The 56521-nt window shown below is 70.0% G+C and carries 52 protein-coding genes (2 of these 52 cut by a window edge); 36 read left to right on the forward strand and 16 right to left on the reverse strand.

Annotated features, from left to right (window positions below):
• Window positions 1-361: the 3' end of a hypothetical protein gene (locus WJ12_RS06700; protein ID WP_059557059.1), read on the forward strand. The gene continues 407 nt to the left of window position 1, outside the view; 361 of the gene's 768 nt are visible here — the last part of the coding sequence; the start codon falls outside the window, past its left edge; the stop codon is at window positions 359-361.
• Window positions 362-376: 15 nt separating this feature from the next.
• On the opposite strand, the gene WJ12_RS06705 is transcribed toward WJ12_RS06700, so the two are convergent.
• The gene (locus WJ12_RS06705) at window positions 377-1267 is read right to left on the reverse strand and encodes a LysR family transcriptional regulator (RefSeq protein ID WP_059557024.1); all 891 of its coding nucleotides are present in this window, start codon (window positions 1265-1267) and stop codon (window positions 377-379) included.
• Between the two features lie 112 nt (window positions 1268-1379).
• Between WJ12_RS06705 and WJ12_RS06710 the strand changes: the two genes are divergently transcribed.
• The gene (locus tag WJ12_RS06710; RefSeq protein WP_034186716.1) at window positions 1380-1805 is read left to right on the forward strand and encodes a VOC family protein; all 426 of its coding nucleotides are present in this window, start codon (window positions 1380-1382) and stop codon (window positions 1803-1805) included.
• A 128-nt stretch (window positions 1806-1933) separates the two neighbouring features.
• The gene (locus tag WJ12_RS06715) at window positions 1934-2518 is read left to right on the forward strand and encodes a flavin reductase family protein (protein WP_034186717.1); all 585 of its coding nucleotides are present in this window, start codon (window positions 1934-1936) and stop codon (window positions 2516-2518) included.
• Between the two features lie 39 nt (window positions 2519-2557).
• Here the strand turns inward: WJ12_RS06715 and WJ12_RS06720 are convergent, their stop codons facing one another.
• The gene (locus WJ12_RS06720; RefSeq protein ID WP_059557023.1) at window positions 2558-3454 is read right to left on the reverse strand and encodes a LysR family transcriptional regulator; all 897 of its coding nucleotides are present in this window, start codon (window positions 3452-3454) and stop codon (window positions 2558-2560) included.
• 97 nt (window positions 3455-3551) lie between these two features.
• On the opposite strand from WJ12_RS06720, the gene WJ12_RS06725 reads away from it, so the two are divergent.
• From WJ12_RS06725 to WJ12_RS06735, 3 genes are read left to right on the forward strand one after another with little or no spacing between them, the layout of a single operon-like run.
• Window positions 3552-4850, forward strand: coding sequence for a CitMHS family transporter (locus WJ12_RS06725; RefSeq protein WP_034186719.1), 1299 nt, complete (start codon window positions 3552-3554; stop codon window positions 4848-4850).
• Window positions 4851-4889: 39 nt separating this feature from the next.
• Complete coding sequence (locus WJ12_RS06730; protein WP_059557022.1) at window positions 4890-6248, forward strand: acyclic terpene utilization AtuA family protein; 1359 nt, start codon at window positions 4890-4892, stop codon at window positions 6246-6248.
• A complete protein-coding gene (locus WJ12_RS06735) occupies window positions 6248-6559 on the forward strand; it encodes an AtuA-related protein (RefSeq protein ID WP_034186770.1) in 312 nt (103 codons plus the stop codon). Before WJ12_RS06730 ends, WJ12_RS06735 begins: the two co-directional genes overlap by 1 nt.
• A 37-nt stretch (window positions 6560-6596) precedes the next feature.
• Here the strand turns inward: WJ12_RS06735 and WJ12_RS06740 are convergent, their stop codons facing one another.
• A complete protein-coding gene (locus tag WJ12_RS06740) occupies window positions 6597-7418 on the reverse strand; it encodes a carbon-nitrogen hydrolase family protein (RefSeq protein ID WP_059557021.1) in 822 nt (273 codons plus the stop codon).
• A 184-nt stretch (window positions 7419-7602) separates the two neighbouring features.
• On the reverse strand, window positions 7603-8406 hold the full coding sequence (locus WJ12_RS06745; protein WP_059557057.1) for a helix-turn-helix transcriptional regulator: 804 nt from the start codon (window positions 8404-8406) through the stop codon (window positions 7603-7605).
• Between the two features lie 105 nt (window positions 8407-8511).
• Here WJ12_RS06745 and WJ12_RS06750 point away from each other — a divergent pair, with 105 nt between their 5' ends.
• The 5 genes from WJ12_RS06750 to WJ12_RS06770 all read left to right on the forward strand — a co-directional run bounded on the left by WJ12_RS06750 (window position 8512) and on the right by WJ12_RS06770 (window position 14518).
• Window positions 8512-9297: a hypothetical protein gene (locus WJ12_RS06750; RefSeq protein ID WP_226103922.1), complete on the forward strand. Its 786-nt coding sequence runs from the start codon at window positions 8512-8514 to the stop codon at window positions 9295-9297.
• 43 nt (window positions 9298-9340) lie between these two features.
• A complete protein-coding gene (locus WJ12_RS06755) occupies window positions 9341-10147 on the forward strand; it encodes a hypothetical protein (RefSeq protein ID WP_059557020.1) in 807 nt (268 codons plus the stop codon).
• A gap of 156 nt (window positions 10148-10303) precedes the next feature.
• On the forward strand, window positions 10304-12619 hold the full coding sequence (locus WJ12_RS06760; RefSeq protein WP_156444745.1) for a hypothetical protein: 2316 nt from the start codon (window positions 10304-10306) through the stop codon (window positions 12617-12619).
• Window positions 12616-13830 carry a hypothetical protein gene (locus WJ12_RS06765; RefSeq protein ID WP_156444744.1) on the forward strand — a complete coding sequence of 405 codons (1215 nt, stop codon included), beginning with the start codon at window positions 12616-12618 and terminating at the stop codon, window positions 13828-13830. The genes WJ12_RS06760 and WJ12_RS06765 overlap by 4 nt, the downstream gene beginning before the upstream one ends.
• A gap of 13 nt (window positions 13831-13843) precedes the next feature.
• Window positions 13844-14518: a DUF1266 domain-containing protein gene (locus tag WJ12_RS06770; RefSeq protein ID WP_059557018.1), complete on the forward strand. Its 675-nt coding sequence runs from the start codon at window positions 13844-13846 to the stop codon at window positions 14516-14518.
• Window positions 14519-14595: 77 nt separating this feature from the next.
• Here the strand turns inward: WJ12_RS06770 and WJ12_RS06775 are convergent, their stop codons facing one another.
• The 3 genes from WJ12_RS06775 to WJ12_RS35830 form a co-directional block, all read right to left on the reverse strand.
• Window positions 14596-15525 carry a phosphatidate cytidylyltransferase gene (locus tag WJ12_RS06775; RefSeq protein ID WP_034186724.1) on the reverse strand — a complete coding sequence of 310 codons (930 nt, stop codon included), beginning with the start codon at window positions 15523-15525 and terminating at the stop codon, window positions 14596-14598.
• A gap of 38 nt (window positions 15526-15563) precedes the next feature.
• On the reverse strand, window positions 15564-16196 hold the full coding sequence (locus WJ12_RS06780; RefSeq protein ID WP_034186775.1) for a lysophospholipid acyltransferase family protein: 633 nt from the start codon (window positions 16194-16196) through the stop codon (window positions 15564-15566).
• 102 nt (window positions 16197-16298) lie between these two features.
• On the reverse strand, window positions 16299-16529 hold the full coding sequence (locus WJ12_RS35830) for a hypothetical protein (RefSeq protein WP_154233710.1): 231 nt from the start codon (window positions 16527-16529) through the stop codon (window positions 16299-16301).
• Window positions 16530-16662: 133 nt separating this feature from the next.
• On the opposite strand from WJ12_RS35830, the gene WJ12_RS06785 reads away from it, so the two are divergent.
• Genes WJ12_RS06785 through WJ12_RS06800 form a run of 4 tightly spaced genes read left to right on the forward strand, consistent with a single transcriptional unit; the run spans window position 16663 to window position 20946 of the window.
• Window positions 16663-17268: a CDP-alcohol phosphatidyltransferase family protein gene (locus WJ12_RS06785; RefSeq protein WP_034186725.1), complete on the forward strand. Its 606-nt coding sequence runs from the start codon at window positions 16663-16665 to the stop codon at window positions 17266-17268.
• Window positions 17269-17327: 59 nt separating this feature from the next.
• Window positions 17328-19097, forward strand: a complete 1770-nt coding sequence (locus tag WJ12_RS06790; RefSeq protein WP_059557017.1) for a bifunctional alpha/beta hydrolase/class I SAM-dependent methyltransferase — start codon at window positions 17328-17330, stop codon at window positions 19095-19097.
• Window positions 19094-20494, forward strand: a complete 1401-nt coding sequence (locus tag WJ12_RS06795; protein ID WP_059557016.1) for a phosphatase PAP2 family protein — start codon at window positions 19094-19096, stop codon at window positions 20492-20494. Before WJ12_RS06790 ends, WJ12_RS06795 begins: the two co-directional genes overlap by 4 nt.
• On the forward strand, window positions 20494-20946 hold the full coding sequence (locus tag WJ12_RS06800) for a hypothetical protein (protein ID WP_059557015.1): 453 nt from the start codon (window positions 20494-20496) through the stop codon (window positions 20944-20946). The genes WJ12_RS06795 and WJ12_RS06800 overlap by 1 nt, the downstream gene beginning before the upstream one ends.
• 30 nt (window positions 20947-20976) lie before the next feature.
• On the opposite strand, the gene WJ12_RS06805 is transcribed toward WJ12_RS06800, so the two are convergent.
• Complete coding sequence (locus WJ12_RS06805; protein WP_069245610.1) at window positions 20977-21999, reverse strand: sensor domain-containing diguanylate cyclase; 1023 nt, start codon at window positions 21997-21999, stop codon at window positions 20977-20979.
• A 475-nt stretch (window positions 22000-22474) separates the two neighbouring features.
• Here WJ12_RS06805 and bcsB point away from each other — a divergent pair, with 475 nt between their 5' ends.
• The 9 genes from bcsB to WJ12_RS06850 are packed head-to-tail and all read left to right on the forward strand — an operon-like array spanning window position 22475 to window position 37142.
• Window positions 22475-24784: a cellulose biosynthesis cyclic di-GMP-binding regulatory protein BcsB gene (bcsB, locus tag WJ12_RS06810; protein WP_069245611.1), complete on the forward strand. Its 2310-nt coding sequence runs from the start codon at window positions 22475-22477 to the stop codon at window positions 24782-24784.
• A 3-nt stretch (window positions 24785-24787) separates the two neighbouring features.
• Window positions 24788-26017 (forward strand): cellulose synthase complex periplasmic endoglucanase BcsZ, encoded by a 1230-nt coding sequence (gene bcsZ, locus WJ12_RS06815; RefSeq protein ID WP_069245612.1) that lies wholly within the window; start codon window positions 24788-24790, stop codon window positions 26015-26017.
• Window positions 26002-29910: a cellulose synthase subunit BcsC-related outer membrane protein gene (locus WJ12_RS06820; RefSeq protein WP_069245613.1), complete on the forward strand. Its 3909-nt coding sequence runs from the start codon at window positions 26002-26004 to the stop codon at window positions 29908-29910. The genes bcsZ and WJ12_RS06820 overlap by 16 nt, the downstream gene beginning before the upstream one ends.
• 9 nt (window positions 29911-29919) lie before the next feature.
• The gene (gene bcsE, locus WJ12_RS06825) at window positions 29920-31863 is read left to right on the forward strand and encodes a cellulose biosynthesis protein BcsE (RefSeq protein WP_069245614.1); all 1944 of its coding nucleotides are present in this window, start codon (window positions 29920-29922) and stop codon (window positions 31861-31863) included.
• Complete coding sequence (locus tag WJ12_RS06830; protein WP_034186734.1) at window positions 31860-32069, forward strand: hypothetical protein; 210 nt, start codon at window positions 31860-31862, stop codon at window positions 32067-32069. The genes bcsE and WJ12_RS06830 overlap by 4 nt, the downstream gene beginning before the upstream one ends.
• Window positions 32066-32845, forward strand: a complete 780-nt coding sequence (bcsQ, locus tag WJ12_RS06835) for a cellulose biosynthesis protein BcsQ (protein WP_034186735.1) — start codon at window positions 32066-32068, stop codon at window positions 32843-32845. The genes WJ12_RS06830 and bcsQ overlap by 4 nt, the downstream gene beginning before the upstream one ends.
• Entirely contained in the window at window positions 32842-35379 is a 2538-nt protein-coding gene (bcsA, locus tag WJ12_RS06840) for a UDP-forming cellulose synthase catalytic subunit (protein WP_069245735.1), read from the forward strand. The genes bcsQ and bcsA overlap by 4 nt, the downstream gene beginning before the upstream one ends.
• Window positions 35380-35406: 27 nt before the next feature.
• On the forward strand, window positions 35407-36963 hold the full coding sequence (gene bcsG / locus WJ12_RS06845; RefSeq protein ID WP_069245615.1) for a cellulose biosynthesis protein BcsG: 1557 nt from the start codon (window positions 35407-35409) through the stop codon (window positions 36961-36963).
• Complete coding sequence (locus WJ12_RS06850; protein WP_034186737.1) at window positions 36945-37142, forward strand: hypothetical protein; 198 nt, start codon at window positions 36945-36947, stop codon at window positions 37140-37142. Before bcsG ends, WJ12_RS06850 begins: the two co-directional genes overlap by 19 nt.
• 63 nt (window positions 37143-37205) lie before the next feature.
• On the opposite strand, the gene WJ12_RS06855 is transcribed toward WJ12_RS06850, so the two are convergent.
• The 4 genes from WJ12_RS06855 to WJ12_RS06870 are packed head-to-tail and all read right to left on the reverse strand — an operon-like array spanning window position 37206 to window position 40436.
• Window positions 37206-38090, reverse strand: coding sequence for a pirin family protein (locus WJ12_RS06855; RefSeq protein ID WP_034186738.1), 885 nt, complete (start codon window positions 38088-38090; stop codon window positions 37206-37208).
• Window positions 38091-38124: 34 nt separating this feature from the next.
• Window positions 38125-38517: an OsmC family protein gene (locus tag WJ12_RS06860; RefSeq protein WP_034186739.1), complete on the reverse strand. Its 393-nt coding sequence runs from the start codon at window positions 38515-38517 to the stop codon at window positions 38125-38127.
• Window positions 38518-38569: 52 nt separating this feature from the next.
• The gene (locus WJ12_RS06865) at window positions 38570-40150 is read right to left on the reverse strand and encodes a cation:proton antiporter (RefSeq protein ID WP_069245616.1); all 1581 of its coding nucleotides are present in this window, start codon (window positions 40148-40150) and stop codon (window positions 38570-38572) included.
• A 25-nt stretch (window positions 40151-40175) separates the two neighbouring features.
• The gene (locus WJ12_RS06870; RefSeq protein ID WP_034186741.1) at window positions 40176-40436 is read right to left on the reverse strand and encodes a XapX domain-containing protein; all 261 of its coding nucleotides are present in this window, start codon (window positions 40434-40436) and stop codon (window positions 40176-40178) included.
• Window positions 40437-40709: 273 nt separating this feature from the next.
• On the opposite strand from WJ12_RS06870, the gene WJ12_RS06875 reads away from it, so the two are divergent.
• A complete protein-coding gene (locus WJ12_RS06875) occupies window positions 40710-41396 on the forward strand; it encodes a hydrolase (protein WP_034186742.1) in 687 nt (228 codons plus the stop codon).
• A gap of 63 nt (window positions 41397-41459) precedes the next feature.
• Here WJ12_RS06875 and WJ12_RS06880 read toward each other — a convergent pair whose 3' ends face one another.
• On the reverse strand, window positions 41460-42383 hold the full coding sequence (locus WJ12_RS06880; protein WP_034186743.1) for a LysR family transcriptional regulator: 924 nt from the start codon (window positions 42381-42383) through the stop codon (window positions 41460-41462).
• Between the two features lie 99 nt (window positions 42384-42482).
• Here WJ12_RS06880 and WJ12_RS06885 point away from each other — a divergent pair, with 99 nt between their 5' ends.
• The 6 genes from WJ12_RS06885 to WJ12_RS06910 are packed head-to-tail and all read left to right on the forward strand — an operon-like array spanning window position 42483 to window position 48135.
• Window positions 42483-42650, forward strand: a complete 168-nt coding sequence (locus tag WJ12_RS06885; RefSeq protein ID WP_059557006.1) for a DUF1427 family protein — start codon at window positions 42483-42485, stop codon at window positions 42648-42650.
• 18 nt (window positions 42651-42668) lie between these two features.
• Entirely contained in the window at window positions 42669-44561 is a 1893-nt protein-coding gene (locus WJ12_RS06890) for an amidohydrolase (protein ID WP_069245617.1), read from the forward strand.
• A 1-nt stretch (window position 44562) separates the two neighbouring features.
• Window positions 44563-45024, forward strand: coding sequence for a DoxX family protein (locus WJ12_RS06895; protein WP_069245618.1), 462 nt, complete (start codon window positions 44563-44565; stop codon window positions 45022-45024).
• A 26-nt stretch (window positions 45025-45050) separates the two neighbouring features.
• Window positions 45051-45968 carry a glyoxalase gene (locus tag WJ12_RS06900; RefSeq protein WP_069245619.1) on the forward strand — a complete coding sequence of 306 codons (918 nt, stop codon included), beginning with the start codon at window positions 45051-45053 and terminating at the stop codon, window positions 45966-45968.
• Window positions 45965-46660: a YoaK family protein gene (locus tag WJ12_RS06905; protein ID WP_049035816.1), complete on the forward strand. Its 696-nt coding sequence runs from the start codon at window positions 45965-45967 to the stop codon at window positions 46658-46660. Before WJ12_RS06900 ends, WJ12_RS06905 begins: the two co-directional genes overlap by 4 nt.
• Window positions 46657-48135: an alginate export family protein gene (locus tag WJ12_RS06910; protein WP_069245620.1), complete on the forward strand. Its 1479-nt coding sequence runs from the start codon at window positions 46657-46659 to the stop codon at window positions 48133-48135. The genes WJ12_RS06905 and WJ12_RS06910 overlap by 4 nt, the downstream gene beginning before the upstream one ends.
• A 96-nt stretch (window positions 48136-48231) precedes the next feature.
• Here the strand turns inward: WJ12_RS06910 and WJ12_RS06915 are convergent, their stop codons facing one another.
• On the reverse strand, window positions 48232-49818 hold the full coding sequence (locus tag WJ12_RS06915) for an acid phosphatase (RefSeq protein WP_059557001.1): 1587 nt from the start codon (window positions 49816-49818) through the stop codon (window positions 48232-48234).
• A gap of 223 nt (window positions 49819-50041) precedes the next feature.
• On the opposite strand from WJ12_RS06915, the gene WJ12_RS06920 reads away from it, so the two are divergent.
• The 3 genes from WJ12_RS06920 (at window position 50042) to WJ12_RS06930 (ending at window position 52369) form a co-directional block, all read left to right on the forward strand.
• Entirely contained in the window at window positions 50042-51391 is a 1350-nt protein-coding gene (locus WJ12_RS06920) for a cytochrome-c peroxidase (RefSeq protein WP_069245621.1), read from the forward strand.
• A gap of 109 nt (window positions 51392-51500) precedes the next feature.
• Window positions 51501-51887, forward strand: a complete 387-nt coding sequence (locus WJ12_RS06925; RefSeq protein WP_034191202.1) for a hypothetical protein — start codon at window positions 51501-51503, stop codon at window positions 51885-51887.
• Window positions 51888-51898: 11 nt separating this feature from the next.
• Window positions 51899-52369 (forward strand): NUDIX hydrolase, encoded by a 471-nt coding sequence (locus WJ12_RS06930; protein ID WP_049035811.1) that lies wholly within the window; start codon window positions 51899-51901, stop codon window positions 52367-52369.
• A gap of 128 nt (window positions 52370-52497) precedes the next feature.
• On the opposite strand, the gene WJ12_RS06935 is transcribed toward WJ12_RS06930, so the two are convergent.
• Window positions 52498-54207: a glutamine--tRNA ligase/YqeY domain fusion protein gene (locus WJ12_RS06935; RefSeq protein WP_034191200.1), complete on the reverse strand. Its 1710-nt coding sequence runs from the start codon at window positions 54205-54207 to the stop codon at window positions 52498-52500.
• A gap of 253 nt (window positions 54208-54460) precedes the next feature.
• On the opposite strand from WJ12_RS06935, the gene WJ12_RS06940 reads away from it, so the two are divergent.
• A complete protein-coding gene (locus tag WJ12_RS06940) occupies window positions 54461-54670 on the forward strand; it encodes an ornithine acetyltransferase (protein WP_006497729.1) in 210 nt (69 codons plus the stop codon).
• Window positions 54671-54827: 157 nt separating this feature from the next.
• Window positions 54828-55376, forward strand: a complete 549-nt coding sequence (locus WJ12_RS06945) for an RBBP9/YdeN family alpha/beta hydrolase (RefSeq protein WP_059556998.1) — start codon at window positions 54828-54830, stop codon at window positions 55374-55376.
• 33 nt (window positions 55377-55409) lie between these two features.
• Here the strand turns inward: WJ12_RS06945 and WJ12_RS06950 are convergent, their stop codons facing one another.
• Window positions 55410-56521 carry the 3' portion of a CaiB/BaiF CoA transferase family protein gene (locus WJ12_RS06950; RefSeq protein WP_069245622.1) on the reverse strand. 109 nt of this gene lie beyond the right edge of the window, so the window shows 1112 of its 1221 coding nt (coding positions 110-1221); its start codon lies off the right edge, out of view; the stop codon is at window positions 55410-55412.

Genomic DNA, 56521 nt, shown 5'->3' on the forward strand with positions numbered 1-56521 from the left:
GGGCAAGCGGCACGACGCCGACTTCGGCGAAACGGGCAAGGAGCGCTACCTGTGGCTCGTCAACGCACCGCATCCGATTGCGGCCGGCTTGCCGGCCGGCGCGACCAACGTGTACGGCAAGCAGGCGCCGATGAGCTGGGGCAAGCCGGGGCTCGGCGCGATCACGATCGCGACCGTGTACGGGCAGCCCGACAAGGCCGCGATCTTCGCGTACGAGAAGGGCGCGACGATGGACTACGAAGCGCTCGCGCCGGCGCGCCGCGTGATGTTCTTCCTCGACAACGATACGTTCGCGAACCTGTCGCCGGCCGGCGTCGCGCTGTTCGACGCGGCCGTCGACTGGGCGGCCGGGCGGCGTTGAGCCGCCACGCGCCGGTCAGGCAGGCCGCGGCGGCGTACTGATCCGCGACGCGGCTTCGATCAGTTGCGCCAGCTGCTGCGCCGGTTCCGACATCGTGCGCCGGGCGCGGTGCACGAGCCCGATGTCGCGGTGGAACGTGTGCGGCCCGAGGTCGATCGCGCGCACGCCGGCCGGCCAGCGGCGATACACGGCCGTCTGCGGCACGATCGCGATGCCGACACCGTTTTCGACCAGCTTGACGATCGCATCGAGCTCGTCGAGTTCGCAGGTGTCACGCACCGCGATATGCATCTTGCGCAGGAAGCGATCGACCTGACGGCCGCCGAACGACGCGCGGTCGTAGCGCACGAACGGCTCGCTCGCGAGCAGGCCGGCCCAGTCCTTGCCCTTCACGCCGCGCGGCACGATCAGCCGGAACGGTTCCTGCGCGAGGGTCGTCCAGTGCAGGTCGCTCTGCAGCGAAAACGGCGGGCGGATGATGGCGGCCATGTCGATCTCGCCCGCATCGACCCGGTTCACCAGCTCGATCGACAGCCCCGGGATCACGCGTGTCCGGCATGCGGGATGCCGGCGATGGAAATCGGCCAGCGCGGCCGGCAGCAGCGCGCTCTGCACCGATGCGATCGCACCGATCGTCACGCGCACGGCGGCCGGTGAGCCGGGCGCCGTCGAGCTCAGGTTGTCGTACAGGCCGAGCAACGCCTGCGCCTGGTCGAGCACGTGATGGCCCATCTCGTTGAGCCGCGCCGACCGGCCTTGCCGGTCGAACAGCGCGAAGCCGAGCTCGGCCTCGAGCCGCTGCATCTGCGCACTGACGGCTGCCTGCGTGAGCCCGATGCGGTTGCCGGCGGCGGCGAACGTGCCTTCCCGGGCGACGGCGACGAGGGTTTTCAGCTCGCGGATCATTCATCAATTCCGTTTGTGAATCGCGAAAGTATATATTGATTTAATTTTTGCTCGACCTTGTCTACCATGGTGCCGTCCTCGCGCCACGCGAGCGTTTCCCCACGAGGCAACCATGAGTCTTTCCCCGTTTCACCTGGCGATTCCGGTCTACGACCTGTCGGCCGCACGCGATTTCTATGGCCGCGTGTTCGGGCTGGCGGAAGGGCGTTCGAGCGCGCAGTGGGTCGATTTCGACTTTTATGGGCACCAGCTCGTGATTCACGAGCATCCGAAGACCGCGTCGCAGGACGGCGCGCATACGAATCCGGTCGACGGTCACGACGTGCCGGTGCCGCATTTCGGGATCGTGCTCGACTGGCCGAGCTGGGAGGCGCTGGCCGAGCGCCTGCGCGCGTTCGGCGTGACCTTCGTGATCGAGCCGTACGTGCGGTTCCAGGGGCAGGTCGGCGAACAGGCGACGATGTTCCTGCTCGATCCGTGCGGCAATGCGCTCGAATTCAAGGCGTTCCGCGATATCGGCCAGCTGTTCGCGAAGTGACCGGCGGCGCCGTCAGCGCCGATTGAATTTGGGTGCGAGAATGCGGCCTCCGGCACGCGCGCAGGTGCGCAGGCCGATGCCGCGCCGCACGGCATCCGTCCGCGCGCGCCGTTCTCCAAGGAACACGTATGGACAGTCACATCGCTCCGGTGGCGCTGAAGAACGCCTACCGTCTCCTTAACCACGGCCCGACCGTGCTCGTGTCGGCCCGCCACGACGGTGTCGACAACGTGATGGCCGCCGCGTGGGCATGCGCGCTGGACTTCCTGCCGCCGAAGCTGACGGTCGTGCTCGACAAGTCCGCGAAGACGCGCGAGCTCGTCGAGCGCAGCGGCACGTTCGTGATCCAGGTGCCGACGGCCGCGCAACTGCGGCTCACGCATGCGGTCGGCAGCCACAGTCTCGCGGAGCGGCCGGCCAAGCTGCGCGAAGCGGGCGTCGAGCTGTTCGACGTCGACGGGCATGACCTGCCGTTCGTCGCCGGCTGCTCGGGCTGGCTCGCGTGCAAGCTGATTCCCGAGCCGCACAACCAGCAGACCTACGACCTGTTCATCGGCGAAGTCGTCGGTGCGTGGTCCGACACGCGCGTGTTCCGCGACGGTCACTGGTATTTCGAATCGGCCGATCCCGCGCTGCGCAGCCTGCACTACATCGCGGGCGGCAATTTCTATGCGATCGGCGAATCGCTGCACGTCGATCCGGACGCGCAGTAAGCGCCAGCCGACCGGCCAGGGTCGACCGGAGCGCGCGATTCACGCGCGCCTTTTCAATTCCGCCAGCATCGCTTCGGCGAACGCCTGCGCGACGCGCGGCAGCGTGCGCCCGCGCTTCGTGACGAGCGCGATCGGCCGCACGAATGCCGGGTCGTCGATCGGTTTCGCGACCAGCTCGGGCTCGGCGCGCACCTCGCGCGCGGTCGCGGGCAGGATCGTCACGCCGAGGCCGCCGCGCACCATCGCGACGGCGGTCATCATGTAGGTCGGCTCGCACGCGATGTCGGGCGTGCAGCCGGCCGCCTCCAGCGCGGCGTCGACGACGCTGCGCACGCTCGTCCCTTGCGCGGTCAGCACCAGCGGCACGTCCGCGAGGTCGGCGGTGGCGACGCGGCGCTTGCGCGCGAGCGGATGATCCTTCGGGCACACGGCGACGAGCCGGTCGGCGCCCGCGTACAGCACCTCCAGCGACGCGTCGAACGTGTCGCCGCCCGTCAAGCCGAGATCGGCTTCCTCGTTGCGCACGAGCGCGGTGACCAGGCTCGCGACGCCGTCACGGATCTCGAAGCCCGCCCGCGGCACGTCGTGCCGGAACGCCTGGATCAGCTCCGGCAGCATGCTGGACGCAAAGGTCGGCAGGCAGGCGAGCCGTACCGTGCCGCTCGTGCCTTCGCCGAGCGCGCGCGCATCGCGCAGCACGCGCTCCATGTCGTCGAGCGAGCGCTGCAGCAGCGGCAGCAGTTCGCGTCCGGTCTGCGTCAGCGCGACGCTGCGGCTGTTGCGGTCGAACAGGCGCGCGCCGACGATCTCCTCGAGCCGGCGGATCTGCACGGTCAGCGCCGGCTGCGACAGGTGCAGCCGCGCGGCCGCGCGCGTGAAGTTGCCGGCGTGCGCGACGGTGACGAACGCGCGAATGTCGCGAAGATTCAGATCCATAACGGTTCGTGATTGCTGCGATCAAATCATTTCAATTGTGCTATCGCTGCGCCGACCTTACGCTCGTCTCCAACAAAAGACAAGGTAGGAGACACGGATGCTGCCGTTACTCGGGCTTGGCACGATCGTCGTGCTGCTGGCCGCGATTCTGTCGAAGCGGATGTCGCCGCTCGTCGCGCTGATCCTCGTGCCGATCGCCGCGTCGCTGATCGGCGGCTTCGGGCTGCACACCAGCAAGTTCGTCGTCGACGGGCTGAAGGGCCTCGCGCCCGTCGTCGGGATGTTCGTGTTCGCGATCCTCTATTTCGGGACGATCACCGACGCCGGCACGCTCGACCCGATCATCGACCGGATCCTGCGCGCGGTCGGCACGCGGCCGACCCGCATCGTGATGGGCACGACGCTGCTCGCGCTGCTGATCCACCTCGACGGCTCGGGCGCCGTCTGCTTCCTCGTGACGATTCCGGCCGTGCTGCCGCTGTACGACCGGCTGAAGATGGACCGGCGCGTCCTGGCCGCCGCCGTGTCGATGGCCGCGGGCATCAACTTCCTGCCGTGGACGGGACCGATGATCCGCGCGTCGGCGTCGCTGCACCTGCCGGTGTCGGCGCTGTTCAATCCGCTGATCCCGGTGCAGGCGATCGGGCTCGTGTTCGTGTTCGGCGTCGCGTACTGGCTCGGGCGGCGCGAGGAGAAGCGGCTCGGCCTGTCGCGCGACGACCCGTCGATTCCGCTGCCCAAGCGCGAGCTGACGCCCGACGAGCAGGCGTTGCGCCGGCCGCACCTGTTCTGGTTCAACCTCGTGCTGACGCTCGTCGTGCTCGGCACGATGGTCGTGATGGGCGAGAAGATCCCGCCCGCGATCATGTTCATGGTCGGGCTGTGCATCGCGCTGATGGTGAATTATCCGGACGTCGACATGCAGCGCAAGCGCATCGATGCGCATGCGCGCGCCGCGCTGATGATGGCCGGCATCCTGCTCGCGGCCGGCGTGTTCACCGGGATCATGCAGGGCAGCGGGATGCTGAAGGCGATGGCGCAGGCGGCGGTCGGCTTCGTGCCGCCGTCGATGGCCGGCCACATTCCGGTCGTGCTCGGCCTCGCATCGATGCCGCTCAGCATGCTGTTCGACCCCGATTCGTTCTACTTCGGCGTGCTGCCGGTGATCGCGGAAGTGGCCGGCCAGTTGGGCGTGCCGGCCGTCCAGGTCGGACAGGCCGCGCTGCTCGGCCAGATGACGACGGGGTTCCCGGTCAGTCCGCTGACGCCCGCGACGTTCCTCGTCGTCGGCCTGTGCGGCATCGAGCTGGCCGAGCACCAGAAGTTCACGTTTCCGCTGCTGTTCGGCGCCTCGATCGTGATGACGATCGCATGCGTCGTGCTGGGCATCTTTTGATTTTCGCCGGCGGCGCGCCCGCCGGGACACGGTACCGACATGACAGCAAAGCAACCTGAACGGCGCGTGCGCATCGGCGCGGGCGCCGGCTACTCGGGCGACCGGATCGAGCCCGCGGTCGAACTCGCCGAACACGGGCAACTCGACTATCTCGTCTTCGAATGCCTGGCCGAGCGTACGATCGCGATCGCGCAGCAGGCACGACGCCAGGATCCGGCGCTCGGCTACGATCCGCTGCTCGACGCGCGGATGCATGCGGTGCTGCCGGTCGCCGCGGCGAAACGCGTGCGCATCGTGTCGAACATGGGCGCCGCGAACCCGCGCGCGGCGGCGCGGCGCACCGCGCAGATCGCGCGGTCGCTCGGCATCGCGGGGTTGAAGGTCGCGGCGGTCGAAGGCGACGACGTGCGCGATGTCGTGCTGCGCGGGGCGTTCCGCTTCGAGGAATCGGGCGACGAAGTCGCCGCGTATCGCGACCGCATCGTGTCCGCGAATGCGTATCTCGGCGCCGCGCCGATCGTCGACGCGCTCGCGGCCGGCGCGGACGTCGTGCTGACCGGGCGCGTCGCCGATCCGTCGCTGTTCGCCGCGCCGCTGATCCACGCGTTCGGCTGGCGAATGGACGACTGGGACACGCTCGGGCAGGCGACCGTCGTCGGCCATCTGCTCGAATGCGCGGGGCAGGTGACGGGCGGCTATTTCGCGGATCCCGGCTACAAGGACGTGCCGAACCTCGCGCGGCTCGGCTTCCCGATCGGCGAAGTCGCGGCCGACGGCTCGGTCACGATCACGAAGGTGCCGCATGCGGGCGGCCGCGTGAGCGCGGCGACCTGCAAGGAACAGCTGCTTTACGAGATTCACGATCCGGCGCGCTATCTGCAGCCCGATGTCGTCGCCGATTTCACGCGGGTCGCCGTTGCCGAGGAGGCGATCGACCGCGTGCGCGTGACGGGTGGGCGCGGCGCCGCGCGGCCCGATACGCTGAAGGTGTCGGTCGCTTATGTCGACGGGTACATCGGCGAAGGCCAGATCTCGTACGGCGGCCCGGGCGCGCGTGAGCGCGCGCGCCTCGCGCTCGACATCGTCCGCGAGCGGCTGGCGCTGACCGGCGTCGCGGCCACCGAGTTGCGCTTCGACCTGATCGGCGTCGATGCGCTGTATGGCGACGCCACGCCGGCCGCTCATGGCGAGCCGGCCGAGGTGCGCGTGCGGGTGGCCGGCCGCGCGGCGAGCGCCGCCGAGGCCGCGCGGATCGGCAACGAGGTCGAGACGCTTTATACGAACGGGCCGGCCGGCGGCGGCGGTGCGTTCAAGTCGACGCGCGAGGTGGTCGCCGTGCAGTCGGTGCTGCTGCCGCGTGCGGCCGTGACGCCGTCGTTTTCATTCGTGGAGGCATGATGCAACTGCGTGAACTCGCGCATGCGCGCACCGGCGACAAGGGCAATACGCTGAACGTATCGGTCATCTGCCGCGATCCGCGTCATTACGACCATCTGCGCGCGCATCTGGATGCGCAAGCGGTGAAGGCGTGGCTCGCGGGCATCGTGCGCGGCGACGTCGTGCGCTACGAGTTGCCGTCGCTCGGGGCGTTCAATTTCGTGCTGCGCGATGCGCTCGGCGGCGGCGTGACGCGTTCGCTCGCGCTCGACGCGCACGGCAAGTCGGTCAGTTCGGCGCTGCTGGCGATCGAGGTGCCCGACCCGGCGTGACGTGCGGCGTCGCCGCCGGGGGGCGAGTGGCGGCCCGTCACGGAATCAGCAGTTCGCGACGTCCGTCCGGGTGCGCGATGCGCTCGCCGGCGATGTGCAGGCGCTGATCGTTGCGATAGTCGTAGACCGCGCGCGAGGCGGCGAGCTGGTCGAAATCGAGCACGATCGCATGACGCGATTCGGTGTTGCCGGCTTCGAAGATCACGTTGCCGAACGGATCGACCGCGAGGCTGCCGCCGGCGAACACGATGTCGTGCGCGCTGCCGCCCACGCGGTTCGCGACCGCCGCGAACACCTGGTTCTCCATCGCGCGTGCCGACACCGACGTGCGGTGGACGTTGCGGTACGGCTCCATGTTGCCGTCGGTCACGAGGATCAGCTGCGCGCCGAGCGCGGCGAGCGCGCGGCCGGATTCGGGGAATTCGCTGTCGTAGCAGATCAGCAGGCCGATCCGCACGCCGCGCCATTCGACCGTCGCATAGCGGTCGCCGGGCAGCACGACGCCACGCTCGCTTACCCACAGATGCGTCTTGCGATAGCGCAGCGCGATCCCGTCCGGCGTGACGAACACGGTCGTGTTGTAGAAGCGGCCGCCGTCGTTCTCGATCAACCCGACCACGACCGCGACGTCGCGTGCACGCGCGGCCGCGATCACCGCGCCGACGCTCGGCCCGTCGAGCGGCTCGGCGACTGCCGCGAGATTCGACGGATCGAGAAAGCCGGTGAGTTGCGCTTCGGGAAACATCACGATGTCGGTGCCGGGCGCGCAGGCCGCGATCGCTTCGAGCGTGCGCTGCAGGTTGTAGTGCGTGTCGCCGTCGCGGCCGGCGAGCTGGACGATGTCGAGCTTCAGTTTCATGGGCGGGTTCGGGGGGCGTTTGGAACGAAGTTCTAGTATGCGCCGAACCACGCGGTTGCCCATCCCGCCGACGCGTTAACCCGTCGGGGGTATTGATTTCGCGGCTGACGTGCCGGAAGCGACGGCGAACAGGTCCCGTCAAGGTGGAGCGACACGGCGGCGACATCGCGCCGCCCACCGGTCGTCACGTATCGGTCTGGGCCTTCAGGAACAGCGAAAACAGTTCAGACTGCGAATTGATCGCGAGCTTGGCGTAGATGTTGCGCCGGTGCACCTTGACCGTTTCCGCCGAGATGTCCAGCTTGTTCGCGACTTCCTTGTTCGAGCGGCCGCTCAGGATCAGCCGGATCACGTCGAGCTCGCGCGCGGTGAGCGGCGTGCCGAGTCGCGCCATCGCGTGCTCGAATCCGCTCCCGGCACCCGCGCGGGCGTGGGTCCGGCGCGACGGAGCCGGTTCGGCATGCGTGTGCTCGTACGCGAGGCGCTGGCGCATCAGCGCGGCGACCCATGGCCGGACGAGGTCGAGCAAGGCCACCCGCGCGGGACTGAAGCGCCGCTTGCTGCCGAGCGACAGGCACAGCGTGCGCGCATCGTCGAGCACGACGTTGAACTGCACTTCGTCCTCGACGACGTTGTGCGTGAAATAACGCGTGTAGTACTCGGTAGCGCGAAAGCACTCGGGCGCGACGTCGGACAGCCGGAACAGCCCGCTCGTCGGCGCGTCGCGGTTCGCGATGTAGAACGGGTCCAGCAGGTACAGCCCCTGCACGTAGTCGCGGAACAGCGGATCGGGGCCATCGCCTTCGTACGCGCATTCGGCGAACACCTGCGGGCGGCCGTCGCCGAACATCAGCGCGACCCAGCTGTCGACCGCGACGTATTCCTCGATCAGCCGGATCAGCGCGAGCCAGAAACCCGGCTGGTCGAGCGTCTCGATGAGCCGCCCGACCGAGCGGTGCCAGGCGACGTCCTGCAAGCTCAGGTTCATGCGTATGTCCGTGTCGGGCCGGCCGATGCGCGCTGGCGGTGCCGCGCCGTGCGTGTACGCTACGGGCTCGCGGGTGCTTCCCGCCCGCATCGAACGGATCATGGAATGAAGAACGAGATCGTAACGCCGGCCGGCGCGAATGGCGAGGCCGGGCGCGGCCGCCGGTTCGCGGCGCTCGCCGTGCACGTCGCGCTGGCGAGTGTCGGGGCGGCCGCCGCGCATGCGGCTCACGCGGCATCGTCCGCGTCGTGCGACGCACAGCTTACGCAACTGATCGTGCCGGCACTGCGGCAGACCGCATTCGACCGGCAGGCGATCCACGCCGAGCCCGCGGCGCTGACCGGTCAGCCGGACGGCGTGCTGGGCGTCCGGTTGTTCGTCACCCCCGACCGTCCGGGCACGCCGAACCGCGACGCGACGATCGGCTGGGTCACGCTCGACACGCATGCGCTGCGTGCGCTCGACGTGACACGCGATCCCGATCAGCCGGACGTGCTGAAGATCGACCGGCACGCGCTGTCGCGCTACGTATCGACGTGCGTCGCGCCACCGGCCGCCTCCGCGCGTACCGATGCGGCCCCGCACGGCGCCGTCGATTGCGACGCGCTGAACCGCCTCGCGCAGGCGCGGGGCGATCGCGTGCCGGGCAGCGACGCCGGGCGCGTCGTGACGGGCAAGGGGCGGCTGCCGTTCTTTGTCGCGCCGGACGACGCGTGCCGGATCGACGGCCTGTTCATCGTCGAGCACGATCACGTCGACGCGCGGACCGAATACGGCCGGTTCACGGCGGTCACGTATCTGAATCCGCGCACGCACGGCATGGCCGACGGCTGGGTGCCGAGCGCGCGATTGCGACCGGACGGCACCGGCATCGCGCCGCGGCAACCCTGATGGCCCGTCCGTATCGACCTTGTCCTCCGAATCGCCCATCTCCATGAACGTCCAGAACCCGAAAACACGCGTGAAGCCATTCGCGGCCACGCTCGCCGTGCTGTTCGTACTCGCCGCGGCGGCGCCCGTTCACGCGACCGAGCCGGTCCCTCCCGCGCGTCAGCTGCAAAAGTTCATCCGCGACACGTACGGCACGTGGCGCGCCGATCGCAAGGACTGGCAGCCGGATGCGGGCGACTTCATCTATTCGCCGTGCGGCGCGCTGCGCGTCGCGACGGCCCACGGCCCGCGCACGCTGCTCGCGATGTGCGGCGAGACCGAGGCGGCCGTCCAGAACGGGGTGCCGGGCATGGATTCGGACGGCACGCCGGGCACGATCGACCTGTACGTGCTGAAGCCGAGCCAGGACGGCGGCACGCTCGAGCCCGTCGTGAAGAAGACGGATATCGCGTCGGGCAAGCGCGGCGAGCCCGGCACCGTCCGCATCGAGCGGCTCGGCCCGCACCTGTTCGGTTTCGTGATCGGCGACGGCGTCACGCTGCAGGGCTATACGCAGGCGAGCCGGTCGATCTGGCTGCCGCTCGGCAACGCGATCGTCGAAGCCGCGCCGCGCATCAACGAAACGATGGACAACGGCGGGTCGCTCGATTGCGATCATGCGAAGTCGCATTGCGAGCGCCGCACGTTTGCAATCGTGCCGGATACGACCGGCGCGGGCGACGTCTATCCGCTGACGGTCAAGGAGACGGGCGAGCGCGGCGGCAGGGACGTCCATGCGCGCTACACGGTGAGGTTCGACGCGGCGCGCGGGCGCTACGTGGTGCCGAAGGCGCTGCGGGAGGGGTACTGAGCGGGGCGCGTGCCGGCAGGTGTCGTCGGCTTGATTCGCGCGTCGGTCCTGATAAGCTATCGCGATTCCGAGATGGAGAAGTCGATGACTCCCAGCGCCGATACAACAACGACGACAACAACGATGCCCGTCACGGGCCAACAACTCGACACCCTGATGAATCGGCTCGAGGCCGATCTCGAGGAGAGCGATTCGAGCCGTGAAACCGATCTCGCGGCGAGGTTGCGCGCGCAGGCGTTGCGTGCCGATACGCTCGACGCGGTCGCACGTCTGCACACGCTGTGGATGCACGCGGGCGATCCGGCCGCCGCACGCGCGGTGATCGACGTCGACGGCGCGCTCGTCCACGAGGCCGCCCCGCCCGACGCGCGGCCCGATATCCGCATGCAGCTCGCGCTGTACCGATTGCAGGTCGGTCATCACCTGCGCGAGCACGATTCGGTCGCGCAGGCGATCGGCGAGATGCACGAGGTGGTGCGCACGTCGCCGACGCTCGACGCCGAGCGTTATGTGCGATTGCGCATGCTGGATACGCTGGAGCGCGACGGCGCGGCGCATTCGCTCGATGCGATCGAACTGCGGCATGCGCTGAACGGCGCGATTGCCGGGCGGGCCCGGTTCCGCGCGTGGGACGAAGCCGACCGGCAATGCCGGCGCGCGTGGGCGCTGCAGCGTCTCGACCGTGCCGCCGACGCGCGCGCGGCCGCCGAAGCCGCCGTGGCGGCGCTCGGCTCGGCCGCCGCGGATCAGGACATCGACGCGTACGACTGGCTGCGCATCGGCCACGCGATCATCGAGATCGCGCCGCTGCAGCTCGATACGATCCGGCAAGCCGTCGAAGCGCGCGTGGCGGACTGGGCGTTGCCGCCGCGTCGGGAGGTGGAGGTCAGGGTCGCACGGCTCGCCGCGCGTGCGGCGCGCGCGCAGGGCGATCTCGACGGGGCGCTCGCGCAGTGTGCATTCGCGAGACACAGCCTCGAGTCGGACGGCGGCGACGATTTCGTCGAATATGAACTGCCGTGGCTGATCGAAGCCGGTCGATTCGACGAAGCCGGCCGCCGTGCATTCTTCCATGTGTACCAGATCGAAGGCAGCATGCTCGACACGGTCGGGCACATCGTTCACGCGCGGCTGGCCGACCCGTCCGACACGTCGGTCTGGTGGCCGCTGTGCGTGATGCGCGCGGCCGGCTTCGGGCCGACGCTCGAGCGGCTGATCGAACTGGGCCAGCAGTGGCGCGACCCGCTGGCGTCGGGCTCGCCGGTGCATGCGGCGCTCTTCGCCGCGCTCGGCTCGCTCGATGGCGACGCGCGGCGTCATGCGATCGCCGACGCCGCGCGCGAGCTTGCCGCGCAGCGCGCGCCAGGCCATCCGTGGATCGCGCGGCTCGCGGCGGCCTACGACGGCGAAAACGGCCGGATCGACGCGACGACGCAGGCGGCGCGACTGCTCGCCGCCGCGCAGGAAGGCGACCTGCACGACAATCGCACGGCATTCGTGCTGTTCGGCGCGCGGATCCGCGCGCTCGGCGTCGCGGCCGCGCTGAAGCTGCCGCCGCCATCGCTGCCGAGCGGCCTGTGGAGCTATGCGTTCGCGGTGTCGATCGAGGACGAGGTCGACGACGCGCTCGAAGCGCTGCCGGCGGCGCAGCGCGATGACGTGCGCGCCGATCTGGCACGCCTGCAGACCGCGGTGTACGAGCAGGGGCGGGCGTGCATGGAGCGCTTCTTCGAGACGGGCAACGGGCACCCGTACGATGCGTGCGCGCATCTGTATTCGATGCTGTGCAACAACCTCGCGATTCTTTATCGCGGGGTCGAACGGTACGACGACTCGCTGCAGCTGCATCGCAACGGCATCGCGGCGAGCCCGTTCGCCGAGCATTACGACGGCATACGCTACGTGCTCACGTGTCAGGGCAAGGACGACGAGATGCTCGAAGCGGCCGAGCAGCTGTGGCACTACGCCGCCGAAAACGGATACAGCCGGCACGGGCCGAACGGGTACCTGCGCGACGTCGTGCGTGCGCTGTCGCGCGTCGAGCGATCCAACGAAATGCCGATCTGGCTCGAACGTCTCGTCGGCTGGCAGCGCGATAACGACCAGGTCGACGGGAACCTGCCCGCCGAGGCGTTGAGCGCGCGCTTCATCTTCGCGACCTACATGACGGCGTCGCATCCGGACCAGGCGGCCGCGTTGTACGACGCCGCACGCGCGCAGGCGATCGCGTCGAGCGACCTGAGCGTCCAGCTCGACGCCGGCAACGCGGCGTATCAGCTGCGTCGCGATGCCGACGTCAAGCGCTTCTACGAACACGTGCTGGCTGCCAACCCGCACGCGGCCGAACCGCTCGACCTGAACGTCGAGCTGATCGAGCAGCGGATCCGCGAGGCGAGCGGGCTGGCGCCGGCAGCGGACGCGGACCCCGTGCCCGCCGCGTCGAACAAGCGCTGGTGGAAGTTCTGGCAATGACGGCCGCGCTTCGGCGAGCCGGCTATGCGCCGCGCAATGCGCTGAACGCGGACGCATTGAAAGCCGCGATCGCGGCGCGCAGCACCGCGCGCGGCGACGCGCACGCCGTGCGCGCGTGGCTGCTTAACCATTTCTACCGGCATGTCGTCGCGAATTTCGAACCGGCGCGTACCATCGCATCGCTCGACGATGCGCGGCACGCGCTGGGGCACGTCGCGCCACCCGAGTGGGTGGCCCGCCGTTTCGGTCCCGCCGCGAAGATGGCGGGCGCATCCCGCGCCGACGCGCCGGCTCCCGTCGTATGGGTCGATCCGGCCGATCCGGCGCTGCTCGCGCTGGAGGCGACGCTCGTCGAGTTTCTCGAATCGCGCAAGGGCACCGGGCTCGAGGGCAAGCTCGACCGGATCAACTGTCCGCAGGCGCTCGCGTTGTGGGAGCACGAGCATGCGCGGATGGTCGCGCGCGTCGCACGCGGCTGGCGCGAGAGCCGGCCCGAGGCGCTGCGCACGTGGTGCGACACGCCCAACGGGCGTTTCGTCGAATTGTTGCCCGACAGCGGGCTGCTGCGCGAGGAAATGGCGTTCGAGAGTTACGTGATGCGTCACTGCCTCGGCCAGTTCGCGGATCGGCGCGCCTTGACGGGCGGCTACGGCGAACGCTACGCGCAGGCGATCGAGGCACGCACGCTGCGGCTCCTGAGCTTTCGCGACCCGAACGGCCAGCCGCACATCACGATCAGCGTCGCGATACGCGCGGACGGCGGCCTGGACGTCGATCAGGTGAAGGGCAAGCAGAACCGGCCGCCGATCGAGCGCTACGTCGGCGACCTGCTGACGTGCCTGAATGCGCTCGGCACGACCGATCGCACGCCGGACGACTGCATTGCGATCGGCGTCGTGCGCACGGCGTCCGGCTGGTGCCGGATCGAGGACGTGACCGAGGCCGCGGCGCAAGCGCGACTCGTCGCCCGTCATCCGCAACTGTTCGCGCGGCTCGCCGCGCCGACGCCTGCCGTCGAGTGGCTGGTGGCGGCACGGCAGCCCGAGCTGTTGTCGCGGCGGCCGCCGCGCGCGGCTTCGGTGCGTTATGCGGTGCGCGCGACGGCGCCGCAGTCGCAGCCGCCGTCGGTCGATGCCGCGGCCGGGTTCGCGACCGAGGGCGTGTCGTGGCCCGGGTACGACGGGCGCGGCGCTCAACGGCCGGGCAGTTGAAGGCGCCGCGACCATGACACTGAAGCTGATCGTCGCGCTGTTCATCCTGTGGCGCATCGTCCGCTACCTGCGCCGGCGCGGCCGCGCGCGTGCGTCGGTGCTGTCCGCGCGCAAGCACTGGGCGCTGCTGCTTGCTCATCCGTACGTGGAGGCGACGGAGTTCTCCCGTTTCAGCGATGCCGATGCGAGCCGCGTGGGCGACGACACGCGCCGGTTCCTGCGCGCGCAGATGCTCCACCAGATGGAGTTGCGTACCGACGCGACGGACGACGACGCGCGCGCGCATCTGGCGAGGGTGCTGGAAACGCAGTGGTTCCGGGCCGATCTCCACGCGCTGCACGCCGACGACGAACCGCGCGCCGCGCTCGCGTTCGCCTGCGCGCGGATGGCCTTCTTTGCGCGCGCCGCGATGCTGATGGGCTGGGCCGAGCCGGACGTCGCGTGGCGCGTGCTGCTGCTCAATGCACAGCGTGCGCAGGATTGCTTCGACGGCTGGGAGGATTTCGGCCGCGCGTACGTGGCGGGCCGCAAGCAGTGGGTCACGGCGTTTCGTGCCGATCCGCTCGGTCGCGCGGTCGACGAGGCGGCCGTGCAGCGATGGCTCGCGCCGGCCGACGGCGCGTGGGGGCGGGCGGCCTGGCCGGGCCTCGCGACGTTCGATCCGGAGCCGGTCGCCCGACTGCGTTGATGCCGTCGCCGGCCGGTTTGCGTCAATGCGTTCGTGCGGCGGCGCCGGCATGTGTGATGCGCCGGCGCCGCCGCGCGTCAAACGTACAGATAGCGCACGAGGTGGAAGAACACCGGCGCGGCGAAGCAGATCGAGTCGACGCGATCGAGCATCCCGCCGTGGCCGGCGATCATCGAGCCCCAGTCCTTCGTGCCGAGCGAGCGCTTGACCGCCGACAGCACGAGCCCGCCGACGAAACCCGCGATCACGATCGCGAGCGAGATCCCGAATGCCGCGCCGAAGCTGAACGGCGTCACGCGATACAGCGACGCGCCGCACAGCGTGGCCAGCAGCCCGCCGCCGACGAAGCCTTCGACCGTCTTCGACGGCGACAGCTGCGGCGCGATCTTGCGGCGCCCGAACAGCTTGCCGACGACGTATTGCAGCACGTCGCTGATCTGCACGACGAACAGGAAGAAGAACAGCAGCAGCGCGTTCTGCCCCGCGTAGCGCGGAATGTCGAGGATCAGCACGGCCGGCGCATGGCTCAGCCCGTACACGCACACCATCAGCGCCCAGTTGATCTTCGCGTTGCGGCTGAGGAATTCGCGCGTGTCCTGCGTGAGTGCCGAGACGAGCGACATCGCGAAGAACAGGTGGACGGGCACGAAGATCGAATACATCCCGTACCAGTTGATGCCGAGCAGCAGGTACTGCACGGGGATCGCGATGAAGAACGCGATGAAGAGCGTCGTATGGTCGCTCGCCGTGGTCGGCGTGAGCGTGATGAACTCGCGCAGCGTCAGGTACGACAGCAGCGCGAACACGAGATACGTGACGTTGTTGCCGAGGCCGATCGCGACGGCCATGATCGCGATCATCGCCCACCATGCGCGGATGCGCTGGTTCAGGTTGGCGATGGTGGCGTTCTGCCCGCCGCTGCGCGCGCCGAGGATCGCGCCGATCACGGTCGCGACGACGAGCACGCCCGTCACGCCCGCGACCAGTTCCCAGAAGAGGGTTCGCATGGTTGATATCCGGAAAAGGGGAGAAGAGGGCGCCGCGTTCAGCCGGCCGGTCGTTGCGGCGGCGCGAGCGCGATGACCGCGTCGCGCATGCGGGCGAGGAACGTCGGCTTGTCTTCCTGGGCGTCGAGCGCGTCGTTCGCACCGAAATGCACCTTGCAGATCAGCGGCACGGGCCAGATCGCGCCCTTCGGCATGATGCGCTGCAGGTTCTCGAGGTAGACGGGCGCGAGCGCGACGTTCGGGAACTCGGTCGCGAGATGGAACAGCCCGCTCTTGAACGGCTGCGGCAGCACGTCGGCGCCGCGCGTGCCTTCGGGGAAGATGATGATCGAGTGGCCCTGCCGCAGCGCGTCGCGCACGGGGTCGAGCGGGTCGCCGCCCGATTCGCGGTGGCGGTCGATCAGCACGACGTTCAGCAGTTTCCGCGCGATGTGCCGCTTCAGGTCGCTGCTGTCCCAGTAGTCGCGCGCGGCGACCGGCCGCACGACCGCGCGCACGTCGCGCGGCAGCGCGGCGAGAATCGCGAGCGTGTCGATGTGGCTCGTGTGATTCGAGAAATAGATCTTCTGCGTCGGGGACGGCGGCGCCTGATGCCAGACCGGATACGCGCCGGCGACGAGCCGCACGATGGACAGCAGGAAATCGCGCTGCCAGACGTTGAGAATGTTCATCGGCGCGACGCCTCCTGCCTGCATGCGCGGCCCGCTGCGCACGCGCGGCGGGCGGAACCCCGGAATGCCGGCGCGGCAGGATGCGCGCCGGACGGCTCTTGTTTAAATTTTTTCAAATTCGTGGCTGCCTGTCGCAGGTCCGCGATAATCGGACGATTCGCCGTCGCACGCTGTTGCGTCGCGGCGAATGCGCCGGTCGGCGGCGTGATAATCGGCTGTTGCACGAGTGCCCGTCTGCAGTTCGAATGGATCGCGCCGCGATCGGGCCAGCGGATTATCGCGAGTTTCGCCGAAAAACGCCAGATTGGCGCCGCGCGGGCGGGCCGGGCGCATGCTTGACGCATCGGGGCCGCTCGGCGACGATTAGGGCCGTCCAATGAAGGCCGACCGAGGCCGACCAAGGCCGTTACGCCGCCCGGGGCATGGCGGCGGGAAACGTATCCGATAGCGCCGCGCAAATAAAACGATGAGCCTCTACGCACTCAAACCCAAATTCCAGAACCGTCTGCGTCCGTTCGCGGATTCGCTTGCCGCGCGCGGGGTCACGGCCAACCAGGTCACGCTGTTCGCGGCCGGCGGCTCGATCGTCGTCGGCGCGCTTGCCGGGCTCGGCGTGTTCGCCCGCGCGCTGTTCCTGCTGATTCCGCTTTGGCTGTTCGCGCGCATGGCGCTCAACGCGATCGACGGCATGCTCGCGCGCGAGCACGGTCAGAAGAGCACGCTCGGCGCGTACCTGAACGAGCTGGGCGACATCGTGTCCGACGTCGCGCTCGTGCTGCCGTTCCTCGCCATTCCCGCGTTCGCTCCGGCGGACGTCTGGCTGTTCGCGCTGACGGCGGTGATCGTCGAGTGCGCGGGGCTGATCGGCCCGCTCGTCGGCGCGACGCGCCGCTACGACGGCCCGTTCGGCAAGAGCGACCGGGCGCTGGCCCTCGGCGCGTTCGCGCTGTGGATCGGCCTCGGGTTCCCGGTCGGCGGCGTCGCCGCCTGGCTGTGGCGGCTGCTGATCGTGCTGTCGATCGTGACAGCGGTGCGGCGCGTACGGGCCGGGATCGCCGAAGCGGGCGGCTGACGGGCCGGGCGCCGGAGGGCGGCGCCACACCATTCGAATAACGAAACGAGAGAAAGCGCATGAGCACACGCACGGCACGTGAGGCCGGCTTCATCACGCACGACGGCGAAACGCTGTTCTACCGCCACTGGCCCGCGACGGGCCCGCATTGCCGCGGCGCCGTCGTGCTGCTGCATCGCGGCCACGAACATTCGGCGCGCGTCGCGCACCTCGTCGACGAGCTCGACCTGCCCGATTTCGCGTTTTTCGCGTGGGACGCGCGCGGCCACGGCCGCTCGCCCGGCGCGCGCGGCTACAGCCCGAGCGCGGCCGCGTCGGTGCGCGACCTGCAGACCTTCGTCGAGCATATCCGCGACGCGCACGGCATCGCGATCGAGGACATGGCCGTGGTCGGACAGAGCGTCGGCGCGGTGCTCGCGGCCACGTGGGTGCACGACTACGCGCCGCCGATCCGCGCGCTCGTCGTCGCGTCGCCGGCGTTCCACATCAAGCTCTACGTGCCGTTCGCGCGGCCGGGGCTGCGGCTGATGCACAAGCTGCGCGGGCTGTTCTACGTGAACAGCTACGTGAAACCGAAATTCCTCACGCACGATCCCGAGCGGATCGCGAGCTACGCGTCCGATCCGCTGATCACGCGGCCGATCGCGGTCAACATGCTGCTCGACCTGCACGATACCGCGCGGCGGATCGTCGCCGACGCCGCCGCGATCACCGTGCCGACGCAACTGCTGATCTCGGGCGCCGACTGGGTCGTGCATCGCGGCCCGCAGGACCGCTTCTTCGAACGGCTCGGGTCGGCGCGCAAGGAGCGCATCGTGCTGCCGGGTTTCTATCACGACACGCTCGGTGAACGCGACCGCGCACAGGCGCTCGCGCCGCTGCGCGCGTTCGTGCTGCGCGAGTTCGACGCGCCGAGCCCGCGCGTGTCGCTCGCCGACGCCGATCGGCGCGGCGCGTTCCACGACGAATACGCGGCGCTTGGCCGGCCGCCCGCGAACGCGTTCGCGCGGGCGTACTGGGCGCTGACGCGCGCCGGGCTGAAAGCCGGCGGCGCGCTGTCGGACGGCATCGCGCTCGGGCTGCGGCTCGGCTTCGATTCGGGCTCGACGCTCGACTACGTGTACCGCAACCGTGCGCAGGGGCGGCTCGGCGTCGGCGCGCTGATCGACCGCACGTACCTCGATTCGCCGGGCTGGGTCGGCATCCGTCAGCGCAAGGTGCATCTGCAGGAACTGATCGGCGCGGCGATCGGCCGCCTGCGCGGCCACGGCACGCCGGTGCGGATCGTCGACATCGCGGCCGGCCACGGGCGCTACGTGCTCGACGCGATCGCGTCGGCCGCCGAGCGCGACGGCGCGGCGCCGGACGACATCACGCTGCGCGATTACAGCCCGCCGAACGTCGAGGCCGGACGCGTCCTGATCGCGCAGCGCGGCCTCGAGCCGATCGCGCGCTTCGAGCGCGGCGACGCGTTCGACGAGACGTCGCTCGCGACGCTCGAGCCGCGCCCCACGCTCGCGATCGTGTCGGGCCTGTACGAACTGTTCGGCGAGAACGCGCTGATCGAGCGCTCGCTGCGCGGGCTCGCGCAGGCCGTGCCGCCGGGCGGCTATCTCGTCTATACGGGGCAGCCGTGGCATCCGCAGCTGGAATTCATCGCGCGTGCGCTGAACAATCACCGCGGCGAGGCGACCTGGGTGATGCGCCGCCGCTCGCAGGCCGAGATGGACGAGCTCGTCGCGCGCGCGGGCTTCCGCAAGCTCGACCAGCGGATCGACGAGATGGGTATCTTCACGGTCAGCCTCGCGCAGCGGGTCGACGCGCCATGAGCGCGCTCGGCGGGGGCGCGGGCGGCCTCGCCGAGCCGGCGGCCGGCGCGCGCGACGCATCGTTCGCGCTGCGCTTGGGCTGGCTCGCGGCGATGGGCGCCGTGTTCTTCTCGACGTACGGCTTCGCGAACTGGCTCGCCGCGCGCCGCGCGGCGGTGCCGATGTTCGCGTTCGGCTGGGAGCACGCGATTCCGTTCGTGCCGTGGACGATCGTGCCGTACTGGTCGATCGACCTGCTGTATGCGGTGTCGTTCTTCTTCTGGACGCGCCGTGCCGATCTGCTCGATCACGTGAAGCGGCTGCTGACCGTGCAACTGGTGTCGGTGGCCTGTTTCATCGCGTGGCCGCTGCGCTTCGGGTTCGAGCGGCCCGACGCGGGCGGCGTGGCCGGCGCGCTGTTCACGCTGCTGATGGGCTTCGACAAGCCGTTCAACCAGGCGCCGTCGTTGCATATCGGGCTGCTCGTCGTGCTGTGGGCCGTTTATGCGCGGCACCTGCACGGTACGGTCGCGCGCGCCGTGCTGCATCTGTGGTTCGCGGCGATCGGCGTGTCGGTGCTGACGACCTACCAGCATCACGCGATCGACGTGCCGACCGGTGCGGCCGTCGGCTGTCTCGCGCTGTTCCTGTTTCCGTTGCGCGATGCGACGGGCCGGCTGCCGGGCGCCGATGCGTCGCCGAGCGCGGCCGGCCGCGCGCTCGCACGGCGCTATGCGATCGGCGCGGCACTACTGGCGTGGACGGCCCTGTGGTGCGTGCCGCGCGCGCCGGGCTGGGCGCTGGCGGCCGGGTGGGTCGCACTGGCGCTCGCGTGTGTCGCGTGGGCGTACCGGCGCGGCGCGCCCGGCGTTTTCCAGAAGGATGCGGATGGACGTCTCCCGGTCTTCATCCGCGCGCTGCTCGCGCCGACGATCGCCGGCGCGTTCGTCAATTCGCGGCTGTGGACGTGGCGCCGGCCGGCGCCCGTGCGGATCGACGAACGCGTGTCGATCGGCCGTACGCCGACGACGCGCGACCTGCGCCGCCATGGTTTCACCGCGCTGGTCGACTTGACCGCCGAGATGCCGCGCTGGGCGGCGGACGAAACGTCGCTCGCGTATGCATCCGTGCCGCAGCTCGATCTCGTCGCGCCGACGGCGGCGCAGCTTGCGCAGGCCGTCGCGGCGCTCGAACGCCTGCACGGGGAAGGGCGTGACGTGCTGGTCTGCTGCGCGCTCGGTTATGGACGCAGCGTGCTGTGCGCGGCCGCGTGGCTCGCCGCGCGGCGCGGGCTGGGAGACGCGCGCGACGCGCTGGCTGCGGTGCGCGCGGTGCGGCCGCACGCCGTGTGGTCGGACGAAGGCGTGGCCGTGCTGCAGCAGTGGATCGACCGCCGTCGCGGCACGGGGCGCGAGTGATGCGCGATCCCTCCGCTCCGTTCAGGATTGCCGCCGCGCGCGGCGCGCTCGATGCGGGCGCATGGGCGATCGCGGCCGCGCTGGCCGCGGCCGGCGCGGGCTGGTGGGTCGCGGCGGGCTGGATGCCGGCGACGCTCGCCCGCGTGTTGCTGGCCGTTGTCAGCACGGGGTCGGGGATGGTGGCGTTGTGGTACGCGGTGCGCATCGAGATCGACCGCCGGCTGTTCGCGGCGCTCGCGCGGGCGGCAGCGGGCGACGGGCCCGTCGACGACGCGCTCGCGGCGCTCGACCGCGCGCTCGCCGATCTCGGCTGGATCGACGCGGCCAAGGCCGGCCGTACGCTCGATGCACGCGTGCGCGGCGCGGTCGGGCTGTGCCGGGCCGGTGTGCTCGTGGCGATCGTGCAGTGGCTGGCGGTCGGGATCGCGATCGCGGTGTCGCGGATCGGTTAGCGCCGCCCGCCGCCCGCCGCCCGCCGCCCGTCAAGCGTACGCCGCGCGCCGCGAGCGCGTGCGCTTCACTTCATACATGGCCCGATCGGCATGCTCGATCAGCGCGGTCATGTCGGTGCCGTCGTCCGGCAGCATCGCGACGCCGATGCTGACGCCCAGCCGCAGCGCATGCCCGTCGAATTCGAACGGTTCGCCGACTTGCCGCGCGAGCCGCGCGCTGTGCGTGTGCGCGTCGTCGCGGGTGCCGATGTTCGGCAGGATCACCGCGAATTCGTCGCCGCCGATGCGCGCGACCGTGTCCGAGCGCCGCACCGCACCCTGCATCCGCGTGGCGATCTCGCACAGCGCGGCGTCGCCCGCGCGGTGGCCGAGCCCGTCGTTGATCGGCTTCAGCCCGTCCATGTCGATGTTGAGAATGCCGAGCCGGCCGTTCGCGCGCAGTGCCGTATGCATCGACTGGCGCAGGCGGTCGTAGAACAGCGCGCGGTTCGGCAGGCCGGTGAGCGCGTCGTGCGTCGCGCGCAGGTACAGCTCGTTGGCCTCGTTGCGCGCCGCGTGGAACATCGCGGCGGCGATCAGGTCGGCCGTCAGCCGCAGCGTGCCGGCGTCGGCCGGCGAGAAGCCGTCGACGTTCGGCGACATCACCTTCAGCACGCCGACGGTCGTGTCGGCATGCGTGAGCGGCACGACGAGCATCGAGCGCAGGCCGACCCGGCGGCACGCATCGCGATCGACGCGCGGGTCGGTTTCCGAATCGACGCAGTGCAGCAGTTCGCCTTGCTGCACGCACCGGCCCGACAGGCTGCCCGAGCGGCGCAGCCGCAGGCCGAGCATCCCGGCGGCGGTGCCCGACGCGGCACGGTACACCATGTCGTCGCCCTCGGCGAACTCGACCGCGGCGGCGCTCGCGCCCGTGAGCTGCGGCACCTGCTCGGCCACATAGGCCATCACGCTGCCGAGGTCGAGGCCGAGCTTCGCGATCTCGGTCTGCAGGGCGATGATGCGCAGCAGCGTGTCGGAGGACGGGGTGGCGGTGTCGACGATTTGATTCAAGTCAGTGATCCATCAAAGAAAGCGCATCCGGCGTCGCGGGTTTGCGGTAGCATACGCGCCGCATCGCGGCGGCGTGCCCCGGGCGGTCCGTCACGGGCCGCCGCCGGCCAGCCGCACGGCGCCGGCAGTATGCCGTTCGGCTCGCCCGGCGACAACGGCGCAATTCTTACCATTCGTCCCTCTCGTGCAGCATTTCCGACTCGATTGAGGTTTTTTTCGCTTCATCGGCGCGAATTCGCGTAAGTTTTGTCCTATTTTTGAGATAGTGTGACGAATGGGCGCGCGCCCGTGCCAGGCGCGCGCAGCACGGCGACGGCCGTTAAAGAATCCGCCGCGTCGTTTCGATAAATGCATCAGGCCAGGTCGCCATATGAGGGGAAGCAGTGGGGATGTGCACTCACGGGCATAGCTGCTTGACGCGCGTCGGTTCGGACGCGCTTGATGACCGGATCAACCAGACGACACGGAGGGGCGCATGAAGCCGGCCGCGTCGCTGCTCGTCCTGTCGGTCGCCATGGTTGGCGCTTTTCACACGGCAGTGCTGTCGGCCGCGCCGATGCCGGCGGTGCCGGCCGCCGCGTCGGCCGCCGGGCCCGCCGATGCGTCCGCTCCGGTGCTCGCGGCCGCGCCGGCCGTGGCCAGCGCGTCGTCCGCCGGCTTGCCGGCGACCACCGTGCATCTGCCGTTCGCGTCGCTCGGCGCGTTCGATCCGCTGCGCCTGCGCGGCGCCGACGACGCGCGCACGATCAACGCCGGCGTGCGGCTCGACCGCGTGGTCACGGGGGCGCGGTTGCGCCTGACCTACGCGTATTCGCCGTCGCTGGTCTTCCCGATGTCGCACCTGAAGGTGTCGGTGAACGGCGAGGTGATCGCGACCGTCCCGTTCGACGCCGCGCGCGCGGGCCGCACGGTCACGCAGGAGATTCCGATCGATCCGCGCTACTTCTCGGATTTCAACCAGATCGGCCTGCGCCTGATCGCGCACTACACGCTCGACCATTGCGAGGATCCGTCGAACTCGGCGCTGTGGGCCGACGTGAGCCCGACGAGCGAACTGATCCTCGACGAATCGCCGGTGCGCTTGCCGAACGATCTCGCGCTGCTGCCCGCGCCGTTCTTCGACCGGCGCGACAACGGCCGCGTGCGGCTGCCGTTCGTGCTGCCGGCAGCGCCCGATTCGGCGACGCTGCGCAGCGCGGGTGTGCTCGCGTCGTGGTTCGGCGCGCTGGCCGATTACCGGCATGCGCGCTTCCCGGTATCGTCCGCGCTGCCGGCTGACGACCAGGCGGTGGTGGTCGGCACGGCCGCGACGCTACCGGCCGGGCTCGCGCTGCCGCCGGTCAACGGACCGCTGCTCGCGGTCGCCGACAACCCGGCCGCGCCGGGGCGCAAGCTGCTGGTCGTCACGGGCCGCACGGCGGCCGAAGTCGACGACGCGGTCGCCGCGCTCGTGCTCGGCCGTGCGACGCTGTCGGGGCCGACGGCGACGGTCGCGCACGTCGATCTCGGCGCACCGCGCAAGCCGTACGACGCGCCGCGCTGGCTGCCCGTGAACCGGCCGATCACGTTCCGCGAGCTCGTCAACGATCCGCGCCAGCTGGAAGTGCGCGGCACGACGCCCGACGCGATCCGGCTGAACCTGCGCGTGCCGGCCGATCTGCACTCGTGGAACGGCGCGGGTGTGCCGATCACGCTGCGCTACCGCTACACGGCGCCGACCGTGCAGGACAACTCGACGCTCGCCGTCGAGATCAACGACCAGCTCGTAAAGTCCTACCGGCTTGGGCCGGCCCATGCCGAGGACGCGCACGGCCGCATGCAGCTGCCGCTGCTGTCGGTGCCGGAAGGGCGCGTGACGAGCGACGTCGACATTCCCGCGTTCCGCGTCGGCAGCGGCAACCAGCTGCAGTTCCGCTTCACGCTCGATTCGCAGAAAACGGGCCTGTGCTCGAGCACGGCGACCGAGCCGCAGCGCGCGGCGATCGATCCCGATTCGACGATCGACTTCTCGCATTTCGTCCACTACGCGCAACTGCCGAACCTCGCGTTCTTCGCGAACAGCGGCTTCCCGTTCACGCGCTTCGCCGACCTGTCGCAGACGGCCGTGGTGCTGCCCGACCGGCCGTCGCCGCAGGAACTCGAGGCCTATCTGACGATGCTCGGCCACATGGGCGAATGGACCGGCTTCCCGGCGCTGCGCGTGCAGATCGCCCGCCCCGGCGACGTCGCCGCATTGGCGGGCAGCAAGGACCTGCTCGTGATCGACGGCTCGCCCACGTCGCCGTTGCTGGCGCACTGGCGTGCGGCGCTGCCGCTCGCGATCGGCGAGCAGGGCGGCGCCGGCGCGACGCGCGTCGCGTTCTCGGTGAAGGAGCGCTGGCGCAACGGCGTCGGTCTCGCGGACGGCGGCGCGCATATCGAACAGACGGGGCCGCTCGCGGCGCTTGCCGGTTTCGAGCTGCCGGGCAGCCACGGCCGCAGCGTCGTCGCGCTGACCGCGACCGACCAGCCGCGTCTCGGCGATCTGCTCAACGTGTTCGAGAACGCCGGCCTCGTCGCGCAGCTGCAGGGCGACCTCGCGGTGGTGCGGCCGGGGCAGGTCGACAGCCTGCGGGTCGGCGAGCCTTACGTGGTCGGTTTCGTGCCGTGGTATGCGCGTGTCTGGACGCATGCGGCGCGGCATCCGGTCGTGCTCGGCGCGGTGGGCGTCGTCGCGGGGCTGCTGCTCGCGCTCGGCGTGTTCAGCGTGCTGCAGAGGATCGCCGCGCGTCGACGGGGGATGTAACGGATGGCGCGGGCAATGACGAAGCGACGGGCAGCGCGGCCGGCGCGGCGTGTCGGCGCGACACTCGCGCTGGCGGTTGCGGTGACGTGCGCGGCGGCCGGCCTGGCCGCGCGGGCGCACGCGGCCGGGGGCGGCGCGACCGATGCGGCCAGCGCGGGATGCAGTGCGGCGTGGCCGCGCTGGGATGCGTTCAAGCGCGATTTCATCTCGGCCGACGGCCGCGTGATCGACGTCGGCTCGGCCGATTCGCGCACGGTGTCGGAGGGGCAGGCCTATGGACTTTTCTTCGCGCTGGTCGCGAACGACCGGCGCACGTTCGACACGATCCTCGCATGGACCGAGAACAACCTCGCGCAGGGCGACCTGAGCGCGCATCTGCCCGCGTGGCTGTGGGGCCGCGCGCCCGACGGCGCGTGGCGCGTGCTCGACGCCAACGCGGCGTCGGACGCCGATCTGTGGATCGCGTACGCGCTCGTCGAGGCCGGCCGGCTGTGGCACGAGCGCAGCTATACGGCACGCGGTGCGCTGCTCGCGAAGCGCGTGCTCGACGACGAGACGGCGACCGTGCCGGGCCTCGGCCTCACGCTGTTGCCCGGGTCGACCGGGTTCAAGCTCGCCAACGGCCAGTTCCGCGTGAATCCGAGTTATTCGCCGCCGCAGGTGATCCGCGCGCTTGGCGCGCGCCTGCCCGACGACCGGCGCTGGGCCGCACTGGCATCCAGCACCGGGCGTGTGCTGCTCGACACGGCGCCGAAGGGTTTCTCGCCGGACTGGGCGCTGTATCGCGCGGGCACGGGCTTCGGCCCCGATCCGCAGACGCACGCGGAGAGCGCGTACAACGCGATCCGCGTGTATTTGTGGGCCGGCATGCTCGACCGTGCCGATCCGCTCGCCGCGCCGTTGCTCGCACGCTTCGCGCCGTTCGCCGACCATATCGCCGCGCATGGCGCACCGCCGGAGAAGGTCGATACGACGACGGGCGTCGCGGGGCCGAACGACGGCAACGGCGGGTTTTCGGCGGCGGCCGTGCCGTTCCTCGATGCGCGCGGCCAGCACGCGCTTGCCGATGCGCAGGTGGCCCGCGTCGATACGCTCGCGCGGCAGTCGGCGCCCGGCTATTACACGAGCGTGCTGACGCTGTTCGGCCTCGGCTGGCGCGACGGCCGCTACCGGTTCGGCGCGGACGGCACGCTCGACACCCGCTGGGGAGGCCGCTCGTGCGCCGCCCGCTGAAACGCGCCGCGCCGCACGTCGCGGGATTCGCGTGGCTCGCGTCGTCGATGTGCGCGGCGGCGCCGGGCGCCGCATCCGGCACGGCGATGGCGAACCCCGCGGCGCCGGCGACTGCCGCGTCGGCCGACGCGCAGCGTCAGCTCGACACCGCGCGGATGTGGGGCGTCAAGCATCGCGACGATCTCGCGCGCGATGCGCTGCGCAAGGGTCTGCTGATCGCGCCGGGCGATCCCGAGCTGCTGGCCGAACAGGTCCGCGTGCTGCTGCGGCTCGGCGACGCGAAAGGCGCGCAGGCGTCGCTGGCGCGCCTGCAGGCGCAGTCGCCGAATGCGCCCGCCACGCGGCGCGTGGCCGACGAATACCGTGTCGCGACGAGCGGGCGCGGCGAGATGGCGCAGATTCGCCTGCTCGCGCGCAGCGGCCGCGCCGACGAAGCCGCGCGGCGGATCGTCGCGCTGTTTCCGAACGGCGCGCCGTCGGGTGCGCTTGGCGCCGAGTATTACGAGATCCGCGCGAATGCGCCGGGTGGCCGCGAGTCGGCGCTTGCCGCGCTGCGCCGCAGAGTCGCGGCCGATCCGCAGGACACCAGCGCGGCCATGGCGCTGGCGCGGTTGCTGAACCAGCATGCCGATACGCGCGCGGAGGCCAACCGGATCGCCTGGTCACTCGCGAAGCGGGACGATGCCGACCATACCGAGGCGATGTCGCTGTGGCGCCGCGTGCTGCAGTCGGCCGGCGACGATCCCGCGTATCTCGACGCGCTGCATGCGTATCTCGCGCTCACGCCGGACGACACCGAATTCCGCGACCGTGCTGCCGGTCTCGACCGGCAGCGCGACGCGCAGCGCCGACTCGAACGCGACCCCGACTACATCGCGCAGCAGCGCGGGCTGCAGGCGCTCGCGCGCGGCGACCTGGCCGCGGCCGATCCGCTGCTGTCGCGGGCGGCGCGTGCGCGAGCGGACGACGCGGACGCGCTCGGCGGCCTCGGCCTGCTGCGCCTGCGCGAAGGGCGGCACGACGAAGCACGCGCGCTGTTCACGCAGGCCGCGGCGCGCGCGACCGATCAACGCGGGAAATGGCAAGGCCTCGCACGCACCGCGCAGTTCTGGGGGCTGCTCGCGCAAGGCCGCGAAGCGGCCAACGCGGGGCGCCCGCAGGAGGCCGAACGCGCGGCGCGGGCGGCGCTCGCGATGCAGCCGGGCAGTCCGGACGCGAAGCTGCAGCTTGCCGATGCGTTGCTCGCGCAGCGCGACTGGGCGCACGCGGAGCCGTTGCTGCGTGAATTGCTGGCGGCACGTTCGCCGGCGCTGTCGGCCGTGCGCGGCACGGCCACGTTGTATGAAAACACCGGCCGCGCGGACCGGGTCGGCCCGCTGCTCGACGCGCTGCAAGGTCGCGTGACGGGCCGCGACGATCGCCGCGCGCTCGACGGCCTGCGGGCCGACCTGCTCGCGAACCAGGCGCGCGCATTGGCCGACAAGGGCGAACGCGGCCCGGCCGCGCAACGCTACGAGGCGGCCGTGCGTGCGGCGCCCGACGCGCCGTGGACGCGCTTCGCGCTCGCGCGCCTCTATCGCGACATGGGGTTGCCGCAGCTCGGCCGCACGGTGATGGACGACGGGCTCGCGCAGGGCGATACGCCGGAGATGCGCTACGCGATCGCGTTGTACCGCAATTCGCTCGACGATGTCGCGGGCGCGCAGGCCGCGCTGGCCCCGGTCGACGACGCGCACCGTTCGGACGGAGTGCGCGCGCTCGCGCGCAAGCTCGACGCCGAACATGCGCTGGCCGACGCACGCGGTACGCTCGCGCGCGGCGACCGCGCGGCGTTCGCCGCGTCGCTCGCGCACGCGCAGGCGAGCGCGCCGGACGATCCCGACATGCTCGCCGCGATCGGCGCGCAGTGGATCGACGCGGGCGAACCCGAACGCGGCCTCGCGCTGCTGCACGACTGGATCGTCGCGCATCCGCGCGAAGCCGATGCCGACGTGCGGCTGCGTTACGGCGATCTGCTCGGCAGCGCGGGGCGTGACGACGCGCTCGCCGCGTGGCTCGACACGTTGCGGCGCGAAGCGTCGCTGACCCCGGCGCAGACGGCGCGGCTCGAGGACCAGTCGCTGCGGCTCGTGCTGCGGCAGACCGACGAAGCGATCGCGCGGCAGGACTATGCACGAGCGCGCACGCTGCTCGATCGTGCGAGTCCGGCCGGCCGAGCGGACAAGCGTCACGCGCTCGAGCTGGCCGATCTCGAGCGCGCGCAGGGCCATTACGGCGCCGCGCGCGACGCGCTCGCGCCGGTCGTCGCGCGCACGCCGGACGACGCCGATACGCAGCTCGCGCTCGCACGGATCGACGAGGACAGCGGCAACCGGGCCGCCGCGCTGGCGCGCGTCCAGGCCGTGCTCGCGCGTACGCCGGACGACGACGTCGACACGCAACTGTCGGCCGTGCGCCGCCTGAACGCGCTGCGCCGCCCGGACGAAGCCGCGCAGGTGACGGACCGGCTGCACGCCGCGTATCCGGCGCGCGCCGACGTGACGGTCGCGGCCGGGCGCGTGGCAGAGGCGCAGGGCCGTTACGACGACGCGGCGTCGCTGTACCGGCTGTCGCAGTCGCAGGAACGCGCGACGGGCGTGAGCCCGGGCCGCGACGGCCTGACGCCCGCGCGGGCCGCGTTCGCGGAGCTCGAACAGCGGCGCAATCCCGAAATCGAGACCGGCTGGACGCCCGCGTACAAGTCGGGCGACGAAGGCGTCTCGTCGTATCGCGCCCAGCAGGTGCCGATCTATCTGCAGATGCCGGTCCGCTACGACGGGCACGTGTTCGCGCAGATCGATACCGTGCATCTCGACCCGGGCACGCTCGATACGAGCGACCCGGATGCGTATGCGCTGAAGACGTTCGGCACCTACGCGGCGCTCAAGGCCCCGGGCGGCCTGCCGCCGCCGTTCCAGACGAATCCGTCGGCTGCCGCGCTGCTCGCGAATCCGCCGGGTTCGCTGCACCAGTCGACGACGGGCGTCGCGCTCGGCGCCGGTTATCTGTCGGACGCATGGCGCTTCGACCTCGGCACGTCGCCGCTTGGCTTCCCCGTGCACTACCTCGTCGGCGGCGTGCGCTACCGCTTCGACGCGGGCCCGGCAAGCTTCAGCGTGAATGCGTCGCGGCGGCCGGAAACGAGCAGCGTGCTGTCGTATGCAGGGATGCGCGACCCATGGACGGGCGCGGTCTGGGGCGGGGTGCGCCGCGATGGCGTGAACCTGCGCGCGTCGGTCGACGTCGGCCGCACGAACCTGTTCGCGGAACTCGGCGCGGGCGTGCTGTCCGGCCGCAACGTCGAACGCAACGCGGAAGTCACGCTGCGCACCGGCTTCACGGTGCCCGTGTACGAACGCGCGACGATGAAGGTCAGCACCGGCCTCGTCGGCAATGCGTGGCACTACGCGCAGAACCTGCGCTACTACACGTACGGGCAGGGCGGCTACTACAGCCCGCAACGCTACCTGTCGCTCGGCGTGCCGATCGAATGGGCGGGGCGGTACGACGCGCTGTCGTGGGACCTGACCTTCACGGGCGGGATCTCGAACAGCTTCGAGAAGGATTCGCTGTACTACCCGACGTTCTCGGGCCAGCGGGCCGCGCAGGTCGCGGCCGGGTTCGTGTACGCGGGCAGCTCGACGCGCGGCGTGTCGTTCTCGTACGGCTTCAACGGCATCGCCGAGTACCGCGTGAACCCGCACCTGAGTGTCGGCGCGCAACTGCATGTCGACCGGTCGCACGACTACGCGCCGAGCTCGGCGCTCGTGTACCTGCGCTATGCGTTCGATGCGCGCGCGCAGCGCAGCTGGCTCGTCACGCCGACGCCGGTGCGGCTTTATTCGGATTACTAGGGGAACGTCGTGAATACGGAAATCGATGCCACCCGTCCCGCGCCCGGCGTTGCCGGTCTGCTGGGCCACCTGCGCGCGCTGCTGCGCATGGGGCCGGCCGGCGGCCGCGTCGGCACGCTGAGCCGGCTTGCGATCGACGGCCTGCCCGATGCATGGACGCAACTGGAGGCGGGGGGCCTGTACGCGATCTACGCGGCCGGCGGCACGCCGGCATGCGATGCGCTTGTCTGGGAAAGCGCGCGGCAGGCACGCACGCGCGATGTGACGGTCGTGCTCGCGCGCGACGCGGCCCGCGTGGCCGACCAGATGGCATCGCTCGGCTTCGCGGGCGGCGTGCAGCCGGCCGGCTGGCCGCACAACCTGAACGTGCTGGCGATGCCGCCGGCGGTCGAGGCGGCCGACGACGATCTCGGCACCGGCGCGCCGCGCCGCGCGGCGCCGGGCCCGTTCGCGCGGCTGACCGGCGGCCTGCGCGCGATGCGGCGCTACGGTTTTCGCGCGCGTTCGCTGTATTTCGTGGAAGGCGCCCAGCGCTGGTTCAGCTGGGACGATCCGGTCGCGCTCGCGGATGAAGCCCGCGCACTGGCCGACTGGTGCCGTACGCACCGCCTCGCGCTCGTGCTGCTGCTCGACCCGGAGGCCGCGCGGGCGGGCGACGACGCGCGCACCGACGATGCGCCGCTCGTGCGCGATGCGGACCGCACGCCGCGCAGCGGCTTCCACGGCATCTGCTCGGGCGTCGCGCAGTTGCAGCGCACGCATGGCGAGCTGCTGTGGATCGTCGATTTCTGGCGCGTGGGCGACACGCTCGCGGCCGGTGAAGTGCGGCCGCTGCGCTTCGCGCCCGGCGGCCGGCTGTCCGCGAGCATCGACGGCGGCGCGACCGAACCGGCATACCGGATGAAGCTCGCGAGCGACGAGGACCGTGTCATCGTCAGCCGCGCGGTGCTCGACGGCACGAATCGCCTGCCCGCCGACTGGGAAATCGTCGAAGACAACGCGGCTGTCGTCGCGGCCTGCGCCCGTGCCCAAGCCGCGACCGCGGTGCTCGCGTTCCGCTCGCATGCGCAGCTCGAGGCGTTGTGCGCGGACGTGCATGCATTGCGCCGGCAATGCGGCGGCGCGCTGAAGATCGCGGTCGTCGAGCGCGGCGAAGTGCTGCGCCAGCAGTTCGAGATGCTCGTGCTGAGCGTCGGCGCGAACCGCGTGGTCGCGCGCGACTTGCCGGTCTCGCGGATGCAGGCGGCCGTGCACGCGCTGCGCGGCCAGCTCTACGCGCGGCCGGTCGCACCCGACTATCGCGCGGCGCTCGCGGCCGCGCTCGGCGATTCGGTGCTCGGCTATCTGCCGGTCGGCGCGTTCTGCCTGCGCATTCGCGCGGTGCTCGATCGCGGCGCCGTGCTCGCGCTGCCGCACACGCTCGCGAAGATCACGCTGCTGCCGGGCGTGTCGCACGTCGATGCGTTGCGGCACTGCCGCCCGCGCCGCGCGGGCGACGTCGTGACGGCCGATCCCGGGCATCTGTTCGTGTTCCTGTTCGCGTGCGAACCGGCCGACGCCGACGATGCGCTCGCGCGGATCTTCGACGTGCCGGTCGACACGTTGTCCGATCGTGTCGTATGCCTCGGAAAGGGCAGCATCGACACCGAGCTCGATGCGCTGAAAGCCGAGAACCGGCGCGCGCCGATCGCCGACTACAGCGACTTGTTCGCGGCGACGCACCCGGCCAACGGCGCGCGCACGCCGCTCGCGGATGCCGGTCCCGGCGAGACGCCCGCCGAGGCGAGCGAGGCGATCGATGCAATCGATGCGATCGTCGCGCTCGAGGCGATCGGCGCGCCGCCGGCGCCCGATGCCGTCGACGCACCGGCGCCGCATCCCGTCATTCCCGCCGCGCGTGCGCGCGGCGCTACCCGCAGCGCGATGCCGCTGCGCAAGCAGGAGCGTGCATGATTGCCGTACTCGTCATCGGTTTCATCGTCGGCATCGTGATCGCGGTGCCGGTGTGGATCATTGCGCAGCACCTCGGCGTCGGCCGCGGCTTTCAGGCGCCGCGCGGGATCGACCGGCGCGACGCCGTGCCGTGCGAGCTCGTGCCGGTCGCGTTGCGCGGCCGGTTGCTGCCCGGCGCCGAGGGCGGCGACAAGGCGGCCCGATGAAGACGATCGCCATTACGTCGACGACCGGCGGCGCGGGCCGCACGACGCTTGCCGCCGCACTTGCGGTGCTGCTCGCGCGCCGCGGCCGGCCGGTCGTCGCCGTCGAATTCGATGCGCAGAACCTGATGGGCGCGACGCTCGGCCTCGACACGCTGGCCGAACACGGCCTCGCGCAAAGCGTGCTCGGCGGCGCCGAACCGTGGCATGCGCACACGTGGCGCAATGCCGACGGCGTGCTGTTCGTGCCGTACGGGCAAGTCGATGCGGCCGACGCAGCCGCATGCGATGCGCGGCTCGCGGCGGATCCCGCATGGCTGTCGCGCGCGCTGGACGAGATCGCGCTGCCGGCCGACGGCGTGGTGCTGGTCGACACCGCGCGCTATCCGTCGCCGCAGGCCGAGCAGGCGATTCGCCGCGCGGACCTGACGCTCGTCGTCGTGCCGCCGGAGCCGGCCGCCTGCGCGACGACGGCCGCGCGGCTCGGTGCGCTGCGGGCCGGCGCCGGTGAGCTGCAGATCGTCGTGAATAGGCTGAATCCGGCACGCGACATGCAGCGCGACGCGCTCGCGATGCTGCGCGCGGTCGCCGGGCCGGCGTCGATGCTCGAACAGCGGATCCACGTCGACGCGGCCGTGCCCGAGGCGCTCGCGCGCGGCAGCTGGATTTTCGACGACGCGCCGTATTCGCAGGCGTCGCACGACCTGAACGGCGTCGCGAACTGGGTCCATGCGTGGCTGACGGCCGTTGCCGCGGGCCGCACCGGAGCGGCGCGATGAAGCCCGCGCCCGCGCCGCGGTTGCGCACGCTCGGCCGCCGTGCGGCCGACTGGTGCGCGCGCGGCATCGGCCTGCCGGCCGAGCGCACGCTGGTCGACTGGCTCGTGCGGCTGTTTTTCCACGCACCGCCGCCGGGCCGGCCCGATCACGTGCGCCGCTGGGTGCGCATCGCGTTCCTGCGGCTCGCGCACGACTGGGGCGTGCTGCAGCCGTTGAGCCCGCGCGAATGGCTGTGGCGCGCGATCGTGCGTGCGCCGCGCGCGGCCGACGGCCGGCCCGCGCGCGATCCGCTCGCATGGTTCGACAAGACCGTCGTGCCCGCTTACGTGGCCGTCCGCGCGGTCGGCCGGCGCATCAACGCGCTGCTCGATCGTCTGCCGTGGGCACGCTGGGGCGGCTGGCTCGATGCGCGCGCGAACGGCGTCGGCCGGCGCGGCTGGCTCGCGCCGCTGCTGCTGGTGGCCGGCGCGGTGCTGTGGGCCGCGGCCGGGATGTCGCCGCTGATGCCCGGCGCGCAGTTCGCCTTCTTCGCGATCGTCGCGGTGCTGGCGCTCATGCTGCGCCGTCTGCCCGGCCATCTGCCGACGCTCGCGCTCGCATCGCTCGCGCTGCTCGCGACGGTGCGCTACGTGTGGTGGCGCACGACGCAGACGCTCGACTTCCGCAGCCCGGTCGAGGCCGTCGCCGGCTACCTGCTGTACGGCGCCGAAGCCTATACGTGGATGATCCTGCTGCTCGGCTTCGTGCAGACCGCGTGGCCGCTCGACCGGCCGATCGTGCCGCTGCCCGACGACCCCGACACCTGGCCGACCGTCGACGTCTATATCCCGACCTACAACGAGCCGCTGTCGGTCGTGAAGCCGACCGTGTTCGCCGCGCAGAGCATCGACTGGCCGACGGCGAAGCTGCGCGTGTACCTGCTCGACGACGGCCGGCGCCCCGAGTTCGCGGCGTTCGCGGCCGAGGCCGGCATCGACTACCTGACGCGCGACGACAACCGTCACGCGAAGGCCGGCAACATCAACCGCGCGCTGCCGAAGACGCACGGCGAATACATCGCGATCTTCGATTGCGATCACGTGCCGACGCGCTCGTTCCTGCAGACGACGATGGGCGTGTTCCTGCGCGACCCGAAGTGCGCGCTCGTGCAGACGCCGCACCATTTCTTCTCGCCCGATCCGTTCGAGCGCAACCTCGGCACGTTCCGCGAGATCCCGAACGAGGGCAACCTGTTCTACGGGCTCGTGCAGTCGGGCAACGACCTGTGGAACGCGACGTTCTTCTGCGGCTCGTGCGCGGTGCTCAAGCGCAGCGCGCTGGAGGAGGTCGGCGGCGTCGCGGTCGAGACCGTGACCGAGGATGCGCACACGGCGCTCAAGCTGCACCGGCGCGGCTACACGTCGGCGTACCTGCCGACCGTGCAGGCGGCCGGCCTCGCGACCGAAAGCCTCGCGGGCCACGTGAAGCAGCGCACGCGCTGGGCACGCGGGATGGCGCAGATCTTCCGCATCGACAACCCGTTCCTCGGGCGCGGGCTCGGCCTGATCCAGCGGATCTGCTACGGCAACGCGATGCTGCACTTCTTCTACGGGATTCCGCGGCTGGTGTTCCTGACGATCCCGCTCGCGTACCTGTTCTTCCACCTGTACTTCATCAACGCGTCGTCGCTCGCGCTCGCGAGCTACGTGATCCCGTACCTCGTGCTCGCGAACGTCGCGAACTCGCGGATGCAGGGGCGTTTCCGCCACTCGTTCTGGGCCGAGGTCTACGAATCGGTGCTCGCGTGGTACATCGCGCTGCCGACCACCGTCGCGTTCTTCAGCCCGAAGCACGGCAAGTTCAACGTGACCGACAAGGGCGGCAAGATCGACGAGGGCTACGTCGACTGGTCGACGTCGAAGCCGTATCTGGTGCTGTTCGGGCTGAACGTGCTCGCGATCCTGGCCGGCCTGTGGCGGCTGGCGGCCGACCAGGGCGACGAGGCGTCGACGATCCTGATCACGCTCGGCTGGACCGTGTACAACCTCGCGATGCTCGGCGCCGCGCTGGCCGTCGCGCGCGAGACCAAGCAGGTGCGCGTCACGCACCGGATCGCGATGCGCGTGCCGGCCATGCTGCTGCTGGCCGACGGGTCGACGGCCGCGTGCTTCACGAGCGACTACTCGACCGGCGGCCTCGGCCTCGAAGCCGTGCCGGGGCTGCCGCTCGCTGTCGGCGACACGCTGACGGTGTGCGTGACGCGCGGCGATCGGGCGTTTCCGTTCCCGGTGCGCGTGACCCGCGTGACGCCGACGCACGTCGGCGTGAGCTTCGAGGCACTGACGCTCGAACAGGAGCGCCAACTCGTGCAGTGCACGTTCGGCCGCGCCGATGCGTGGCTCGACTGGCATGAAGGCGAGCGCCTCGACACGCCGCTCGGCGGGCTGAAGGAAGTGCTGCGGATCGGGCTGGACGGCTACGTGCGGATGTGGAAGGGCGCGGCGCGCGGCGTGCAGGCGATGCTGGCGCCGAAACTCGATCGGGCGCGCGACTGACGCGGCGCCCATCATGGAGTGGTTTAGATGACGTTCTGGAATCTGTATTTCATCCTGAAGTTCGCGCTGTTCGCGACCGGGCACCTGCAGCCGTTCTGGCTCGCGAACCTCGCGTTCGCGGTGGCGCTCGCGGCGAGCGCGCCGATCCGGCGGCGCGCGTGGCGCATCGTGCGGCAGATCGCGGCGATCGCGATCGCGGTGCCGCTGCTCGCGCGCGAGATGCACGCGCCGCCGCTCGCGCGCCTCGTCGATGCCGCGCGCGAAGTGAGCACGTTCCGTTTCGACTACTGGATGGAATTGCTGCCGCGCCTGCTGCCGCCGTTGCTGGTGCTGACGGTCGCCGGCGCGCTGATCGTCTATTTCATCGTGAACCGCTGGCTGCGCGTCGCGACGTTCGTGCTGGCCGTGCTGATCGCGATGCCGCTGTGGCAGGCCGGCAGCGGGCTGATGGCGCGCGTCGTCGCGCCGGCCCCGCAGCAGGCGAACGCGACGGGCGCCACGCGCGCCGACCAGCCCGAGGATCACAACGCGGCGCTGGTGACGTTCCGCGCCCAGGAGTCGCAGCGGCAGGTGGCGTTCGGCCATCTCGGCCAGGATCCGGCCACGCAGTTCGACGTGATCGTGCTGCACATCTGCTCGCTGTCGTGGGACGATCTCGATGCGGCGAAGGTGCGCAACCATCCGATGCTGAGCCACTTCGACTACCTGTTCACGAACTTCAGCACGGCCGCGAGCTACAGCGGCCCGGCGGCGATCCGCGTGCTGCGCGCGAGCTGCGGGCAGGAGGCGCACGCGGACCTGTACAAGCCCGCGCCGCAGCAGTGCTACCTGTTCTCGCAACTGGCGCGCGCCGGCTACTCGGTGCAGTCGCTGCTGAACCACGACGGCCATTTCGACAACTTCCTGCAGGTGATTCACGACAACATCGGCGTGGCCGATGCGCCGATGATCTCGAACGCGGCCGCGCCCGTCGCGATGCACGCGTTCGACGGCTCGCCGATCAAGGAGGACTATTCGACGCTCGCGAACTGGTACGCGCAGCGCGCGTCGGTGCCGGGGCCCGTCGCGCTGTACTACAACACGATCAGCCTGCATGACGGCAACCGTGTCGTCGGCAGCGCGCTGACGAGCATCGACTCGTATCCGCAGCGCGCGACGAAGCTGATGACCGACTTCGACCGGCTCGCCGACCTGATCGCGCAATCGGGCCGCCGCGCGGTGATCGTGTTCGTGCCCGAGCACGGCGCCGCGCTGCGCGGCGACGAGAATCAGATTGCAGGCCTGCGCGAAATCCCGACGCCGCGCATCGTGCACGGCCCGGTCGGCGTGCGGCTCGTCGGTTTCGCCGGCAACCATGGGGCAACGACCGTGATCGACCAGCCGACCAGCTTCCTCGCGCTCGCGCAGTTGCTGTCGAACCTGGTGTCGAACAGCCCGTTCAAGCCGGGCACGACGCTCGCGCAATACGCGGCGGACCTGCCGCGCACGCGCATGGTCGGCGAAAACGAGGGCACGGTGACGATGCAGACGGCCGCGGGTTACGCGGTGAAAACTCCGGACGGCGTATGGATCGACGAACACTAATCCTTCCCGGCGACGGCGACGACGATCGCCTGTCGCAACCCAACGACGTGATCGGTCTGTCGCGGCACCTGCCCGCGCTCGATCCCGAACGGTATGTCGACGAGCAGGCGCGGCGCGCGTTCGTCGAATCGCTCGATCGCTGGCCGACGCTGGCGAAGCTGATGGGATTGAAGCCGTAAACGCAAGACGGCCGGCGTGGGTGCCGGCCGTCGCTTCCTCTCAGGCGGTCCTGCCGATCCTGCCTATTGCGCCTTGCGCGCCGGCTGGCGCGTCCATTCGTGTTCCTCGCCCGGCACCTTGCCGAAGGTTTGATCGGCCCATGCCGCGCGGGCCGCATCGATCTTCGCGCGCGCGCTCGAGACGAAATTCCATTCGATGAAACGCTCGCCCGGCAGGTGCGCACCGCCGAGCAGCATCACGCGCGCGCCGTTCGCGCTCGCGAGCGCGACGGTCGCGCCCGGTTCGAGCACGGCCATCGTCGCCGCGGCGAGCGGCGTGCCGTCGACGGTGAGATCGCCGTCGACGAGATAGACGCCGCGCTCGTCATGCTCCGCATCGAGCGCGAGCCGGCCGCCCGGCGTGAATTCCGCGTACGCATAAAGCGTCGGCGAGAATACGGCGACCGGCGACGCCAGCCCGAACGCGGTGCCCGCGATCACGCGCACGTTCGCGCCGTCGCGCGTGAACGACGGCAGCGTGTCGGCCGCGTGGTGCACGAACGCGGGCGCGGTGTCTTCATGTTCGACCGGCAGCGCGACCCAGGTCTGGATCCCGTGGACCGGCTGCTCGCGCGGCCGATCCTCGTCGGGCGAGCGTTCCGAATGCACGATGCCGCGACCGGCCGTCATCCAGTTCACGTCGCCCGGCACGATCTTTTGCCGGAAGCCGAGGCTGTCGTGATGCATCAGCGAGCCGTCGAACAGGTAGGTGACCGTCGCGAGCCCGATGTGCGGATGCGGCAGTACGTCGATGCCGCGGCCGGCCGGCAGCACGGCCGGGCCCATTTCGTCGAAGAAGATGAACGGGCCGACGAGGCGCGCGGCGCGCGCGGGCAGCACGCGGCGCACGACGAGGTTGCCGATGTCGCTTTCGCGCGGCGTGAGCAGGGTCTTGATCGAGGCGGACATGGTGGGGGAGGCTCGTGGTCGGTGCGACAGGCGATCAGGCGATCGCCGTGTCGATCGTGATCGGGTGCGTGAGGATCTTGTGGACCGGGCACGCGTTCGCGATCTGCAGCAGGCGGTCGCGCTGCTCGTCGGTCAGGTCGCCGTCGAGCGTGATGCGGCGCACGATCGTGCTGCCCGCGCCGCCCGATTCGTGCGCGAGCTTCACGTGCACTTCGGCGAGCGGCCAGCCCTTGCGTTGCGCGTACATCTTCAGCGTGATCGCGGTGCACGCGCCGAGGCTCGACAACAGCAGCGCGACGGGTGTCGGCGCCGCGTCGCCGCCGCCGAGCGCAGCCGGTTCGTCGGCACGCCACTGATGGACGCCATCGCTGAAGTGGACGAGGTAATCGACCGAGCCGATGCTCGCTTCGACGGACAGTTCGCTCATTGCAGTTCCAGGTGGGGAAAGGGGGCGGGCCGGCGGCGTGGCCGGCCGGGCGTTACGGTTCGAGCAGCCGCTGCAGCCGCAGTTCCTCGAAATCGAGCTCCGATTCTATGCGGTGCAGCACCGCGTCGTCGACCTTGCCGTCGCGGTGCAGGTCGAGCAGCGCGCCGCGCGACACGCCGACGAGTTCGAGCTCCACGCGCAGCATGCGCGTGCGCACGCCGGCGGGCTCGGCGCCTTGCCGGTGCGCGCGTTCGTTGAACGTGACGCGGTTGCGGTATTCGGCGAGCAGGCGGTCGAGCGACGGACGCTCGAGATCCGACCCGCGCTGCTCGCGTGCGTCGAGCTCGGCGAGCGCCGCGCCGAAGGTATGCGCGCGCACCGCATGCTCGGACATCGTGCGGCGCGCGGCCGGGCGCAGCTTCAGCACGCGGATCAGCGGCGCAAGCGTGCCGCCTTGCACGACGAGCGTCGCGATGATCAGCAGGAACGTGCTGAACAGGATCAGGTCGCGGCCGGGGAAGTTGGCCGGCAGCGCGACCGCGGCCGCGAGACTCACGACGCCGCGCATGCCCGACCAGCCGAGCACGACGGCCTCGCGCCACGACCACGGCGCATGCCCGGCGCGCGGCGCGCGCAGGCGGCCCGGCAGCCACATCGCGGCGAATACCCACACGACGCGCGCGCCGATCGCGGCGGCGGTGGCGGGCAGCGCGACGCGCAGGCCGGCCATCAGCACCGCGCCTTCGTGGTTCACGCGCGCGAGGATCGCGTGCAGCGCGAGACCGATCAGAATGAACACGAGCGCGTCGAGCACGAACACGATCGCTTCCCACGTCGCCTTTGCCTTGATCCGCATGTCGGCGTCGAACACGCGGTGCTGGCGCACGCCGAGCACCAGGCCGCAGGTGACGACCGACAGCACGCCCGAGCCGTCGACGGCTTCCGCGACGCCATAGCTGCCCCACGCCATCGCGAAGGTCACGACGATGCCGAGCATCGGATCGCGCAGGCGCGGCAGCACCCAGCACATCGCATGGCCGCAGGCGAGGCCGACCGCGATGCCGATCAGCGTGAGCGAGAAGAACAGGCCGGTGGCGCTCGCGGCCGTGATCGACACGGCGAGCGCGGCCGAGACGGCCATCTGGTACAGCAGCAGGCCCGACGCGTCGTTGACGAGGCTTTCGCCCTCGAGCACCGCGACGAGCCGCGCGGGCAGCGGGTGGCGCTGCAGGATCGCCTTCGCGGCGACCGCGTCCGGCGGCGACACGATCGCGCCGAGCGTGAAGCACGCGGCCCAGGGCAGATCGGGGTTCGCGGCATGCACGGCGAGTGCGACCGCGACGGTCGTGAACGCCACCGCGCCGAGCGCGAGCGACGTGATCGATGCGAGTTGCTCCCGGAACTCCTTCCACGCGGTGTAGAACCCGCTCGACATCAGCAGCGGCGGCAGCACGGCCGCGAGCAGCAGCGCCGGGTCCATGTCGGGCACGCGCTTGCCGGCGATCGCGATCGCGCAGCCGCCGAGCAGCAGCACGACGGCCGGTGGAATCGAGATGCGCTCGGCGAGCCACGTGAGCGCGCCCGCACCGCAGATCAACAACAGCAGGTAATGGAACAGTTCGACGTTGGTCATGCGCGGCCGGCAGGGAAGGGAGTCGTCACGACGGCTTGCGGTCGTTCGTCGTGCCGCCCGGCAGCGCGCCGAACATGTGCTGGCTGCACTGTGCGTCGCGCCATGCGGTGTTCAGCCGATGGCCGGACAGCATCCGGCGCGCGACCGGCAGGATCTGTTCGCCGGCCAGCATGCCGAGCAGGCCGGTGAGCGCGATGATCGGCGGCGCCGGCGAGTTCACGCCGAGTGCGCCGTAGATGACGCCGGCGAGGATGCCGGCGAGCAGTGACAGGAAATACGGTTTCATGGTGGGCTCCCGTGATGGCCGACGAAGGCGCGGCGCGCGTCGTCAAGGTCTTGAAAGCGTATCGGGTTTACATGAAGAAAAAAAGGGCGGGTCGCCCGGATCGGGCATCGATTGCGGAATCGGACCGATTCCATTTCTTGGGTGTTCGCGCCGCGCGTTTGCGGATTAAATGTTCGGGCCGGATGACGATCCGGCACCGACGCATCTCCGGCTCCTCCCGTTTTCACGGCCGAGGCAGGCCTCCCTTTTTTCGTTCACAGGACACCTTGCGCCATGAGCAATCCGAAACTCGAAGTACTGACACCGCAGAACAGCCAGCTGATCTTCATCGACCAGCAGCCGCAGATGGCGTTCGGCGTGCAGTCGATCGATCGCCAGACGCTGAAGAACAACGTCGTCGGGCTCGCGAAGGCCGCGAAGGTCTTTGACATTCCGACCACGATCACGACGGTCGAAAGCGACAGCTTCTCGGGCTACAGCTATCCCGAACTGCTCGACGTGTTTCCGAACCAGAAGACGCTCGAACGCACGTCGATGAACTCGTGGGACGACCAGAAGGTACGCGATGCGCTGGCCGCGAACGGCCGCAAGAAGGTGATCGTCTCGGGCCTGTGGACCGAGGTCTGCAATACGACGTTCGCGCTGTGCGCGATGCTCGAAGGCGACTACGAGATCTACATGGTGGCCGACGCGTCGGGCGGCACGTCGCAGGCCGCGCACGACTTCGCGATGCAGCGGATGGTGCAGGCCGGTGTCGTGCCCGTCACGTGGCAGCAGGTCGTGCTCGAGTGGCAGCGCGACTGGGCGCGCCGCGAGACGTACGACGCGGTGATGGCGCTCGTGAAGGAGCACTCGGGCGCGTACGGGATGGGGGTCGACTACGCCTACACGATGGTCCACAAGGCCGCACAGCGCACCGCGACGCCGCACGAGTCGCTCGCGCCGGTGCCGGCGAAGTAACGGGCTGCCGGATGCGATCGCCGCGGGGAATGCGGCGATCGCCTGTCATCGGCCGCCACGCATTCAGGCTGCCGGCAATGCCCACGGCGCGTGCGAGAAGTGTTCCGCGAGGAAGTCGAGCAGTACCGTCACGCGCGCGGCGCGCAGCATGCCGGGCGGCGTGACGAGGTTCACGTTGATGTCGGCGATCTTCCAGTCGCTCATCACTTCCTCGAGTTCGCCGCGCTGCATCGCCTCCCACACGAGGAACTCGGGCTGCAGCGCCAGGCCGTGACCCGCGACGAGCGCGGGAAGGATCACGTCCGCGTTGTTGGTGCGGATGCGTCCGTGCACGGACACGCCGACTTCCTCGCCCGAGGCCGGGTGACGGAAGCGCCAGTGCTCGGGTGTCGGCAGGTTCGTGTAGGTGAGGCACACGTGCTGGTCGATGTCGCGCGGGTGCGCGGGGCGGCCGCGCCGGTCGAGGTAGGCCGGCGCCGCGACGAGCGGCCGGCGCACCGCGCAGAGGCGGCGCGAGCGCAGCGACGAATCGTTGAGCTCGGCGATGCGGATGGCGACGTCGAAGCCGCCGGACACGATGTCGACGATGTGATCGGTGAGCACGAGGTCGATGTCGACGCGCGGATAGCGCTCGAGAAATGCGGGCAGCACCGGCGACAGGTGGCGCAGCCCGAACGACATCGGCGCATTCACGCGAACGAGGCCGTGCGGTTCGAGCGCCTGCGCGGACGCTTCGTTCTCGATCAGCTCGGCGTCGGCGAGCAGGCGGATCGCGCGGTCGCGCAGCAGTTCGCCGGTCGGCGTGAGCGACAGCTTGCGCGACGTGCGGTACAGCAGCATCGCGCCGAGGCGCTTTTCGAGGCGCGCGATCGCCTTCGACACGGTCGGCTGCGACACGCCGAGCAGGTCGGCGGCTTTCGCGAACGAGCCGGTCTCCGCGACGCGCGCGAAGATGGCCCAGGCTTCGAGATCAGGGAGGTGTTGCATGGTCGGAATGAATGGCAGGGAAGCGAAACGGATGCGATGTGCCGCGAAGGCGGAACGCGCGATGCAGGTGATTCTAATCCGGCCGGGAGAAAAATCGTTATGGAATCTTATCTACTTTCGTTGGGCGCCGGCGTGCTGATCGGCGTCGTATACAGCGTGATCAAGGTGCGCTCGCCGGCACCGCCGCTGATCGCGCTGGTCGGCCTGGGCGGCATGCTGATCGGCGCACAGGCGATCGCGCCGGTTCGTCACTGGCTCGGCTTCTGACCGCATCGAGGACACTTCATGAGCGCAACCGATACTCAACCCGATCTCATCCTGCACAACGGGCGCATCACGACGCTCGATCGTGCGAACCCGGTCGCGACGGCCGTCGCGATCAAGGACGGCCGCTTCGTCGCGGTCGGCGGCAACGCGGACGTCGTGCCGCTCGCGGGTCGCGCGACGAAGGTCGTCGACCTCGGCGGCCGCACCGTGCTGCCGGGCCTGATCGACAACCACACGCACGTGATTCGCGGCGGCCTGAACTACAACCTCGAGCTGCGCTGGGACGGCGTGCGTTCGCTCGCCGTCGCGATGGAGATGCTCAAGCGCCAGGTCGCGATCACGCCCGCGCCGCAGTGGGTGCGCGTGGTCGGCGGCTTCACCGAGCATCAGTTCGCGGAGAAGCGCCTGCCGACGATCGACGAACTCAATGCGGTGGCGCCCGATACGCCGGTGTTCATCCTGCACCTGTACGACCGCGCGCTGTTGAACGCGGCTGCATTGCGGGTGGTCGGCTATACGAAGGACACGCCCGAGCCGCCGGGCGGCACGATCCTGCGCGACGACGCGGGCAACCCGACCGGGCTGCTGCTGGCGAACCCGAACGCGACGATCCTCTACGCGACGCTCGCGAAGGGGCCGAAGCTGCCGTTCGACTACCAGTACAACTCGACGCGCCATTTCATGCGCGAGCTGAACCGGCTCGGCGTGACGGGCGTGATCGATGCGGGCGGCGGCTCGCAGAATTATCCCGACGATTACGAAGTGATCCGCAAGCTGCACGACGCGGGCGAGATGACGGTGCGGATCGCCTACAACCTGTTCACGCAGAAGCCGAACGCGGAGAAGGAAGACTTCGTGAACTGGACGAAGAGCGTCACGTATCACGACGGCACCGACTATTTCCGCCACAACGGCGCGGGCGAGATGCTGGTGTTCTCCGCCGCCGATTTCGAGGACTTCCGCGTCGCGCGGCCGGACTTGCCGGCACAGATGGAAGACGATCTCGAAGGCGTCGTGCGCGTGCTCGCGCAGAACCGCTGGCCGTGGCGCATGCATGCGACGTACGACGAAACGATCAGTCGTGCGCTCGACGTGTTCGAGAAGGTGAACCGCGATATTCCGCTAGACGGACTCAATTGGTTCTTCGATCATGCGGAAACCGTCTCCGAACGATCGATGGACCGCATCGCCGCGCTCGGCGGCGGCATCGCGGTGCAGCACCGGATGGCGTACCAGGGCGAATACTTCGTCGAACGCTACGGCGCGCAGGCGGCCGAGGCGACGCCGCCGGTCGCGAAGATGCTCGAGAAAGGGCTCAAGGTGTCGGCCGGCACCGACGCGACGCGCGTCGCGTCGTACAACCCGTGGGTGTCGCTCGCGTGGCTCGTGACGGGCAAGACGGTCGGCGGGTTGCGGATGTATCCTCGGCGCAACCTGCTCGATCGCGAGACCGCGCTGCGCATGTGGACCGAGTACGTGACGTGGTTCTCGAACGAGGAGGGGAAAAAAGGGCGCATCGCGGTCGGGCAACTGGCCGACCTGATGGTCCCGGATCGCGATTTCTTCACCTGCGCGGAGGACGATATCGTGGACACGTCCGCGCTGCTGACGGTGGTGGGCGGCCGGATCGTGTGGGGCGCGGGGCCGTTCGCGTCGCACGATGCGCCGATTCCGCCCGCGATGCCCGACTGGTCGCCGGTGCGCGAGTACGGCGGTTACGGCGGCTGGGGCGCGACACGGCACGACGGTGCACCGCTGCAGCGTGCGGCGGCAGCGGCCGCCGCGTGCGGCTGTTCGAGCGCGTGCAACGTGCATGGGCATGCGCATGCGGGCGCGTGGGGCCGCGCGTTGCCGACCTCGGATGCAAAGGGCTTCTGGGGTGCGTTCGGCTGTTCGTGCTGGGCGGTCTGACATGGCGATCCCGACCAACCCGGGCCGCGTCGGCAACCCGGCATGGGTCCGTGCGCTGCTGGCGCAGCCGTGGGTCCTGCCGCTCGTGCGGCTGGCGCTGGTGTCCGCGTACCTGATCGGCGGCGTCGCGAAGGCGCTGGACTTCGGCGGCGCGGTCGCGGAGCAGGCGCATTTCGGCCTGCACCCGGCCGCGCTGTGGGCGGCGCTCGCGATCGCGGTCGAGATCGCCGGCTCGCTGTGCGTGGTGTTCAACCGCTTCACTTGGCTCGGTGCCGGCAGCCTCGGTATGCTGACGCTGGTCGCGATGGCGGTGGCGAACGATTTCTGGAACCGCACGGGCGCCGAGCATTTCATGGCACTCAACAGCTTTTTCGAGCATCTCGGACTGATCGCGGCACTCGTGCTCGCGACACTGCTCGCCGATACGAAGCACGCGGCCGGTGACGGCCGCACGACTCGATGACGACGACACAACCAGGAAAACCCTTCATGAAATCCATTCGTTCCGTGTTGCTCGCCGCAATGATCGCGGGCGGTCTCGCCGTCGCGCCGGTCGCATTCGCGAAGACGCCGGTCACGAAGGCTGGCGCGACGCCGGCCGTGGCCGTCGGCCCGCAGTACGACACGACGCACGTGTGCGTGGCGCCCGAGGACTTCGATCGCTTCACCGACAGCTTCGTCGCGACCTTCGGCGGCAAGAAGTCGAAGCAGGGCGTGTTCCAGGTTACGCCCACGCCGAGCCAGACGATGTCGCAGCTCGTGCTCACGCCGGTCGGCACGGTCTCGGTGTTCGGCTTCAAGACGCCGATCCCGTATCCGTTCTGCGCGGAGCGCACCGGTTATCTCGTCACCGATCTCGACGTCGCGATGAAGTCGGCGCGCGCGCACGGCGCGGACGTGGTGGTCGACACGTTCCCCGACCCGATCGGCCGCGACGCGATCATCCGCTGGCCGGGCGGCGTGAACATGCAGCTGTACTGGCATACGGAAGCGCCGCACTACGATGCGCTGGAGACGGTGCCCGAGAACCGCGTGTACGTGTCGCCGGAAAGCGCCGACACGCTCGTGCGCGACTTCGTCGCGTTCTCGCACGGCAAGGTGGTGTCCGACGTGCGCCGCGCGCCGGGCGTCGAGATCGGCCGGCCGAACGACACGTACCGGCGCATCCGCATCGAATCGGGCTTCGGCAAGATGACGGTGCTCGCCACCGACGGCCATTTGCCCTACCCGTTCGGCCGCGAGATGACCGGCTATGAAGTGCGCGATCTCGCCGCGACGCTGAAGCAGGCGCAGGCCGCGGGCGTGACCGTGCTCGTGCCGCCGTTCGCGTCGGACGGCCGCGATGCGGCGCTCGTGCAGTTCCCGGGCGGCTACGTCGCCGAGATCCACGCGGGCGCGGCGCGATGAAGCACGAGGATACGATTCTTGCCGCGGTGGCCGGCTTCGTCGACACGCTGAGCTTCGTCGCGCTGTTCGGGCTGTTCACCGCGCACGTGACGGGCAACTTCGTGCTGATCGGCGCGGGCATCGCGGGCTTCGGCCAGGGTGTCGTGCTGAAGCTCAGCGTGTTTCCCGCGTTCGTGTGCGGCGTGATCGCGAGCAGCCTGATCGCGCGGTCGATGTCCGCGCGGCCGGCCTGGCAGGGTACGCGTGCGCTGCATGCGGTACAGGCCGTGCTGCTGCTCGGCTTCTGCGCGGCCGGCGTGTGGGCGACCCCCGTCACGCAGCCCGACAGCCTGCCGGCGCTCGTGGCCGGCATCGTCGGCACGTTCGCGATGGGCGTGCAGAACGCGCATCCGCGCGTGATCCCGCGCGCCGGCGTGCCGAACACGGTGATGACCGGCAACGTCACGCAGGCGATCCTCGACGTCGTCGATATCCTGTCCGCCGGCACGGCCGACAGCGTGCGCGCGGCCGCCCGCGCGCGCTTCGCGAAGATGCTGCCGGCGATCGTCGCGTTCGCGCTCGGCGCGGCATGCGGTGCGCTCGGGTTCCGCTACGTCGGGTTTCCGGCGTTGCTCGCGCCCGTCTGCGCGCTGGCGGTGCTCGCGCTGCGCGCGTCGCAAGCGGCCGGCACCGTCAAGCCGGAGCACGCATGAGCCGGCGGCGGGAACGGCATCGTCGCGCGCGCCGCTTCGATCGTGCGGCCCGGGCGTCGGTCGTCGCGGGCTTGCTGCTCGCGGGCGCCGATGCCGCCTGCGCGGAAACGGCAACCGCCGCGACCACGACGTCGGCCGCCGAAGGCGCCGCATCGACCTGTACGGCCAAGCGGCCGACCGTGCTGTTCAATCGCTGGCAGGAAGACTGGTCGGTGCTCGCGAATCCGTGCGTGCCGCGCGCGCCGCTCGACGAGTTGAAGTACATTCCGCTCGGCAACGATCCGGCCGCCTATCTGTCGCTCGGCGTGAACCTGCGGGAGCGCCTGGAGACCAACGATGCACCGCTGTTCGGCATCGGCTCCGCGCAATCGGACACGTACCTGATCCAGCGCGTCGAAGTGCATGCCGATGCGCATCTCGGCCAGCACTGGCAATTCTTCGTGCAGTTGCAGGACGACCGCGCGTTCGGCAAGAACACGATTTCGCCGGTCGACAAGAATCCGCTCGATCTCGAACAGGCCTTCGTGACCTACACGGGTGCGCTCGGCGGCGGCACGGTCAAGTTCCGCGTCGGCCGCCAGGAGATGGCGTTCGACCTGCAGCGCTTCATCGCCGCGCGCGACGGCCCGAACGTGCGGCAGGCGTTCGATGCGGTGTGGGCCGACTACGAGTACCGGAAGTGGCGTTTCATCGGGTATGCGACGCAGCCGGTGCAGAACCGCACCGTGTCCGCGTTCGACGACGTGTCGAACCGCGATCTCACCTTCAGCGGCGTGCGCTTCGAGCGGCAGTCGGTCGGGCCCGGCGACCTGTCCGGCTACTGGTCGCGCTACAACCGCAGCAACGCGCGCTTTCTCGATGCGAGCGGCGCCGAGCGGCGCGACGTGTGGGACCTGCGGTACACGGGCACGCAGGGCCGCTTCGACTGGGATCTCGAGACGATGCTGCAGACGGGCACGGTCGGCAGCAGTTCGATCCGCGCGTGGGCGGTCGGCTCGATCGCCGGCTACCGGCTCGACGCGCCGTGGTCGCCGCGCGTCGCGCTGCAGGTCGATGCGGCGTCGGGCGACCGGCATCCGCACGACGGCCGCGTCGGCACCTTCAACCCGCTGTTTCCGAACGGCTATTACTTCACGCTGGCGGGATTCACGGGTTACTCGAACCTGATCCACGTGAAGCCGTCCGTGACGTTGAAGCCGTCGGCGAACCTGTCGCTGCTCGGCGCGCTCGGTTTCCAGTGGCGCGAGACGACCGGCGATGCGGTCTACCAGCAGGGCAACGCGGTCGTGCCGGGCACGGCAGGCAAGGGCGGGTTGTGGACGGGGATGTACGTGCAGCTGCGTGCGGACTGGACGATCGCCGCGAACCTGATCGGCGCGATCGAGGCCGTGCATTTCCAGGTCGGCGATGCGATCCGGCAGGCGGGCGGGCACAACGCCGACTACGTCGGCGTCGAGCTGAAGTACGGCTGGTAACGCGCGGGTACGCGATGCATGAAAGAAGGGCGGCCGGCAGGCCGCCCTTCGTGCGTTCGGGCCGGCTTCGCCGCCGGCCCGGTCGGTGCGGGCCCGTTACAGGTTCGGCGACAGCGCGAGCGCGTTCGTCAGGTCGCCCATCGGCTGCCCGCCGTTCGCCTTCAGCGCGTCGTCGCGCTGCTGCAGGCCCGCGAGGCGCGGCAGCGAGAAGCGGCGCGTGATGAAGCGCAGGATCGAACCCGTGTCGTACTGCGTGTGGTCCACGAAGCCCTTCTTCGCGTACGGCGACACGATCAGTGCCGGAATGCGCGTACCCGGGCCCCAGCGGTCGGCGCTCGGCGGCGCGGCATGATCCCAGAAGCCGCCGTTTTCGTCGTACGTGACGACGACAACCATGTTCTTCCACTGCGGGCTGGCCTGCAGGTGCGCGATCACGTCGGCGATGTGCTGGTCGCCGGAGGTCACGTCCGTGTAGCCCGGGTGTTCGTTCAGGTTGCCCTGCGGCTTGTAGAACGCGACCTGCGGCAGCGTGCCCGCGTCGATCGCCTTGATGAACTCGGCGCCGTTCGCGCCGCCGTCGAGCAGGTGCTGCGCGCGGCTCGCGGTGCCCGGCGCCTGGTTCGCGAAGTAGTTGAACGGCTGGTGGTGCGGCTGGAAGTTCGGCGTCGACAGATCGGCACCGTAGATCACGTTCGACGTGCCGTTCTGGCTCGCCTGCAGCGCCTGGCCCCATGCGCCGCTGTACCAGGCCCACGACACGCCTGCGTTGGTCATCAGGTCGCCGATATTGGTCGCCGTCTGCGGCGGCATCGTCGACGGATTCGCCGGGTCGGCCAGCAACGGGTCGCCGCCCGTGGCCGCCTTGTTGCCGCTCGGCTGATACGCCGGCTGCATCGTGTTGATGCCGTAGAAGTCGGGCGTGAGCGCGCCGTCGTTGACGAACTTCGGCGGGCCGCTCAGCGCGGAGGCCGGCGAGTTCGTCGCGACCTTCAGCGACTTGCCGTCGGCATTCAGCACGGCGATCTTGCCGGCCGCGGGGCTCTTGTCGGCGTTCGGGTAGTACGGTGCGCACGCGCAGACCAGGTACTGGTGGTTCAGGAACGAACCGCCGAACGCGCCCATGAAGAAGTTGTCGGCGAGCACGTACTGCTGCGCGATCTTCCACAGCGGCAGCTTCGACGGATCCGCGGTGTAGTGGCCCATCGTCAGGCCGCCCGCGTCGGTCCAGGCGGCGTACATGTCGTTCTTGCCGCCGTTGATCTGCATCTGGTCCTGGTAGAAGCGATGCACGATGTCGCGCGTGGCGATGCTCATCGACTGGTTGAAGCCCTTCGGGTCGTCGATCGCGAACGGCGCGTTCGGCAAGTTCGCCGTCATCGCCTCGGTGACCGCCGGCGTGATGCCGGTCGCGGTCAGGCCGCCCCAGATCTTCGGCAGCGTCGCCATCGTCGAGCCGTCGCGATCCTTCTGCACCGAGTTCGCGGCCGTCGCGTTCTGCAGGCCGTTCGCGCCCGGGAAGTTGCCGTACAGGTTGTCGAAGCTGCGGTTTTCCGCATAGATCACGACGACGTTCTTGACGGCGGACAGGCCTTGCTGCGTGACATCGTCGCCGCCGCAGGCGGTCAGGCTGAGCGCGGCCGCAAGGGCGATCGGCGTGTAGCGAATCCAGGCGTGCTTCTTCATGCGATGTTCTCTCTCATTCGTCGTTGGTCGCGTGTGGGAACCGGGTGGCGGGAGGGCCGGCGCACGAACCTCGCGGTACCGCCCGGCAGCGCGCATTATCTGGAACCGATTTGACAGCCGGGTGTAGGCGCGCTTTCAATTGACTGTCGGTGGAACGTCATTGAACGGTCATGGAACTGACATAAGCTCCGGCCGATCGCCCACCGCTACCAGAACAACGACGATGCACACCCTTCTGAAATCCCTCGCGTCCGCGCGATCGCTGATCTCCGCCGCGGCCGCGCTGGCACTCGCGGGCGGACTCGCGGCGCTCGCCGGTTGCGATGCGCGGCCCGGCACGACCGCGTCGGCCGCGTCCGTCGTACCGGCGGCTCAGGCCGCGTCGGCCGGCCCGGCGGTCGCGCCAGCCAGCCAGCCGCAGACGCGCGCGCAGGTGTTCGAGGGCGTGAAGCAGATGACGGCACTCGGCAAGCAACTGTTCTTCGATCCGTCGCTGTCCGGGTCCGGCAAGCTCGCCTGTGCGTCGTGCCATAGCGCCGAGCATGCGTTCGGGCCGCCGAACGCGTTGTCGGTGCAGCTCGGCGGCGACGACATGCACCGTAGCGGTTTTCGCGCGGTGCCGTCGCTGAAATACCTGCGCGGCATTCCGCCGTTCAGCGAGCACTTCCACGATTCGCCGGACGAAGGCGATGAAAGCATCGACGCGGGTCCGACCGGCGGCCTGACCTGGGACGGCCGTGTCGACACGCGCGACGCGCAGGCGCGCATTCCGCTCACGTCGCCGTTCGAGATGAGCAGCTCGCCCGCACGGGTGGCGAAGGCGGTTCGCGCCGCGCCGTATGCCGACGCGTTCCGCAAGGCGTTCGGCGATCAGGTCCTCGGCGACGATCGGGCAACGTTCGATGCCGTGCTGCGCGCGCTCGACGCATTCCAGCAGCAGCCGGCGCTGTTCGATCCGTACACGAGCAAGTACGACGCGTATCTGGCCGGCCGCGCGCGGCTCACGCCTGCCGAGCTGCACGGCCTGCAGCTGTTCAACGACGAGAAGAAGGGCAACTGCGCGAGTTGCCACATCAGCCAGCGCACGCTCGAAGGCGGCCCGCCGCAGTTCAGCGATTTCGGGCTGATCGCGATCGCGGTGCCGCGCAACCGCGCGCTGCCCGTCAACCGCGACCCGCGCTTTTACGATCTCGGCGCGTGCGGTCCCGAGCGCACCGACCTGAAGGGCCGCGACGAATTCTGCGGGCTGTTCCGCACGCCGTCGCTGCGCAACGTCGCGCTGCGCAAGACGTTTTTCCACAACGGCGTGTATCACACGCTCGAGGACGTGATGCGCTTCTACGTCGAGCGCGACATCCATCCGGAGAAGTTCTACCCGGTCGTGCACGGCAAGGTGCAGATCTACGACGACCTGCCGAAGCGCTACTGGCCGAACATCAACCGCGAGCCGCCGTTCGACCGCAAGCGCGGCGAGCAGCCGGCGCTGAACGCGGCCGAGATCAAGGACGTGATCGCGTTCCTCGGCACGCTGACTGACGGATATCAGCAAACGGCCGCGCCGGCCGGGCACTAGAAGGCGCTGCCGCCGGCACGCATGCTATGCTCGCTCGCTGACGGGCGCGCTGCGGGCCGGTTCGCCGGCCCGCAGCGCGCCGTTCGATCGAACATCCAAGGAGAAAAACATGTCGATGCGCGCATCCCTTTCCGTCGTCACGCGTGTGCTGGCCGGCGCCGCGTGCGCAGCCGCGATGCTGCCCGCCCATGCGCAGAACAACCTGAGCTTCCTGAACGACACGCCGATCAGCTATTTCAGCAACGCCGACCGCGCGTCGCTCTCGAAGGCCGTCGTGCAGGCGCGCGACGAAGGCAAGGACGGCGAAACCACGACGTGGCAGAGCAGCGGCCGCGGCACGCAGATCGACGCGAAGCTCACGCCGACCACGACCGAGACGGACGGCAAGACCTGCCGCGAAATCACCACCGACATCACCGCGAAGGGCCAGACGATGACGCTCAAGCCCGTCTACTGCAAGACGGCCACGGGCAAGTGGCAGTTGCAGAAGCGCTGAGCACACGCGCGATGAAGCGGGGCGGCGCGCCGCGCACGGTGTCGTGCGGCGTCGTGATTCTCGATGCGGCCGGCCGCGTGTTCCTCGCGCACGCGACGGATACCACGCACTGGGACATCCCGAAGGGGCAGGGCGAGCCCGGCGAGACGCCGGCCGACGCCGCGCTGCGCGAGCTGCTCGAGGAAACCGGCATCGAGCTCGCGCCGGCGCGGCTGCTCGATCTCGGCCGGTTTTCCTATCGTCACGACAAGGATCTGCACCTGTTCGCGGTGCGGGTGGCCGCAGGCGAGATCGATCCCGCGCACTGCACGTGCACGTCGCTGTTCCCGAGCCGTCGCGACGGCTCGATGATTCCCGAGATGGATGCGTACCGCTGGACCGCGCCGGGCGACGTCGACGCATATGCGAGCCGCAGCCTCGCGCGGCTGTTTCGCACGAAGCTGTCGCTGGCGGACCTGCATCGGCGGTTGGCGGGCGCATGAGCGTGTGCGGCGGCTCCCGCCGCGGCGTGCCGTTTCGATGCGCGCAAAAAAACCGGCACTTGGGCCGGTTTTTTTTGGGGTGACGCGAGGGCGGCGCCCGAAGCCGCCGCCGCGCGCCGAGCAGGCCGTCAGGCCGGCTTGCCCCAGCTGTCGCGCAGCCCGACGATCCGGTTGAACACCGGCTTGCCCGGTTTCGAATCGACACGGTCGGCAACGAAGTAGCCGTGACGCTCGAACTGCAGGCGCGTTTCCGGCGCGATGTCGCCGTTACCGGGCTCCAGATAAGCCTGCACGATCTTCTTCGAATCGGGGTTCAGCGCCTCGAGGAAGTTCGCGCCGCCCGCGTCCGGATGCGGCTCCTTGAACAGGCGGTCGTAGATCCGCACTTCGGCCGGCTGCGCATGCTTCGCGCTGACCCAGTGGATGTTGCCCTTGACCTTGTACGTGTTCGCGCCTTCGGTGCCCGACTTGCTGTCCGGGAAGTAGTTGCAGTGCACGGCCGTCACGTTGCCGTCGGCGTCCTTGTCGAAGCCCGTGCATTCGATCACGTAGCCGTAGCGCAGGCGCACCTTGTTGCCCGGGAACAGGCGGAAATAGCCCTTCGGCGGGTTCTCGACGAAATCCTCGCGCTCGATCCACAGCTCGCGCGAGATCGGGAACGTGCGCACGCCGCGGTCCGGGTGGTGCGGATGCACGGGCGCCGTGCACGCTTCCTCGAGGTCTTCCGGATAGTTGTCGATCACGAGCTTCAGCGGATCGAGCACCGCGACCGTACGCGCGGCCTTGTCGTCGAGGTCGTCGCGCAGCGCGCCCTCGAAGATGCTCATGTCGATCCACGAATCGATCTTCGTCACGCCGATCCGCTCGCAGAACAGGTGGATGCTCTCCGGCGTGAAGCCGCGACGGCGCACGCCGACGATCGTCGGCATCCGCGGGTCGTCCCAGCCGTCGACGTGGCCTTCGGTGACGAGCTGCAGCAGCTTGCGCTTGCTGGTGATCGCGTACGTGAGGTTCAGGCGCGAGAATTCGATCTGTTGCGGCAGCGGACGCGTGAACACGCCGGCTTCCGCGAGTTCGTTCAGCACCCAGTCGTACAGCGGGCGGTGATCCTCGAATTCGAGCGTGCACAGCGAATGCGTGATGCCTTCGAGCGCATCCGAGATGCAGTGCGTGTAGTCGTACATCGGATACACGCACCAGGCGTCGCCGGTGCGGTAGTGGTGCGCGTAGCGGATCCGGTAGATCACCGGATCGCGCATGTTCATGTTCGGCGAAGCCATGTCGATCTTCGCGCGCAGCACGTGCTCGCCTTCCTTGAACTCGCCGGCCTTCATGCGGCGGAACAGGTCGAGGTTTTCCTCCGGCGTGCGGTCGCGGAACGGCGACGGCTTGCCGCCTTCCGTCAGCGAGCCGCGGTTCGCGCGCATTTCGTCGGCGCTCTGGCTGTCGACATACGCCTTGCCGCGCTTGATCAGCAGCTCGGCGAACTCGTACAGCTTGTCGTAGTAGTCGCTCGCGAAATACTGATGATCGACCGCGTCCTTGCGCCAGTCGAAACCGAGCCAGCGCACCGCGTCGACGATCGAATCGACGTACTCGACGCTTTCCTTTTCCGGGTTCGTGTCGTCGAAGCGCAGGTGGCACACGCCGCCGTAGTCGCGCGCGACGCTGAAGTTCAGGCAGATGCTCTTCGCATGGCCGATGTGCAGATAGCCGTTCGGCTCGGGCGGGAAGCGCGTCTCAACGCGTCCGCCCCATTTGCCGGTGCGGTTGTCGTCGTCGATGATGTTACGGATGAAATTGGAAGCCGCGGGGGCGTCGTTGCGTTCGGTGCTCATGCGGTTGGCGTCAGGTTGTGTCGGCGCGTCGCGCCGGTTTAATCCTGTAATTCTACCTGACCGGGGTCCGTCCCGCGCGGGTCGCGGGTCCGGTACCCTGCGTGCGCGATGCGCGCCGCAATATATCGAGTGTGTGTCGGCTGTAACACGACGTAAATCGGATTGCCCGCGCCGTTCGGGTTTTCCTATGATGGCTTTACCGATTCAACGCCGCCATTCGTATTTTTTGCCTGGCGGGAGGAAGCCAATAACCATGATGAAGAAGACCACTTTTCTCGTTCGTACCGCGGTGATCGTCGCGGCCCTGTCGCAACTCGGCGCATGCGCGATGACGCATACGCAGCGTAATGCCGGGATCGGCGCGGCCGCGGGCGGCGCACTCGGTTACCTGATCACGGGCGGCCCGGTCGGCACGGTCGCCGGTGCGGCGGCAGGCGGCCTGGTCGGCGCTGGCGTCCGCTGAACGCAGGACGGCCGTGACGTCGACCTGAATCGACGTCGCGGCCCGCTCGCTCCTCACGCACATCCTCCGGTTTTTTGACAGGCAGCATCAGGGAGAGGAGGGTATGCGACACTTCGTCGACGCCACCACACGATTCCATTCGTCGACGAACCCCGCCATGAGCGACCCCTTCGTTTTCGTCTTGCCGGGCTACGGCAATTCCGGCCCGCTTCACTGGCAGAGCCGCTGGGAGCGTGCCGATGCGCGCTTTTCGCGTGTCGCGATGCCCGACTGGGACCGCGCGTTCCGCAACGGCTGGTGTCTCGCGCTCGACCGCGCGGTCCAAGCCGCGCGCGGGCCCGTGGTGATCGCCGCCCACAGCCTCGGCACGCTGACCGCCGCGTGGTGGGCGACGCGCTATGCGCGTCCGGCCGCGCTCGCGAAAGTGCGCGGCGCGCTGCTGGTCGCGTTGCCCGATCCCGCCGGACCGGCGTTTCCGGCCGACGCGCACGGCTTCGGCCCGGTGCCGCGCGAGCGGCTGCCGTTTCCGACCTGCGTCGTCGCGAGCAGCGACGATCCGTACGGGTCGCTCGCGTTCGCGCGCGGCTGCGCGCACGCGTGGGGCAGCGAATTCCGTGACATCGGCCCGCGCGGCCACCTCAACGCGGACAGCGGGCTCGGCGACTGGCCGGCCGCCCGCGGCTGGCTCGACGCGCTCGCGCGGTAGGCGGGCGAGCCGCCGCCGCGCGAGCCCGGCGCGTCAGATCGCCTGCTTCGCCTTCAACGCGGCGATCCGCGCGTCGTCGTAGCCGAGCATCTCGCGCAGCACGTCGTCGGTCTGCGCGCCGAGCAGCGGCGGGGCCGTGCGCGCGTCGGGCGGCGTCGCGCTCATCCGGATCGGGTTGCGCACGAGCTTCACGTCCGCGCCGCACGGGTGCGGCAGCGATACCTGCATCCCGCGCGCGACCACCTGCTCGTTGTCGAACACCTCGTCGAGATCGTTGATCGGGCCGCACGGCACGCCGGCCGCTTCGAGCACGGCGATCCAGTCGGCCTTGCCGCGCGCCTTCACCATCTCCGCGAGGATCGGCACCAGCGTGTCGCGGTGGCGCACGCGCGACGGGTTCGTCGCGAAGCGCTCGTCGTCGGCCAGCTCGGACCGGCCGCCGGCCTCGACGAATTTGCGGAACTGCCCGTCGTTGCCGACCGCGACGATGATCCAGCCGTCGCGCGTCTGGAACGTCTGGTACGGCACGATGTTCGGATGCGCGTTGCCCCAGCGCACCGGCGGCTTGCCGCTCGCGAGGAAGTTGGTGTTCATGTTCGCGAGCAGCGCGACCTGCACGTCGAGCAGCGCCATGTCGATGTACTGGCCTTCGCCGGTGCGGTCGCGGTGCGCGAGCGCGGCGAGCACCGCGATCGTCGAATAGAGGCCCGTCGCGAGATCGGCGATCGCGACGCCGGCCTTTTGCGGGCCGCCGCCCGGCTCGCCGTCGCGCTCGCCGGTGATGCTCATGAAGCCGCCGATCCCCTGCACGATGAAGTCGTAGCCCGCGCGGTGCGCGTACGGGCCCGTCTGGCCGAAGCCGGTGACCGAGCAGTAGACGAGATCGGGCTTCACCGCGCGCAGCGACGCGTAATCGAGCCCGTATTTCTTCAACTGGCCGACCTTGTAGTTCTCGAGCACGACGTCGCTTTGCGCGGCGAGCTCGCGCACGATCTGCTGGCCTTCGGGCGTCGCGATGTCGATCGTCACCGAGCGCTTGTTGCGGTTCGCCGCGAGGTAGTACGCGGCCTCGGCGGTATCCGCGCCGTCCGCGTCCTTCAGGTACGGCGGCCCCCAGTGGCGCGTGTCGTCGCCGGCGCCCGGGC

Source organism: Burkholderia seminalis (assembly GCF_001718535.1).
Lineage (GTDB): Bacteria > Pseudomonadota > Gammaproteobacteria > Burkholderiales > Burkholderiaceae > Burkholderia > Burkholderia seminalis.

Coding starts and splice junctions, on each gene's coding strand:
- WJ12_RS06800 (WP_059557015.1), top strand. CDS start 20,494: ATGCGCGATCCCTCCGCTCCGTTCAGGATTGCCGCCGCGCGCGGCGCG.
- WJ12_RS06865 (WP_069245616.1), bottom strand. CDS start 40,150: ATGACCAACGTCGAACTGTTCCATTACCTGCTGTTGTTGATCTGCGGT.
- WJ12_RS06715 (WP_034186717.1), top strand. CDS start 1,934: ATGGACAGTCACATCGCTCCGGTGGCGCTGAAGAACGCCTACCGTCTC.
- WJ12_RS06940 (WP_006497729.1), top strand. CDS start 54,461: ATGATGAAGAAGACCACTTTTCTCGTTCGTACCGCGGTGATCGTCGCG.
- WJ12_RS06725 (WP_034186719.1), top strand. CDS start 3,552: ATGCTGCCGTTACTCGGGCTTGGCACGATCGTCGTGCTGCTGGCCGCG.
- WJ12_RS35830 (WP_154233710.1), bottom strand. CDS start 16,529: ATGCGCCCGGCCCGCCCGCGCGGCGCCAATCTGGCGTTTTTCGGCGAA.
- WJ12_RS06735 (WP_034186770.1), top strand. CDS start 6,248: ATGCAACTGCGTGAACTCGCGCATGCGCGCACCGGCGACAAGGGCAAT.
- WJ12_RS06765 (WP_156444744.1), top strand. CDS start 12,616: ATGACGGCCGCGCTTCGGCGAGCCGGCTATGCGCCGCGCAATGCGCTG.
- WJ12_RS06795 (WP_059557016.1), top strand. CDS start 19,094: ATGAGCGCGCTCGGCGGGGGCGCGGGCGGCCTCGCCGAGCCGGCGGCC.
- WJ12_RS06910 (WP_069245620.1), top strand. CDS start 46,657: ATGAGCCGGCGGCGGGAACGGCATCGTCGCGCGCGCCGCTTCGATCGT.
- WJ12_RS06945 (WP_059556998.1), top strand. CDS start 54,828: ATGAGCGACCCCTTCGTTTTCGTCTTGCCGGGCTACGGCAATTCCGGC.
- bcsB (WP_069245611.1), top strand. CDS start 22,475: ATGAAGCCGGCCGCGTCGCTGCTCGTCCTGTCGGTCGCCATGGTTGGC.
- WJ12_RS06920 (WP_069245621.1), top strand. CDS start 50,042: ATGCACACCCTTCTGAAATCCCTCGCGTCCGCGCGATCGCTGATCTCC.
- WJ12_RS06895 (WP_069245618.1), top strand. CDS start 44,563: ATGGCGATCCCGACCAACCCGGGCCGCGTCGGCAACCCGGCATGGGTC.
- WJ12_RS06720 (WP_059557023.1), bottom strand. CDS start 3,454: ATGGATCTGAATCTTCGCGACATTCGCGCGTTCGTCACCGTCGCGCAC.
- WJ12_RS06885 (WP_059557006.1), top strand. CDS start 42,483: ATGGAATCTTATCTACTTTCGTTGGGCGCCGGCGTGCTGATCGGCGTC.
- WJ12_RS06740 (WP_059557021.1), bottom strand. CDS start 7,418: ATGAAACTGAAGCTCGACATCGTCCAGCTCGCCGGCCGCGACGGCGAC.
- WJ12_RS06890 (WP_069245617.1), top strand. CDS start 42,669: ATGAGCGCAACCGATACTCAACCCGATCTCATCCTGCACAACGGGCGC.
- WJ12_RS06780 (WP_034186775.1), bottom strand. CDS start 16,196: ATGAACATTCTCAACGTCTGGCAGCGCGATTTCCTGCTGTCCATCGTG.
- WJ12_RS06760 (WP_156444745.1), top strand. CDS start 10,304: ATGAATCGGCTCGAGGCCGATCTCGAGGAGAGCGATTCGAGCCGTGAA.
- WJ12_RS06880 (WP_034186743.1), bottom strand. CDS start 42,383: ATGCAACACCTCCCTGATCTCGAAGCCTGGGCCATCTTCGCGCGCGTC.
- WJ12_RS06750 (WP_226103922.1), top strand. CDS start 8,512: ATGAAGAACGAGATCGTAACGCCGGCCGGCGCGAATGGCGAGGCCGGG.
- WJ12_RS06785 (WP_034186725.1), top strand. CDS start 16,663: ATGAGCCTCTACGCACTCAAACCCAAATTCCAGAACCGTCTGCGTCCG.
- WJ12_RS06870 (WP_034186741.1), bottom strand. CDS start 40,436: ATGAAACCGTATTTCCTGTCACTGCTCGCCGGCATCCTCGCCGGCGTC.
- WJ12_RS06705 (WP_059557024.1), bottom strand. CDS start 1,267: ATGATCCGCGAGCTGAAAACCCTCGTCGCCGTCGCCCGGGAAGGCACG.
- WJ12_RS06915 (WP_059557001.1), bottom strand. CDS start 49,818: ATGAAGAAGCACGCCTGGATTCGCTACACGCCGATCGCCCTTGCGGCC.
- WJ12_RS06855 (WP_034186738.1), bottom strand. CDS start 38,090: ATGTCCGCCTCGATCAAGACCCTGCTCACGCCGCGCGAAAGCGACATC.
- bcsA (WP_069245735.1), top strand. CDS start 32,842: ATGAAGCCCGCGCCCGCGCCGCGGTTGCGCACGCTCGGCCGCCGTGCG.
- WJ12_RS06775 (WP_034186724.1), bottom strand. CDS start 15,525: ATGCGAACCCTCTTCTGGGAACTGGTCGCGGGCGTGACGGGCGTGCTC.
- WJ12_RS06875 (WP_034186742.1), top strand. CDS start 40,710: ATGAGCAATCCGAAACTCGAAGTACTGACACCGCAGAACAGCCAGCTG.
- bcsG (WP_069245615.1), top strand. CDS start 35,407: ATGACGTTCTGGAATCTGTATTTCATCCTGAAGTTCGCGCTGTTCGCG.
- WJ12_RS06905 (WP_049035816.1), top strand. CDS start 45,965: ATGAAGCACGAGGATACGATTCTTGCCGCGGTGGCCGGCTTCGTCGAC.
- WJ12_RS06790 (WP_059557017.1), top strand. CDS start 17,328: ATGAGCACACGCACGGCACGTGAGGCCGGCTTCATCACGCACGACGGC.
- WJ12_RS06710 (WP_034186716.1), top strand. CDS start 1,380: ATGAGTCTTTCCCCGTTTCACCTGGCGATTCCGGTCTACGACCTGTCG.
- WJ12_RS06755 (WP_059557020.1), top strand. CDS start 9,341: ATGAACGTCCAGAACCCGAAAACACGCGTGAAGCCATTCGCGGCCACG.
- WJ12_RS06770 (WP_059557018.1), top strand. CDS start 13,844: ATGACACTGAAGCTGATCGTCGCGCTGTTCATCCTGTGGCGCATCGTC.
- WJ12_RS06900 (WP_069245619.1), top strand. CDS start 45,051: ATGAAATCCATTCGTTCCGTGTTGCTCGCCGCAATGATCGCGGGCGGT.
- WJ12_RS06925 (WP_034191202.1), top strand. CDS start 51,501: ATGTCGATGCGCGCATCCCTTTCCGTCGTCACGCGTGTGCTGGCCGGC.
- WJ12_RS06745 (WP_059557057.1), bottom strand. CDS start 8,406: ATGAACCTGAGCTTGCAGGACGTCGCCTGGCACCGCTCGGTCGGGCGG.
- bcsZ (WP_069245612.1), top strand. CDS start 24,788: ATGGCGCGGGCAATGACGAAGCGACGGGCAGCGCGGCCGGCGCGGCGT.
- WJ12_RS06850 (WP_034186737.1), top strand. CDS start 36,945: ATGGATCGACGAACACTAATCCTTCCCGGCGACGGCGACGACGATCGC.
- WJ12_RS06930 (WP_049035811.1), top strand. CDS start 51,899: ATGAAGCGGGGCGGCGCGCCGCGCACGGTGTCGTGCGGCGTCGTGATT.
- WJ12_RS06730 (WP_059557022.1), top strand. CDS start 4,890: ATGACAGCAAAGCAACCTGAACGGCGCGTGCGCATCGGCGCGGGCGCC.
- bcsQ (WP_034186735.1), top strand. CDS start 32,066: ATGAAGACGATCGCCATTACGTCGACGACCGGCGGCGCGGGCCGCACG.
- WJ12_RS06860 (WP_034186739.1), bottom strand. CDS start 38,517: ATGAGCGAACTGTCCGTCGAAGCGAGCATCGGCTCGGTCGATTACCTC.
- WJ12_RS06935 (WP_034191200.1), bottom strand. CDS start 54,207: ATGAGCACCGAACGCAACGACGCCCCCGCGGCTTCCAATTTCATCCGT.
- WJ12_RS06830 (WP_034186734.1), top strand. CDS start 31,860: ATGATTGCCGTACTCGTCATCGGTTTCATCGTCGGCATCGTGATCGCG.